The sequence below is a fragment of the Eximiradius proteiniborus genome, from assembly GCF_058546985.1.
Window position 1 is genome coordinate 1730142 of the sequence record NZ_CM178592.1, and the last position, 57671, is coordinate 1787812.

A 57671-nucleotide genomic window follows, 5' to 3' on the forward strand; every position below is an offset into this window, starting at 1 on the left:
TTTAAACAAAAATATATATTCGTGCTTGAAAACATAAAATCCACCCACTAAAGCCCTATATCTCCATAATTCCTTTTGATTCATTTTCCCTTTTGTTTCTTCAAAATTTTTTACAATCGTTGATTTTAAAACATAACCTCTTTTCAGCACTTCATTCATAGTATAAAATCCCAACGGTATCCACTCACCTTGAGAATACTTATCTCCAATGACAACCGCAAAATATCTACCATTATCCAATACAGCGCAAGTGTTATCAACAACCTTTCCAAATAAATTCAAAAATTCTTCCACACTCTGAGCATTTGATAAATCTTTCTTATTATCACTAAACTTAATAATATCCCAATATGGTGGATGCATTATTACAAACTGAACTGATTTTATGCCTCTTTTTTCAAGTTCATGTTTGAAATTTAATCCAGTGCTGTCCCCATTGATAATTTCAGTTCTTACATTAAAAATATTTCCTTCAGCAGAAATGTTTTTATTTGCCAATTCCACAACCTCGTTCTGCAACTCAACTCCGACACCGTTCCGACCTAATCTTCTGTATTCAATTAGTGTTGTCCCGCTTCCTAAAAAAGGATCAAGCACCCATTCACCTTGTTTGGTGTATCTTCTAAGAAATTGATTTGGAATTTGCGGAATAAAGTTGCCCCAATACCCGGCATTATGAGCGCCAGACGCATCTCTTTTGTCTAATACCCATAAACTGTCTGTAATTATATCATCATACTCTTTCCAGCGATTCAGGTTTATGTCATTAATTTTACTCGTTTTAACCACTGTCAGACTTTTTTTTAAGCGAGAAATGTAATATTTTGTTCTTTCAATAGTCTGAGCTTCAAGGATTTGCTTCAGTTCCTCAAGCAGCGTATCTTTTTTTATTGTTAGAGTATCGCCGTTGTTTGAAAAATTTAATAATCCTAAATCATCCTTTGATGTATTCTTAAGAATTTTTAAAATTTTCAGAACTTCTGTCTGAATTCTATTTTTCTCGTCTAATTCCTCGATATTCGTCAATACTTCCAGCAACGAACTTTTGTTGATAATTGAATCCTGCTCCCAATCAAAAGGTAATGTCTCGTTTTCCATTTCAATCACCATAATAATAAAGCATAATACCCTGATACAAACTATTGTTTAATTTACTTCAATTGATTTATCATCAAATATTAATCCCTAATCCCAATATCAAACAATCCGCCTATTGAGGCAATAGCCACAACCCGAACCACTTTTCATAAAAATAATTAATATTCGGCGTCAGCATTTTTTAGAATCTTACAAAATTCTTTCTAATTCTGCTTCGCTTTCGAGCAGAACTGTTCGCGCTTTGCTACCTTCGTTCGGACCAACTATTCCGGCATCTTCCAATTCATCAATAATTCTTCCGGCGCGGGCATAGCCCACTTTCAGACGTCGCTGAATAAGCGACACCGACGCCTGTTGCAACTGCACAACAAGCCGCGCTGCTTCCTCGAAAAGCGGGTCGCGGTCTTCTGCTGCTATGCTTCCGGATGATGATTTGTCCTCCAGCAAACTCGGCAACATATACGGTTTGCTATAGCCCGACTGCTTCCCTATAAAATTGCATACATTTTCTACTTCGTCGGTCGAAATAAAAGCATTCTGTATTCTTATCGGTTTAGGCGAACCGCTCGGCAAAAACAGCATATCGCCATTGCCAAGCAACTGTTCGGCTCCCGAAATATCAAGTATTGTGCGGCTATCAATTTTCGATGCTACCAAATAGGCTATGCGTGCAGGGAAATTCGCCTTGATTATTCCAGTGATAACATCTACAGACGGTCTTTGAGTTGCAATAATCAGATGAATTCCAACGGCACGCGCCATCTGTGCCAATCGGATTATCGGTTCCTCGACTTCGCGTGATGCCGTCAGCATCAGGTCTGCCAGTTCATCGACTACCACAACAATATATGGCATAGGTCTGTGGTCAAATTCCTTTATATGTTTATAAGCACCCGCCCGAACCTTCGCATTATAGTCAGCAATATTGCGTTGCCCGACCATTGCCAATATATTGTATCTGTTCTCCATTTCTAAAACAGTCGATTTGAGTATCGCTACTGCATCCTGCGGATTTGTAACAATTGCATCCTGAATATCGGGCGACATCGCAAGAAAATGATAACGCAAACGGCTATATTGTTGCAATTCCACCTTCTTTGGGTCTATGATTACAAATTTCAAATCCCGCGGGTGCATCCTGAAAAGCAAGGAATTAATTATTGTGTTTATTCCAACAGATTTTCCGGAACCCGTCGAACCAGCGATAAGAAGGTGCGGTGCTTTTGTTAGGTCTGCAACAACTACTTCCCCCGAAATTGTTTTGCCCAAAGCTATTGGCAAGTGTGCCTTTGATTCGTAAAATTTAGCTGTATTGACAACGTTGCTGAAACGCACTACGGATGGGTGTTGGTTCGGTATTTCCACCCCAACTGTGCCACGCCCCGGAATGGGAGCAATTATTCTTATGCCGCGAGCCTTCAATGCCATTGCAAGGTCGTCGGCAAGACTTTCTATACGGCTGATTTTAATTCCAGCCGCCGGAACAAATTCATATTGCGTTACAACCGGTCCCGGCGTTACAGTTAGATTTTCTATGTAAATTTTGAATGTTTCGAGCTTCTCCTGCAAAATTCTGGCGTTCATTCGCAGTTCTTCGTCGCTTACTCTGATTTCCTCTGAACTGGTATCGAGAAGTTGCACACCCGGCGGAACGTATCTGATATCCTCGTCGTGAATTGCAACTCCAAGCGGAGTGTTCAAAACGGGTTCGTCCTCAGGAGCGGGATCTTCCACTTCGATGATTAACGGCTTGGGTTTGTCTGGTGCTGTTGGCTTGATTTCAATTGGTTTCGGACGAATCACCGCTTCGTCTATATCCTCCTGCAAAGGTTTTGCCGTTTTGGGTTTTACAATCAGAGCCTCGTCAATTTCCGGAAGTTCCGAACTATCCTCGACAGGAAAATATTCATTTGTCTCTTTCTCTTTGATTTCATCTTTTGTTCCGGTGCGTTCGCTTTCCATTGCAACTTGCTTTGAAGGAGCAACATCTTTTGGCTCTGCTGTTTCGTTTGCAACCGTTTCTTCGTCGCTCTGTGCTACCTGATTTTCACTGTCCTGATGGGCTTGATTGGAAAGCCCGACACTCTCAATTTGCTTGATTTTCGAAACTGATTTATCAACAAACTGGCTTTCAACGTCAATTTTTCGCAGACCAAGCGGTGCAATAGGCGGAGCCTGCTCTTTGAATGGATTTTTTATATTAATTTTCAATTCAGGTTGTTTGGGTTGCTCTTGCTTAACTTCAGTTGCAATATTTTCCTGAACTTCGGTTTGCCCGGTGGGCTTGCTTTCGGTGGCAGTTTCAACAGTTTCTGCGATGGGTTCTTCCTCCTGTTTGTCCTGTGGCAATTCTTCTGAAAGCAGTTCCTTATTGATTTTTTCAAAATCTTTCACTTTGACAAACAGAAATCTGAAAAGTGCAATGCTTTTTCTGTAAATAAGCCGTGAAATTTCCCAAACTTTAGCAAATATCGGCTTCCAATTTATGTTAGTTCCAAAATATACAAGCAAAAACAAGGCAATCAGAAAAAACAAGGTTGCACCAAACGGACTTAGCAACTTCGACATCAACGAACCGGCAAACAAACCAATTGCCCCCAGCCATTCTTTGTCTATTGTGCTAAATGTTTCGAAATTTCTTAAAGCCCCAAGCAGAGACGAAAACGAAATCCCAAACAAAAAGTAAATAATAGTGTTGCGTATAAGTTTATCAGGAATTTCGAACGATTTGTAAATATTCAGCCCCCAAACGAAAAGAAACACAGGTAAGAAAACTATAATATATCCGATAGTGCCATTTATCATCAGGTCCGAAAGCACTGCACCGGTGAGCCCAAGCCAGTTTTGCGTGGTCTCTGCTTTTATGCGTATCATCGAATCCGACGAAAAAATCGTCAGAAGCTCGGAAAGCGTTATTTTTGCATTTAGTTCATCTTTTTGTGTGTAAGAAATAATCGAAAGAAACAACAAAACAGAGAAAATCATCAGCAGCACAGCAAAAATCCGGGAGTAGAGGGAAACATTCATTTCTTTGGGCGATTTTTCTGAATTCTGTTTGGGCTTTTCCCTTTTGCTGCTGCGTTTAATCACTATTTCGTCGTTGCTTTCAGCCATTTTTTACCTCTGTTGCTTTGAGAATTTTAATACTATTTCCATCGATAAACGGAATTATCGGATAAAGGTCAATCGTTGAGGCTATTTCAATATCAGATTCAAATCCTAAGCTTTCAAGCAATTTTGCGTGTTCAGTAGTTCTGACAAATTCCTTTATATTATCTTTGTGCATCTGGTAGATAGATTTCGCTAAATGAGCCGCATCTGTTAGCTTGCAGGCAAGCTGTTCGTGGAAAAGGCTTACAAATGCACCTGCTGCAAGTGTGTCCTCGTAGGAAATTCTGCCTTTGTTGCCAGCAGCAAACAAGATTATTGAATGCACCGACGGGTCGCTTTCGACACGGCTTAGCACATACTCGCAGACTGCGGACAAATTCACAAACGAAGCCACTATTCGGCAAGGCGACTCTTTAGCACGGGTAAATATTTGCGTTCCGTTCGTTGTAGTGAGAATTACTATTTTATTTTCAACTTTTTCCCTTGTGAACTCTGTCGGGGAGTTGCCGGCGCCAAACCCATCGGGCTTCATTCCGTTGCGTTCGCCAGCAAGAATTGCATTTTGCTTGTCGATGGTGTTGTATAGCTTTACTGCTTTTTCGGTTGTATCTGTGATAATAATTTCGCGGGCATTGTTGCTCAGAGCCGTAACAATTGTTGTGCTTGCCCTCAGAACATCAATCATTATCACAACAGAATTCGAAAAATACGTATCTTCGTTTATGGCGGTTGGCACCAAAAATGCGTCAATAATCATAAACTATTCGAGCCGTTATATTTTACAAATAATCTAAATTTAAGTAATTTTTCTGAATTATGTAAATTTTTGAATAATTATATTTTTTTAATAATACTTATTGGAAATATCCGGAACGCACTGCCCGCTTCTCTGACTATCATTATTTAATTAATTTCATATCTAACAGATAAATAAATTTTATAAATCTAAAAAAATTCTTATATTTGTAGTTCATTTTTTCGTAAAACTATAATTTATAATAAATTATCGAGCTAAGGTGATTTATGAAAAGAACGTATCAGCCAAGTCGTCGTAAAAGAGTTAATAAGCATGGTTTTCGCGCACGTATGGCTTCGAAGAATGGTCGCAAGGTGCTTGCTCGCCGCCGTGCAAAAGGTCGTTACCGTCTAACTGTTAGCGACGAAAGATAGTACATTGATAATATGCATAGACTTTGAGCATAGCCGCTCACTGTTATGCAAATAAATTCAAGAGGTCGAAAATGCCGTCCACTCGGCTTGCCACAATCAAAAAACAAAAACGCTTCCAAGAAGTTTTCGCAAATGGCAAAAAATTTTCGACTTCTAATTTATTTGTTGTAATCGAATGCAACGAAGTAAGTGCAAACTCGCTCGAATACGCTGTCGTTGCAAGCAAGAAAGTTTCGAAACGGGCTGTTGTGCGAAACCGTGTAAAGCGTTTGCTGAGAGAAGTTCTTCGTCAATATGTTCATTTGCTACTGGCAGGCAACATCAATATCTCAGCTATAATTTTATTCTGGCGAACACCCGTTGCTAAGCCGCCGCTTATAAGATTAACCGATGTTTTCGCTGAATTTATGATAATTGTCGAAAAATTCCGTAATTCTATTATCAAAAGGCAAGTTGATGAAGAAAATCCTAATAATATTGATTAAATTCTACAAATTTGCTATTTCCCCGATTTTCCCGCCGTCCTGCCGTTTCTATCCAACTTGCTCCCAGTATGCAATCGAAGCCATCGAAAAGCACGGCTCGATATTCGGAACTTTTTTGGCAATCAAGCGCATTGTGAGGTGCAACCCATTTTCGAAAGGTGGGTTCGACCCCGTTCCAGATATTTTATTTAAAAAGAAGATTATTAATTAATTGAAGTAGAATATGGATAGAAATTCATTTATCGGAATGACTTTGATTATGTTGCTGCTGTTTGGGTGGCTGTTCTATATGTCGGTTTCAGAAGCACCCAATCCGCCAAAAGACACCGTAGCAGGTACCACCGCTCACCAGTTGCCCGCAAAAGCTCAGGATAGCCTTGCTCCGGTGAAATCTGTTGCCGATTCATTCCAAACCCAGCAACGCTACGGTATTTTTTCGAAATTTGCCTCGCAAAACGAAACTGTTTACACAATCGAAAACGACTTGTTCGTTGCTGAAATCTCTTCACGCGGTGCCGTTCTTAAATCCTGGAAACTGAAAAAATACAAAAAATGGGACAAAACTCCTGTGCAGCTTATCCGCCGCGGCAATGGCGAACTCTACATTAACTTCGTTACTCTTGATGCTAAAAAAATTGACACCCGCGACCTGAACTTCTCGCTTGCCAACCAGTCCTCAACAAACATAAAAATTCAAGGCAACCAATCTGCAAACCTTGTGTTCGAACTTGATTTGGGAAATAACCGTAAAATCAAGAAAGTGCTTAAATTCTTCGGCGACAAATACCATATAGAACAAAACATCACTGTTGCTAATCTGGAAGACGTTCTCCCAACTCGTGGATACAATCTCGTTTGGGAAAAAGGATTGCCTCCGCAGGAATACAACAGCGTGGACGAAGCAAGCGATGCAATGGCAATAGTCCAGATGAATGGCGAAGTGGAAGAAGTCAATGCAACCGAAACCAAGCCAACCGAAAAAAGCTTCACCGGAATAATTGACTACGCGGCAATCAAAACTAAATATTTTGCTACTTCAATAATGCCACAGCCCTGGCAAAGTTTCGACGGCACTGTTGATATTTCCGGATACGCCCGCCACCACGCCAAAAACGGAATTACCGAAACTTACTCGATAAACTACCGCATACCATACAAAGGTGGTCAGCAGCACAACAATTTCAAAGTCTTCATTGGTCCGCTCGAATATAATACTGTTCGTTCGTACGGAATGAACGCTTTGATTAATTTTGGCTGGCGTTTCTTAATCCGTCCGATTGGCGAACACTTTATGCTGCCGATATTCCAGTTTGTGCATAAATTTGTGCCCAACTACGGAATTGCAATATTAATTTTCTCACTAATAATAAAATTATTGCTTCATCCATTGTCCATTACCCAGATGCGTTCAGCTCAAAAAATGCAACTGCTTTCGCCCGAAATGGAAAAAATACGCACCAAATACAAGGACGACCAACAAGCTCAACAAAAAGAAATAATGAAGCTTTATTCCGAATATGGAATAAATCCTGCAAGCGGATGCTTGCCGTTGTTGCTGCAAATGCCAATTTTATTCGCTCTTTGGGCTGTGCTGCGTTCGGCTATAGAGCTTCGTCAGGAACCGTTTATCTGGTGGATTACTGATTTATCGATGCCCGACAAAATTTTGAACTTCGGATTTTCCTTCCTCGGAATTAGCCACTTATCGGGTTTGGCAGTGCTTATGGGCGTTACTATGTTCATTCAGCAAAAAATGACTATCACAGACCCACGCCAGAAAGCAATGGTATATATGATGCCGGTAATGTTTCTCTTCTTGTTCTCAAACTTCCCGTCCGGGCTTAATTTATACTATTTCTTCTTTAATTTGCTGTCAATTGCACAACAAATTTATATAAACAAGTTTTCTAAAAAACGTCTAACTCTCGAAGACTTAAAGAAAATGCCCAAGAAAGAAGGCTGGTTGCAACGCAAAATGCGAGAAGCTCAGGAATTAGCCGAAGCTCAAGGACGCACCCTACCCGGTGCAAAGCCACAACACAACAACCGCCCAAATCAAAATCGCCCAAAACGCAAAAAGTAGATGATTGATAAAAACACAAAGGCTGCTTCTCCAGAAAAGCAGCCTTTTTTATTTATATTCGGACAATCTTGCAATTATTCTTTTTTTAGATAATCTGCGAAAAAAGTTGAAACACTTTTTCAAATGATGCGTATTTACAATTAAAGATACTTCCTATAACAAACTTAGCGTAAAATTTCGGACTATCCACAATCAGGGATAGTCTTTTTATTTCAGTTGCTCCAAAGCCTCTTCCATTGTCAATGTTATGCGTAATATAGACGACACCTTTGTAATCTTGAATACATCCTGGAGTGTCTTATTCACATTTGTCAGTATCAAACGCGAGTCCTTCAGGTTGTATTCGTAATTGAGCTTAATCAGCTTGCCAATGCTTATAGAACTAAAATACAGAACATCCTTGAAATCCATCACGAGATTTTTGCACCCATCGCCGAGAGCATCCATCGCAAGATTGAAAAATTCATCCGTTTCGTCGCCACCTACAAATTGCCCGTCCAATCTCATCAGACAATAGTTCTCGAACTTTTCAAGTTTTGTTTTCATAAATGAATTTTTTATAATTTTACAAATGTTACACTCTAATGAAGTTTAATATATAATTTTATTGAGAAAAAAACTTTACTTTTTATGTGAACATTTAATTAATTTTATATTTTAATTTTTGACATCTTCGTATGCGTGATAAAATCAAGTCGCTTGCAAGCGACACTATAATATATGGAGTTTTTCAGGTAATCGGCCGGTTTCTTTCTTTTCTGCTTACCCCACTCTACACTAATTACCTTACAAAAACAGAACTTGCGGAAATCACTTTCATCTATTCCATTCTCGCTTTTCTTAATATTATTTTCTCGTTCGGCTTGGAATCATCTTACTTCCGTTTCTACCAAAAGGACAATCCCGAGCAATGCCGAAAAGTGTTTTCAAACGCTATGTTTGTAATTTCCAGCATTGCCGCTTCGTTCGCATTGGTTGTTATTCTTACTGCCGACTATTTTGCTTACGATTTGATAGATTTGCCCAAAGCCGCGACAATAGTTCGTATTTCTGTTCTTATTCCGCTTTTCGACAGCTTAATCCTAATCCCGTATGCATATCTTAGGATGACACGTCAGGCAAGAAAATTTGCACAAACAAGGCTTTTGCTTATTATTATTGCAGTTGCCAACAACTTGATTTTGGTTGTGTCGCTCCGCTGGGGTGCAATTGGAGTTATAATTTCGCAGCTCATTGCGTCCTCGTTCGGAATTCTGATAGTTTTCAAGGAAGTAAGAAACAATTTAGTAAAGTATTTAGACTGGAAGCTTATCAAAGATATGTTTAAATTTGGATTGCCCACCCTACCGGCAAACCTATCGGCAATGATACTGCAAGTGGCAGACCGTCCGTTTCTGAAAGCACTTGCCTCGACGAACGACTTAGCTATTTACGCTGTTAATTTTCGGCTTGCTATTCCGATGATGATTGTCGTTACAGTTTTCGATTATGCATGGAAACCATTTTATTTGAGTCGCTACAACGAAGAAGGCTCAAAAGAACTCTTTGCCCGCGTCTTTACTTACTATGTGCTGTTCTGCTCGGGCATTTTCCTTGCAACTTCTCTGTTTATCGAGTATTTGGTTCAATTGCCATTTATCGGTGGTCGTTTTATCGAACCGTCCTACTGGACAGGGCTTGCCATTGTGCCGGTGATTCTGCTTGCATTTTTCATTAACGGCAGTCAGTCTCATTTTGCCGCTGGCTTTCTCATAACCAAAAACACGCGTTATGTTGGTATTTCGGTCGGGCTTGGTGCAGCAGTAAGCTTAATTCTGAACTTTATTCTAATCCCATATATTTCATACTGGGGCTCTGCTATTGCAATTGTTGCCGGGTATGCGGTCGGTGCAAGCAATTTATATATCTATCAACAAAAAATCTACCCGATTGCCTACGAATGGCGGCGAGTCTGGATTATCGTATTCTCAACAGCTATAGTCTATTTTGTTGCAAAAGAAGCAACTATATCACTCGAAATGAAATGGGCGATTTTGGTGCGTTCGCTATTTTTTGCATCGTTTGCTGTCATTCTTTACTTACTTAAATTTTTCACACCTTCGGAATTGAACCATATCCGCAAACTTCTGAAGTTGAACAAAAAGGACTAAAATATGCCCTTTCCGCAAAATAATTTAGACAGGCATTTTAATAAAAACTCTCCCTGGTATTTTTCGGGTTTTTCTATTTTCCTTATTCTTATCTGGAATATCCCTACTGGATTCATTTACCTATACCCAATTACAATTTTGGCAACATATTTTCACGAAATGGGGCACGGGCTTGCGGCATTGCTACTCGGCGGCAACTTCCATTACTTACTTGTGCATCCCGATGGTTCAGGAGTTGCGGTGCATTCCGGAGTGCATTTTCTTGGCTCAATCGGGCAGGCTCTTGTTGCCATTAGCGGACCACTCGGTCCTACTTTTGCCGGTATGCTTTTTATTTATTCGTCCGGTTCAGTCAAAGCAACTCAAAGGTTGCTTGTAATTGTAGGTGCTTTGATTGTCATAACAGTTATTATCTGGGTGCGTTCTGTATTTGGAGTAATATTTTTGATTGCAGTAGGTGCCTTGCTAATGTATATTGGGATAAAATCGTCGGATAGAGTCAAGCAATTAGTGCTTCAATTTCTCGGTGTGTCCTCTATGCTCAGTTTATACCCAAATGTCGGATATTTTTTCATAGACCGTATAGAAATGAATGGCGAAATAATGTATTCCGATACTGGTTATTTAGAGAAATATTTATTTCTGCCATACTGGATGTGGGCAATTATCATCTTAGGAATTTCATTCTTCGCTTTTTATAAATGTTTTGCATATTTATATCATAAAAATAAGGGATTTCAATGAAAAGAGTTGCATTAATTATGGCAGGTGGTTCTGGCGAACGTTTTTGGCCACTTAGCCGGCGCAAAAAACCGAAACAATTGCTAAAATTAGTTTCAGACAACAAAACTATGCTCGAAGAATCAGTTGAACGGGTGGCACCGCTTATCGACAAACGGGACGTGTATATTATCACAAGCGAATTGCTTGCTCCGATTATGCGAAATATGCTTACAGATTTCCCGCCGGGAAACATTATTCCGGAACCATACAAACGCAATACAGCTCCCTGCCTTGCACTTGGAGCCGCCGTTCTTCTTGCCAAATACAGCAATGAACCTGATTTATCTGTAGCTGTGCTCACTGCAGACCAGCATATTTTCCCTTCACACTCTTTCATCGAAACAGTTGATGAAGCAATGAAATATGCCGAAGCCGAAGGGAAAATTCTCACCATCGGTATTCCGCCGACCCGCCCCGAAACCGGTTACGGCTATATCGAGCTTGGCGAAAAAGTTACCAACTGGCAATTGATTTTCGATGTCCTGAGCTTCCGCGAAAAGCCTTCCACCGAAGCAGCAGCCCACTACCTTGCCTCTGGCAATTTCCTGTGGAATAGCGGAATGTTTTTCTATAAGCTTTCAACCTTCGTTAGTGAATTGAAGCAACATCTTCCCGAAGTTGGCAATCATATTGAACTTATGGCTAAAAATTTAGTTAGTTCAATCAATACTCCTTCCAACTCTTTGCTGAATGAAATCGGAGATATTTTTAAGGAATTTCCGAATATTTCCATAGACTACGGGCTTATGGAAAAAACTGCCAATGTCGCTGTTGCCCGTGCATTGTTCAACTGGGACGACGTCGGGGCACTCGATGCTCTACGGCGTACACGCCCGGCTGATAGCAGTGGAAACATTTCCATTGGTCGGACTTCGCTTGTTGAAACAGACAACTCTATCGTTATCAACGAAAGCAAAATGGCTGTTGTTTCTGTTCTGGGAATGGACGGTGTTGCCGTTGTTGTAACAGACGATGCAGTGCTTGTTTGCCCGGTCGACAAAGTGCAACAGGTTCGCCAAAGCGTAGAAGACGTAAAAAACAAGTTTGGCGAAGAATATATTTGAGATAGCTCAGGACGCACCCGGTGCGTCCTGAAAACTTCAAAATCAGCGATTTATTAAATATTCTGATTCTTATTTTGCAAAGAAACCAATATTATTTGTAGAAATTCACTGAAACGCTAACTGTGTGTATGCACTTTAAAGACTGAATTTTTGCAATTCAAATCAAAATTACTTCTTTTTTAAAAAAATTGTTTATAAATTATATGTTCTAAATTTCATTTCGAACACAGAAATTGAGGAGAAAGTGGGTCAAACGATTGTTCAAAAAATTCTGGCACGTGCAACCTCCCGACAAAGCGTTGAAGTCGGCGAAGTGCTCGAACCAGCTGTCGATACTGCAATGTCGCACGAAAATGCGGCACTTGTGATGAACCAATTCCAGGAAATTTTCGCCGGTCTGGGTCGCCCCGCAAAAGTGTGGAACCCAAATCGGATTGCTATTATCTTCGACCACAGAGTTCCCGCAGAAAGCAAGAAAACCGCCACCAATCAGAAGAAAATCCGCACATTTGTTGCTGAACAAGGAATTACCAAATTTCACGATATTCGCGGAGACGAAGGTGGTATCTGCCACCAAATCCTGCCCGAAAACGGCTATGTTTTGCCCGGTTATGTTGTAGTTGGAACAGACAGCCACACAACCACTCACGGGGCTCTTGGAGCTTTTGCCTTCGGTATCGGTGCAACCGAAATGGCTTCGGTCTGGGCTCTCGGTAATGTGCTTAATGTAGAAGTGCCCGATACCATCAAAGTTGTTGTCGAGGGCGAACTCCCCAAATATGTTCAACCTAAGGACATCATTTTGCATTTGATTGGCAAAATATCAGCAGAAGGTGCAAATTTCAAAGTGTTAGAATTTCACGGCTCGACTATTCGCAATATGAGCACATCAGGACGCCTTACATTGTGCAATATGGCTGTCGAAGCTGGTGCTACTTCCGGTATTGTCCCACCAGACGAAGAAACTATCCGCTTCCTGCGCGAAGAAGCCGGTGTAACAGGCGATATTGAACTTATCGCTCCGGACGAAGACGCTAAATATTGTCAGGTTGTCGAAATCGATGCCTCAACACTTGTTCCGCAGATTGCCTGCCCGCACACAGTTGATAACGTCAAGCCGGTTACGGAAGTCGAAGGACTGAAAGTTGATCAGATTGTTATTGGTTCTTGCACCAATGGACGTTTAGATGATTTGGAAACTGCGGCAAACATACTTCGTGGCAAAAAAGTTGCCCGCGGTGTGCGTATGCTTGTTTTCCCTGCTTCATACAGAATATACCAGAAGGCTCTCGAACTCGGTTACGTAAACGACCTTGTAAAAGCCGGTGCAGTTGTTATGAACCCCGGTTGCGGACCTTGCTTGGGTGTGCACCAGGGAGCTTTGGGCGACAAAGAAGTAGCACTCGCAACAACAAACCGCAATTTCAAAGGACGTATGGGCAATCCTGATTCTGATGTGTATCTGTGTTCCCCAGCTGTTGCTGCTGCTTCCGCAATTACCGGAATGATAACAAATCCGCAAAAAGGAGGGTTTTAAAATGGCTAAAGTAATCTATAAATTTGGTGATGATATTTCGACCGACATTATATATCCCGGACGATATATGGCAACAGTTCTGCCAACAGAAACTCCGCAATTCGCATTTGATGATATTAAAGAACTCAATAAATTGCTTAATAGTGAAAAAACTGACGAAACAAGAATTATCCTTGCCGGAAAGAATTTCGGTTGCGGTTCTTCTCGTGAGCAGGCGGCTTCGTGTTTGAAAGGGCACAACCTGACTATTGTTGCAAGAGATTTTGCTCGTATCTTCCTGCAAAACAGTATCAATCTTGGCTTGCGAACAGTTATTTGTCCTGAAATCGAAGCAGAAGTTGGCGACGAACTCGAAATTCTGGGCGACAAAGTTATAAACAAAACGCAAGGCAAAGAATTTCCGATTGTTCCACTGCCAAAGGCTCGTCAGGCAATAGTTGATGCCGGCGGGCTAATTCCTTACACACAGAAAATCCTGAAACAACGAATGGGAATAGAATAAAGAGTTGATTATATATTTCGCCGTGAATGCCTCTGCAACTTCAAGGCGCAGGGGCATTTTCTTTTGCTATTAACCCGGAAAGATATATCGAAAATGCTATAGCCGGATAGATAAACCTGCCATCAGAATATGCCACAAACAGTGAATATACATACAATGCAAGCACCAGAGCAAGCCCGGCAAAACACAAAAGAATAATTTCCCTATCTTGTCCGGCAAATTTTTTCTTAAAGTAATAGTATATCCCAATTGCAAAAATTATCAGCGAAGGATATGCTGAAAGCAAAAACGAAAGATAAGTTCGCGGGCGGGCAAGATTATTCTTCAAAGTCGATAATTCAATTTTCCAGCCATAAGTGTATGGTATTCCGTAATTTAACACCTGCATAATCTTCTGATGCAAAAAGTATGCTACCACATACAGCAACACAAGCAAACCAGCTTGCTTCCAGTTTCTCTTGAAAATAAAATACAGCAATCCGCAAGCAAATACTATTATTATGCTCTCTTTCAGAAACAAGCCTACTGCCACAGCAACGCAAAACCACGCATAGCGACCTTCCAAAAGCAAGGAAAGCGCAATCATCATCCACCCCACAAGAGCCGCATCCACAAATCCTACAACACTATAATAGAATACCGGGAAACAAAAAATATGCAGCAACACAATATAAAGCGCAACCTTTGGCTGCACATACCGCCCTGCAAGTGTCCTGAATGCAAACGCAAAGCCCAGATACAACAGAATTGCATTAATCAGATTTAGCGAAAAGCCTCGCTCAAATGGCAACGCCGCCGCCAAAAGCGGCGCCAACAGCCTTTTGTTGGACGGAGCATCTGAGTACCAGAAAGGTGCTTGCCCACGAAAATAATCCACCATCGCATAATATTGGTGATGGTCGCCGCCTATAATCCCGACAACATCTTTTATCAGCAGGTCCTGTCGGTTGAACCGCAAAAAAAGCACCACCACAAGTGCAAGCAATATATATATATAGTATTTTTTCATTTGGTTTTACGTTCTTCGTCTATGCGACTTTTTAATGGCTTACAGCAGATGCTAGTAGCTTGAGTTACATTTTTCTTAAAAATATTATGTTCTCCTTCAACATAGTATTGGATAATTCACCTTTTATGTTGGTTGGAGAATTTTTCGCTGGCATTCTTTTGTTAATTATATTTCTATAGAGTATTATTTCTGTTTTAAAATTAATTTTTTCTGAGAGTTCACTTATAATTAAATCTGTCCTAAGAAAAACGCCTTTTACTGTTCTATTACCTGTAACTAAAACAAAATATTTATCTTTTTTTAAATATTCATAGGCAGTTAGTAAAGAATCAAATAAATCTATATAAAATGATAAAACTTCTTCGGCTCTTTTATGATCTTTCGACTTTATTTCATTATATTGCAATTTTAAGGTTTTTGAGTATTCTAAAACTTCTTTTCCTTTGCTAAATATTATTTTACCTCCTAATAGACTTTCATCCAATTTGTAAATATTTCTATCATTCATTATCCATTGCCAAGAAAGCCTTGAGAACTGGCCATAAGCTACCGTAGTTCTTGAATCGCCATAAGGAGGTGATGTAAGAATAAAGTCAACACTATTACTTTCTATATTTTGTTTTTTACGAGAATCACCTAATATTATTTGAATCTTTGTGCTAGAGTTTAGAACTTTATAGTAAAAATTCTCCATTAGAGAAATATTTCTTTGAGATACATTTTCAAAATGCCAAAAAACGTCTGGATTAAAATCATCCTTGATTTTTTCTTTATCACGATGTAACTTAAATCCATTATGATTTGTTAAAGACACTCTTCTAACAACTTCACTCATACAAAGCAAGAAGAAATCTCTTATATCACTATTTTCAATGTATGAGATTATTTCTCTTAACTTTGACAAATCTATTATTTGTTGTTGCTTAAACCAAAAATCAATATTGTAAAAGTTATGTATTGGAAAATTTTTTATTTGATAAAATTCATTTTTTATAATATAAATAACTTTTTTTAGAGTTTCTGGATTTATTGGTGTAGTTTTTACCTTTGCCATAAAACAGGCAAAAGGATTTAGTTCAATACCTATTGCTGACTTTCTATTTAACAACATACTTTCAATTAATGTTGTTCCAGAACCCATAAAATTATCTAAAACGATGCTATTTTCATCAGTAAAGACTCTTAATAATTTTCGTGCCAGTTGAGGTATAAATTTTGCTGGATATTGATGAAAACCATGAGTATATATATTTGGATAATAATTTCTAAAGTCCCACTCGTAATACCAATCTTCTACATCTTTTGGTTTATAGTAAAAATTGTCTTCTTCCTTATATATATCAATAGAATATTCAATTAAAAAAAACAATTCTGAAGATTTGTAATTGATATTTTTTACATTAAATTCGAGATTATCTGTAAACATTACTTCATCCTAATCTTTCATTAACAAAATTAACAATATCTGATAAAGGGGAAATAAATTCGGTATCAACATCAATATCTTTGGCAATGAAAGCTTTATCAAAAAATTTAAACATTCCTCTATGTTGAGGATTATTTATTTCATTGTAAAAATTAACTGTGGCAAAGCATATTATTGGCATTTTAAAAACATTGTACTTTATATCATATTTATTTTTAATTGGATTTTCTGTAGTTGCTATTTCCATTAATAATTTCCATTTATAAGTTTGTCCAGCTCTTTCTCTTAATGAAGTCTTTAATGATAAAATAATACACTTGTCAACAGATTTATCTTCTTTTTCAGTATAAATAATTAAATCTACATCAGGCTTTTGAGTTTCATTCCCAATACTGATTGTAGAAATTTTATCAAAATTTTTTACCCGAGACTTCTTAGAAGTTATAAAAATGTTTTGCTTAATATTTCCTTCTAATTTATTTTTTATGAACAAATAAACAAAACTGTTAGAAAAAGCATTGCCTGCAATAGATTTCATTGCTTGACTAATGTCATTTATTTCTCCAACTTTTTTTCTTTCTTCTACTAATTTTCTAACTTCATTTTTCAGAATTTTTTAATATTTCATATATTTTATTAAATATATCTATCCATTTCACTTTATTTTTTTTATTAAGATCAATAAATTTATCCAAAATAGGCCTCATATAATAGGTGTTTTCTATTTGCCTAATATCATTTTGTTCATTTTTTGTTAGTTGATACATTTTCAATACCTTTAATTAATTTATTATTATCAGTGTGCATATAGAGTTCTTCGTCTATGCGACTTTTTAATGGCTTACAGCCACTGTTGTGCATAATGTCGCCAATTTATCTATTCAATTTCTCCTTCATCTAATACAATTGTTCCATCTTTTCCGGAATACATTCTTTTATTATCTGAGTTGAATTCATACTTTACATCTAAGGATAGTGATTTATTAGATAATATTTTGTAATGTTTACATTTATAAATATGTTTGTTATCTTTTTCTCCTGAAACATAAATTTCAAAAGATAATATAAAATGAGGTGCATCATAAATTACTTTAAATTCATCAGATGGTGAAAAATAAAAACTTCTTTGAGTTGTGGCTATATTTTCGATATTATATGTCTTACATTCTAAATAATATGGTTTTTCATTATACCAAAACAATATATCGGGATAACCTGTTGCTTTTTTATTGCCTTTAGTGCTTTCTGGAATATCCGCAGTTAACCCTGACGAATTTAATGCTTTTCGGACATAAAGTTCTATATCATTTCCAACTTCATTAGCTCTTGATCTCAAAATTCCTGTTTTATTTATTTCCTTCCCAGCTATTAGTGCGGATTGCTTTAATAGCTTCAATACTTTTTTATGGTCTGAGTTTTTAAAGTCAAAAGACATTACTTTTTTTCCTGTCATTGCTTCTATTACAAGGTTGAAAGGAATGTCTTTTAATGGTAGTAACATTTGTTTGATAACATTCTCGAGTTTCTTAATATATTCATTTTCATTATTACACATACTTATTTCACCTTTTTAAAAATCAGAATGTTTTCTTTTTTCATCACATTATATAAACCAAAGATTATTTTATTTATATTTTTTTCTAATTTGAACCCAAGATTTTCCATAAAATCAATAGTAAACTCTACTGTTTTTACTTCCTGTCCTTGATAAGTAGCATTTCCTATAACAATAACAGCATATTTATCTTTTTTTAGCACTCTGTGCATTTCTTTGTATGATTTTTTCATATCCTCGTTGTAAAGATCTATCTTACTTCTTCCATTTCCCCTAACTCCAATAAAATCATCCCTCATCTTCAACACGTCAAAACCTAAATCTTTAAGAGAATGAATATCGTTTTCTACGTAATCGAGAGCAATTGAATAAGGTGGTGATGTTATTATTCCATCTACGGAATTATCAGATAATTTTATATTTCTGGTATCACCAACTTCAATTTTCACATTTCCTAATGTTAAATTCAATTCATCTTTTACCCTTATGAAATCCTCCACAGAAGAAATCATTAAATCAATATTTTTAATAAATGAATTGAAAAAATCTCGTTTCCTACGAGAATTATCACTTACTGCCAATAATCTTGCTAATCTATAGAAATTTTTTATTCTTTCATCTTCTGATAAATTATTCAAGATATCATAGTAACTTTCATCAGTTTGAAATAGGTTCGATGAATAATTTTGGAAAATTTCCTTTTTCAATTTTTTTATTTCATCTATAATATAAATAGATTCTGTCTTTACTTTTCCCTGAATAACGCAAAGTGGTGATATATCTATCCCGATAAAATTTATTCCTAATAATTGAGCTTCAAGCGCTGTGGTACCACTTCCTGAGAATGGATCAAGAACAGTATCTCCCTCATTTAATCCGATAATATTTAGCAACGCCCTAATCATTTGAGGATGGAATTTGCCTTTATATGGGTAAATCCAGTGAGTTAAATATTGATTTACAGAACGAGTTCTATTTTTCTGAATTATTTTGAAGTAATCTGTTAGTTGCCCATCAACAGTTTTGTAATATGCACCCTTTCTTTTTATTAATTTTTTTTGTTCATCAGATTTATTTAATATTTTAAATTCTCTTAACCCATTTGTTACTTCAAAGTTAACATCTAAGGCTTTCAATTCTAATTCAGCCAAAGATAATTCATAAATAAATTGGACGTTATCCAATAAAACCAAATCCTCCTTACTATTATTTTCATCTATTTCATATGCCCAGAACTGGTCTTCTGTTCTTTCTATCATTGTTTCACCTTTAGTTTTTAATCTCTTTACTTCCATTATATTTAATTCCCTTTTGAAATTAACGGCAATATTTAGCATAACAATATATAAATATTTATGGAATTCAAAAAATAATGACTAAAATAATTGAACTACAAAAAAAACAGAGACGCCTTGTCGGCGTCTCTGCTAAATTTCTAAAGTTTACTTTAATTTGCAAATAATCCGGAAAAAATCACTGAATTTCTAATGCAACTATCTGGTTGCGTTCTTTATATTTTACCTGAAACATAACGGTTTCGCCCTTGCTTTTGCTTTCCAATATTTCTTTGAGTTGCCCGGTGGTCTTGAGTTCCTTCCTATCAACTTTGACAATTACGCCATTTGGGGAAAGCCCACGTTCGGCTGCGTGGGAAAATCTCTGGACACGCGTAATATAAACGCCATTTTTTACGTCGAATTCTTTTTTCTGTTCGGAAGTTAGCGGAGAAACAGAAAAGCCAAATTTATCGAACGAAACCGGCTCGTTAGCTGATGTATCGCCTTTCTTGCCAGAGGAATCGTCTTCGCTTAAGCTTTCGTCCGAATCATCACCTTTGCGGCGTTCTAAGGTTACAGTTTTTGTTATTTTCTGCTTATCCCGCCAAAGAGTTACTTTAACTCTGTCGCCAACACGTTTTTGAGCAATGTAGCTTTGCAATTGATTAGAGCTATTTATTTGCTTGCCGTCTAATTCGAGAATAACATCGCCAATTTCTATTCCAGCCTTGTCTGCGGGACTATCTTTGAGCACATCATTCACCATAACACCCTGGACGCTCGGCAACCCGATATTTCTTGCAGTAATTTCATCTACTGTGGAAATCACAACTCCCACATAGCCACGGTCAATTTTTCCATCATCGATTAAATCCAGCACAACTGAATGAACTAAATCAACAGGAATAGCAAAACCATAGCCTATATAGGTGCCTGTTTGCGTAGCAATTGCTGAATTAATTCCTACTAAACTGCCATTAATATCGAACAGCCCGCCGCCACTATTGCCCGGATTAATCGGCGCATCTGTTTGAATAAAATATTCAACTGCGTATGGGTCGCGTCGCAGTCCCATCGCTCCTCGCCCAATTGCACTAACTATGCCGCTGGTAATTGTAAAATTCAACCCAAGTGGATTGCCAACTGCAATAACGAACTGTCCGATTTTCACATCTTCGATTTTAGCAAAGTGTGCAACTTTAAGTCCCGAGGCTTCGATTTTGATAACTGCCAAATCAGTAAGCGGATCGCGCCCAATTAGTTTTGCCTTGTATTCTTTTTGGTCGCTTGTAATAACTTTAATTCCATCTTCAACAGCATCTTCGACTACGTGATTATTTGTTACAATGTAGCCATCCTGCGAGATAATCACACCAGAACCAGCTGCGCGACCGCGTCGCTCCTGCTTTTGCTCATCTTCGGGAAAACCGAAAAACTTGAAAAATTCCTCGAAACCGGGGAATTGATTCATCGAACTTGATTTTGTATCAACACTTATCGCTACAACTGTGGGTTTTACCGCTTCGGAAACTGCTACAAGTGCATCGTTGAATGCCTTTGCCGCTTCCGATGGAACTACCGGAGCTTTGTCTGCTCCTATTTTAACATTTTTTTGCTGAGCAAACGAGGAATTATAAAAAAGTAAGCTTAAGCCGACCAACAAAACAAAGCTCAAAACCGAAAGAGAAGAATAAAGCAAAACACTTTTTTTGCTTGAATTCATCATATCCCAAACCTCCTTATTATATAAAGAAATAAACGAATAAGTCTAAAAAATCTTGCTATATCTCACTCGTTTGCTTTATTGACATACATAATCGGGTCTATGTATCCTGCTTGCTCAAATCCACGAAGGCGAAGCTGGCACGATTCGCATTCGCCGCAGGCTGCATCTTCGTTTGTGTAGCAGCTCCACGTTAAATAAAGCGGAACATTCAATAAAATCGATTTCTGAACAATTTCTTTTTTTGAAAGATGTATAATTGGTGTAACAATTTTTATGTGAGTATCGGGCTTTGTGCCAAGATTAAGTGCTTGCTCGAAAGCACGGAAGAAATCTTCGCGGCAATCTGGATAGCCGCTTGAATCCTGCTCGACTGCTCCAATATAGATAGCTTCGGCACCAAGTGTTTCAGCCCAGCTTGCTCCTATTGCCAAAATATTTCCATTGCGAAACGGAACATATGTGTTTGGTATTTCGTTTTTGTCGAATTTTGCTTTCGGAACATCAATCTGCAAATCTGTCAGGCTCGAACCACCAATTTGCCTGAAATAGTTTACATCAACAACAAGCCTGTGGCTAATTCCATAATAGTCGCATATTTCATTAAAGGCACGTTCTTCTCGCTCTTGAGTTCTATGTAGATAATTCAGATGCAAAGCTGCAACTTCGTAGCCTTGTTTCAATGCTATTGCAGCACACAGAGCCGAATCCATCCCACCGCTCATCAGCACAACTGCTATTTTTTTCATTTAGCCACCTCGTCTTCGTAATCTTCTTCTAAATTCATTTCATTTTTTCGCCATTCTTCATAGAACATCATTAATGCCGCAGTAGTCGGCACTGCAATCAGCAAACCAATTAATCCAAGCAATCCACCAAATACAAATAATGAGATAATGAGCAACACCGGATGCAAACCAACCTGCTTGCCGAGCACATTCGGCTCGATCAGATAGGCATTGATAAAGTGTATTGCCGATATTGTCCCTACTATCACCAGCATATTCACAAAGAAATTGCCATCATCAACCAGAAGCATAACAAATGCTCCTATAATCATCGAAATTGCAGAGCCAAAATACGGAATTGGGTTCAGTATTCCCGCAATAAACGCTAAAACTATCGAGTATGGTAAATTGAAAAATGAGAAGCTAATCGAACAGAAGGTAGCAACTATCATCGCTGCAACAATCTGCCAACCAATGTATTTTTTTACAATTACGTTTACTTTGCGTAAGTCCGAAAGCAACTTCTTGTTCTTGGTTCTCAGATTGTCTTTGATATAATCTTTGAATTTTCGGAAATCTTTCAACAAATAGAATGTCATAATAGGCGTCAAAATTACATTTACTACCTGCGTCAAAATTACCGATAAGCTGCTCAGTATTTTAAGCAAACTACTGAAAATCACATTGACTATACCTTCGATGCGAGGAATAAGCTCGTCGCGAACCGCTTCGCGAACAGTGCTTTTGGGAAGCCCGAATTTTTGCAATTTTCGGAAAAAATCCTCGCTTTCAACATATTTTCTCGCAGAATTCACATATGCTGTAAGGCTCTTGAGTGCATTATCAAGCTGATCGAAAATTATTGGAAACACAAACACAGCCACAACAGTGAAAACACCTATAATTACCAGAATAAACACAAGCGACGATAGCCATCGGGCTATGTTCAATCTTTGCTTGAGCTTCTCGACAAACGGGTCGAGCAGGTAAGCTGCTAAAAATGCAATAAAAAACGGAACAATCGACGAACCAATTACTCGGAGCAAACTGAAAACCAAGAAAATCGCAACTACGATTAATAGTTTTTCTATAATTGGGGCTTTCTTGCGGAACGAAAAAAGAATGAAAACTGAAATAAGAAGCAAAACAATCGGTTGAGCAATCAAACCCGTAACGTATAGATACGCGGCAAAAAACAAAAAGCCAATCACTATTGCGGCTATTGTCGAAATCTTTTGCGACTGATTTTTAAACCCACCGAAATCCATAATATTTTTCTCAATTATGCAAGATATAAACGAAAAACGAGAAAAAATGTTTCTAAATTATTTATCGAATAATATTTTGAACGTTGCCCCACCCATATCGTTGTTGCAGACTTCGATTGTCCCGCCTATTCTTTGAGCGAACACTTTCACAATGGCGAGCCCCAGCCTGGTGCCTTTGCCTTGCTTTTTTGTAGAGAAGAACGGTTCGAAGAGTTTGTCGATAGATACATCTTTTGGCAAACCGATACCGCTATCAGCGACGGAAATGTACTTTTTGTCGTCTTCTTCGCCAAACGAAATAACTATTACTTTCTCGTTCTGGTCTTTTTCGTCAATTGCCTGAATAGCATTTATTATGAGATTATTAATTATTATTTCTAATTGCAGAGGGTTCGCCGTAAGCGTTAAATCAGGTTTTTGCTCTTCAATTTTAAGGTAAATATCGTGTGCCTGTATTTTCTGCACAACCAGGCTCAATGCCCGTTGAATAACAACAGATACTCTCACCTCAATCCGCTCCTGACTTGTAGATTCAAGCCAGTATGAACGCATATGCTGAATAATATCTTCAACTTTCGAAACCGCATTGGAAATTCTGTAGATAAGTCTTGTGATTTGTTCCGGTAGCAGCAACTCATTTTGTTTGTTCCAATACAGAATTCCATCGGCAGCCACCTTGATTGCATTGAGTGGCTGGCTTATTTCGTGAGTAATCCCACCTGCAATCACACCAATGGAAGCAATTCTCGCGGCATTTTCAATCATCACTATAGATTCCTGACGCTTTATTTCTGCTTCTTTTCGATCGTTTATAGGTCGTGCCATTATATTCACATACTGGATTTCGCCTTCAAGCGAATATATTGGACTAAATACGTGTTCTATCCAATAATCACCACCAACATAATCTATATAATTGTATTCAAAATGAACTTCCTGTCCGCTCAATGCCTCCAAAAATGAATTATATATTTTTTTAGAAAGCTCATTTTCTTTCAGGAATTGCTTAAAATCTGCATCATACCTGAGATATATATTAAATGTTGAAAGCAGCTTATCAAATGCGTATTTGTTGTATGTTACTACCCGCATTTCTCTATCAAGAAGAATATAATAAATATTCCCTCTGTTGATAATACTTTCGAGCATATTTCTATATTTGTGAATTTCATTTTCAATCTTTACTATATCAGAAACATCTCTCGAAGCACCAAGCAATTTTTTCGGTCTCTTCGAAATATCGTCGTATTCGAAAACTGCAACTTTATTTTCATACCAAAGCTCACGTCCGTCGTAATCCCGCATTTTCAGGAAAAATTCAGTATTGGTAATTTCCCCGCGTTTAAATGATATATATAATTTTTTTACGTAAGGAATTTCGTCCTCATAGCAATATTTCAAAAATTCTCTTCCTGATATTACTGGTGGCGGGAAATTATATATTTTATCTTCGTTTATTTTGTAAATATTAAAGGTGTTTGTTGTGAAATCAAATTCCCAGAACAGTTCGAACGACATACTAAAAGCAAATTGCAGTTTTCGGCGTTCTTCGTCGAGTTCAGTTTCTGCTTTTATCTTTTCGGTAATGTCGTTGCTAACAATTGTAAGTCCGCTGAAATTGTTTAACTCATCGAATTTTGCAGAATAAAAGTTTTCAACGTATTTATCCCCTATGTGTTCTATCGAGTATCGCCGGCGGTTACGCGATGCTTCCAGAATATTTTTATAAAATTGCGGATGTGATTTCAGTACTTCGCTAACTTGCTCACCAACTTGCATATCCTGAAATAGTCCGATATTTTCAATCGCTCCCAGAACAAGTTTAATTACAAAATTATGATTCAAATGCCATACCATCACCGGCAAGCTGTTCAGCACACTGGTGAGTAAATCAACGTTGAACCTTAGAGCACGTTCAGCAAATTCCCGCTCTGTTTGATCTTCCCTGAAAATTATATATTTGCAGGTGCTTTCATCATTATATATTGGAACAATAGTGTACTCGATAACGTAGTCGTAGTGCCGGAAAAGAAAATTAACCGGTAATTTTGTAAGTTTTGCTTTTTTTGTATAAACTCTAAGCATCGAGCTAAGCCCGATAGAAATCAGGTCGTAGAGATTTTTCCCAAGATAGCTGTCAATACGCCTGATCATTATATTGTCTGCATAGTCGTTCGAACCAAGAATCGTTCCCTCCTCGTCTATCATTATTACCGGCTCCGGAGATGAATTCAGAATTGTCCGGTAGAGTTCAGCTTTTTCTTCTAATTTTTTGTATCTTTCTTCGAATTCTTCTTCTGTTCGTTTGGAAATGCAAAATTTAAGTTTTTTCAGAATTTTGTCTTTATTATAGTTTCTTGATTTTTCATCATCTATCAATAGAAGTGTGTTCGGATATTTTTCGGCAAGCAGCGGGAAATACTGCAGTTCTGCAAAAATAACGAGATTATCTAACTTATTTTGTTTTTTTAATATTTCGATAAAACTGTCGAATACAAGCAAATGTTCGTCGTATTTGATGATTATTACGCAACACTGCTCGATTTCAGTTATATTCAGTTCAGATAAATTCTCGGCAACTAAAGCGTTGATTTTAACATCAGTAAAATAGTTAAATATTTCATCATCCGGTATGAAATTTATCAGCAAAATGCAGTATTCAGCAAAGTTTTCGTCCATATTACGGCTATACGAAATGGCGTCTAAATACAAATATCGGAATATTCTCAATAAAATTAAAATAAAAAAAAAAGACCTTTTAAGCTTTCGCCCAAAAGGTCGTAGATTGTTTTCTATGTCCCTATGAAACTTCTTTTAGTTAAGATTTTGCACCTGAACGTTGAAGCTCTGCCCTTCAACTGTAATTTTGTAGTTTGTTACAGCACTTGCAGGATTCATATTCGGTGCCCCCAAGAATCCCGGAGGAATACTTGTAACCTGAACATTACTTGGGATGTAATCCTGCTTTGACGAACCATTTCCATTATTGCCATTGTTCGAACCGTTAGCTTGTGCTACTTTTGCCTCTTCTTTCTTTTTCTCTTCCGAAATTTTGCGAACATTCACTTTGCCATCACCTTTGAGGAAGGCAATTCCCTTTGTCTGACAAGATACAGCAATAAATATATTTTCTTCTGTAAGCTCGATATTTTCCTTTTGAAGTTGCTCTTTCCAGTAAGCAATAGATTTTTTCTCGTCTCGTTCAGCGAGCACAAGCGGACTTTCAGTTGTGCGTGGCAATTTAAGTTGCTCTTCTGCTAATTTAATAACTTCCGCGTCTGGTTCAACCGGTGTTTTGCCAAAGTAGCCAAGCACCATCTTGCCGTAACCTTCGGCGATTTGCTTCCATTTGCCAGCCATAACGTTATTGTATGCCTGCTGGAAATAAAATTGCGAAACAGGTGTAACAGATGTGCCAAATCCACCTTTTTCGACTACTTCTCTCATTTCCTTTATCACTTGCGGAAATTTATCAAGCACTTTGAAGTCTCTCATCATCTGCGTATTTGCCGTTAATGCTCCACCAGGCATAGGCGAGAACGGTATCATAGGCGACACCTGAACAGCTTCCGGCGGAATAAAGTAGTCTTTTAAGCACTCTGTAAATACTTCTTCGTATTCTCTTATTTTTTCTATGTCCAGCCCTAAATCGAACTCCGAACCTTTCAGTGCGTGCAGCATAATGATAATATCCGGCTGACTTGTTCCACCAGACACAGGTGCAGCAGCTAAATCGATACCATCAGCACCAGCTTCGAGCGCAGCAATGTAGGACGAAACCGATACACCGGCTGTTTCGTGCGTGTGCATACGAATGTGAGTGCCTTCCGGCAACATCTTGCGTGCCATCTTGATTGTTTCATATACTTTGCGGGGACTTGCCGTTCCGCTTGCATCTTTGAAGCATACGGAGTGGAACGGAATGCCGGCATCAAGTATCTGCTTCAATGTCTTTTTGTAGAATGCTACATCGTGAGCCCCGGTGCATCCCGGAGGCAAATCCATCAAAGTTACCACAACTTCGTGACGCAATCCGTGCCGAACAATGCATTCACCACTGAAAATCAGGTTGTTTACGTCGTTGAGCGCATCGAAATTGCGGATAGTTGTTGTGCCGTGCTTTTTGAACATTTTAGCGTGCAAATCTATTACTTCTTTCGGAGATGTATCTAAGGCAACTGTGTTTACACCACGTGCAAGAGTTTGCAAATTAGCTTCCGGACCAACAACCGAACGAAACTTGTCCATCATTTCGAATGGGTTTTCGTTCAGGTAGAATACCGGTGCCTGAAAGCGAGCGCCACCACCAAATTCAAAGTGTGTGATGCCAGCGGCAACAGCTGCTTCAAGTGCGGGCAGAAAATCCTGCAAAAGCACTCTGCCACCAAAAACTGATTGGAAACCATCCCGGAAGGAGGTGTCCATTACGTCTATGAGTTTCTTTGCCATACCAAACTCTCTTTTTGTTAAAAATACTTGAACTGCATAAGCAATTCAAATGCAAATTAGTCTTAATTAAAATTAAGTGCAAGAAAAATCGACTATTCGTTAGTTATTTATCGATATTTTTTTATCGTTACACCCGTAACCAATTAAAATTAAAAAAAATATATTTTTTATGATAAATTCATTTCATTATTTTTGTTACTTATTTTTTTTTATTTCGTTATCTATTATATCAATTGATGGAACAAAACGAGTTCATAACTCACGCAAAAAGGATGAAAAGCAGATTGCTGCGGCTTGCTTATAGAATTTTGAACAACCGTGAGGATGCCGAAGAAGCTGTGCAAGAAGCATTTATCAAAATATGGGAAAAACGTTCGCTAATAGACAAGAACGCAAACATCGACGGTTTCGCTACTGTGGTGCTGAGAAATATCTGCTTGGATAAATTCAAATCCAAGCACTACAAACACAAAAAAAGCGATATTGATGATTACTCTTACGTTTTAGAAACATCTGACGTTTCGCCTTACAAAAACGCCGAATATAAGGATGCCGCTGAGCTTATTTACAAGATTATTGAAGATTTGCCCGATAAAGCTCAACAAATTATCAAGCTTCGCGATATTGACGGATTTTCTAACCCGGAAGTTGCCCAAATGCTCGGTATCGATGAAAATGTTGTGAAAGTTACACTATCGCGCACCCGAAAAAAAATACGCGAAATTTTGATTAATAAGTATGGTTATAATTATGAACATTAATGAATTAATAGAAAAATACTACAACGGCGAAACAACTCCAGCCGAAGAAGCTCTTCTGCGAAAATATTTTGCAGAAGCCGACGGAAATTCGCCCGAAAAAGATATGTTCGCGTTCTTTGCAAGCGAAAGCGATAACTTCGAAAGCTCCGAACTTGACACCAGCGAACTCCTTTCCAGAATCAACCCGACAAAAATCAGCCGTATCCCAACCTTTTGGAAATATGCTTCTGTCGCTGCAATTTTTATTCTTGCTGTCAGTTCTTATTTGTTTTTCTCAAAATTTTCTGCTGACGAGAACAAAAAGCAATTTGCTTCGGGCATTGTAATCACCGACGAGAATATTTCTCAGAACAAGGAAATCGCTGTTGCCGAACTGCAAAAGGCTTTCAGCCACCTTAATAATTCTCATAAAATTGCTAACGAGAATTTGCTTAATCTTAAAAAATTAAATGATGTTAATGATTATATTGAAATATTGATAACAGATTAAGAGAAATAATTATGAAACAACTCTACAAAATATTCTTTTTTATCTTTATTGTCGGTTCGGCTCTGGCTCAGCCGTCCTCAATTACAAGCCTCATCGACCAGTATTCCGGCAAAGACGGTTTTATCATTCTCAATCTTAACGATGCAAGCATTGTGCTGCGCGAAATTGTAAAGAACAAATCAGCACAAGAAGCAATTAAATCTGTCAGGAAAATCACTCTTATCAGATTCTCTACCGAAGAACTTAAAGAAGACAAAAAAAGCGAAGCAATGAAGAATGGCAAAAACTTCTATTCTCACGTGAAAAATTTCCGTGCTCCCGACTACGACGAACTGATGTCGCTTAGTCAGGGCTCCAACCTGCTGCGTTCCTATTTCAAAAAGAACGACAAAGGCGACAACGAATTTATTATGACAATAACCGCAGAAGACCACAACAGCCTGATAATGTATCTGAACGGCTCTTTCACAAAAGAGGAAATTCTCGAAATAGCAAAATCAATAAAATTTTAATCACATAAATTCTGAATTACCAAAAAAGCAGGGACGCAATGCTTTGCGTCCCTTTTTCATTTTAAACACACATCGAAAATAGATCTTGTTCGGTGTTCCTTGCGGAAAGGGAGGGATTCGAACCCTCGGTACCGTTTCCGGTACACACGCTTTCCAGGCGTGCCAGTTAAGCCACTCCTGCACCTTTCCCCAAAAGTAAGATTACAAAAATAATAAAAATAACTAAATATAAAAAAGATTTTTATATGTAATTTTTTTTTCATAGTTTTGCAACGCTCCCTTAGCTCAGTTTGGCCAGAGCAACTGACTCTTAATCAGTGGGTCGCGGGTTCGAGTCCCGCAGGGAGCACCACTGTGCTGCTACCCTTCGGAAGGCTTCGAACCTTCCGAAGGTTTCTTTAAGCTTCTGTTATTTAAGTTGCACTCCACCTCTGAAATGACTGTTAGAAATTACTATGAAATTCTACGAAAATACATATTACCATATTTACAACAGAACTAACAACGAAGAGGCACTCTTTCGTTCTGTTCTGGTAAGTCTAGACAAACCTTCCGAAGGTTTCGAACCTTCGGAAGGTTCGTAATCGAAGCTTTCTTTAGGGTTTCTTTTTTCATTTTCACTTTTATTTCTTATCTTTGCACTAATGCTTATTAATATATTCAACTTACTCTTATGAGCAACGTAAAAAAAGCGTCTCTAAACAAAAATCTTCATAAAGCTAAAAATGCCAAAAAAGACGAGTTCTATACTCAACTTGCCGACATAGAAAAAGAGTTGCGTCATTACAAAGAGCATTTCCGAGGTAAAACAGTTCTTTGCAACTGCGACGACCCTCGCATCAGCAATTTCTTTAAATATTTTTCTCTCAATTTCGAGGCTTTGGGGCTTAAGCGATTAATTACTACCTGCTACAAAAATCAAAATCCCGACATATTTAGTCAGCACCAGTCCGAACAGGCTGTTTGGCTCGAATACTTAGGCGACAAAAACGACAACCGTGTGCCCGACCCCGAAGAAATCGGCATCCGCCCGCTCTCGGGCGACGGCGATTTCCGCAGTCCAGAAGTCGTCGAGCTCCTCAAACAAGCCGACATCGTCGTTACAAATCCCCCTTTCTCTTTATTCCGCGAATATGTAGCTCAATTAATCGAATACAACAAAAAGTTTTTGATTATTGGAAATATAAACGCAATTACATACAAAGAGATTTTTAAATTAATCAAAGATAATAAATTATGGTTGGGATATAATTGTGTTAGACACTTTTATATACCTGGTGAAACCTTATATGAATCTGCTAGATCTTATTGGTATACTAATCTTGATATTAAGAAGCGGCACGAGGATATTATTCTATATAAGAAATACACGCCCGAAGAATACCCTAAGTATGATAATTACGATGCAATTAATGTAGATAACGCTGAAAAGATTCCAATGGACTATCCCGGAGCTATGGGTGTGCCTATTACTTTCTTGGATAAGTATAACCCAGACCAATTTGAGATATTGGGTTTAGATGACCATAGGTTGCAATATCCTGAATGGAGAGGAAGGGGTCCAGATTTAAACGGTAAAACAATTTATCGCAGAATAATCATAAGGAATAAGAGGTTGTGAGAGATGGCGCGGATGAATTCATCGGATGACTCAATGTCATCCGATGAATTATTTGCAGATGTGCTTCTATTCATCCAATGACTTCAAGTCATCGGATGAATATAGAAATGAATAGAGAAATATAAATTACTATGCAATTCTACGAAAATACATATTACCATATTTACAACAGAACTAACAACGAAGAGGCACTTTTTCGTTCAGAAAGCAATTATCTCTATTTTCTAAAAAAATATCGTTATTATCTGGACGAATATCTGGAAACAATTGGGTATTGCCTGATGCCTACGCATTTCCATTTTCTGGTAAGGGTGAAAGAAAACAGCAATTCATCCGATGACTCAAAGTCATCGGATGAATATTCTGAATACTCTCGCAAAATATCCAATCAAATAGCTGTTCTTTTAAGATCATATTCCCGTGCTTTCAATAAAATGTGGCATCGTCACGGCAATCTTTTTAATCAAAAAACAAAAGCAAAGCCTGTTTCGTCTGATAAATATTTAGTTACCTTGCTAACATATATTCATCAAAATCCGATTCGTTCGGGTTTTGTAGATAAAGCAGAAGAGTGGAAATTTTCGAGCTATCAGGATTATATTGATCTAAGAAACGGAACATTGCCAAGCAAAGACATAATTCTGGGAATGATCAGGAAAAATGAACTGAAAGAACTAACAGAGAGGAAGCTGATAAAGATACGTTAAAGACCCCGGGAAACCTTCGGAAGGCTCCGAGCCTTCCGAAGGTTCTCAGATTAAGGTTTTAGGGAACCTTCCGAAGGTTTAATACCTTCGGAAGGATTATAAGAAAAAGATTATTTGATTTTTGATAAGGAACCCATATGAAAATCGAACTAAAAGAAATTACTGTGAGAGAATTAGCCGAGGGATACAAAGATAACGCCGAAGAAGGTGTAGTCGGCTATGGTGGTCGGTTAGATATTCGCCCGCCATATCAAAGGGAATTTATTTATAAAGATAAGCAGCGCGACGCGGTAATCAATACAATAAGGCATAATTTTCCCCTAAATGTAATGTATTGGCACGTCAGGGAACCTTCCGAAGGTTTAGAACCTTCGGAAGGTTTACTATACGAAATTATAGACGGTCAGCAGCGGACAATTTCGATTTGTCAATATGTAAATGGTGATTTTTCGTTCGGGCAGAGATATTTCCACAATTTGCAAAAGGACGAGCAGGAGCAGATATTGAACTACAAACTAATGGTCTATTTTTGCAGTGGAACCGACAGCGAAAGATTAGACTGGTTCAGAACGATTAATATTGCAGGCGAAAAGCTCACAGACCAGGAATTGCGGAATGCTGTTTATGCCGGCTCGTGGGTTACTGATGCAAAACGATATTTCAGCAAGAATGGTTGTGCGGCATATAATCTGGCTAATAAATATTTAGATGGCTCCGCTATCAGACAAGAATATTTGGAAACAGCTATAGATTGGATTTCGGAAGGAAAAATAGAAGAGTATATGGCAAAACATCAACACGATGTTGATGCAAAAGATTTGTGGGTATATTTCCAAAGAGTTATTGAGTGGGTGCAAAGAGTTTTTCCTGTCTATCGCAAAGAGATGAAAGGAATTGAATGGGGCAGATTGTATAATAAATACAAAGACCAAAAGTTTGATGCTGCTGCTTTGGAAGAGCGAATAAAAGAATTAATAGACGACGAGGAAGTTCAGAACAACAAAGGTATTTATATATATTTATTAACAGGAGAGGAACGACATCTCAATCTCAGGCAATTTGATGACAAGATTAAAAGAAAAGTGTATGAAAAGCAGGAAGGGATTTGCCCAATTTGTAAGAAACGTTTCGAGATTCACGAGATGGAGGCAGACCATATAATTCCCTGGCACCAGGGTGGCAAAACCGTGATAGACAATTGCCAGATGCTCTGCAAAAAAGATAACAGAATAAAATCCGGGAAATAAAGAGTGTGAAAAAAGTATTAGATGGGCTCCACTTTGAAGGTGCGGGGCATCTGTTTCAGCTACCCTTCGGAAGGCTTCGAGCCTTCCGAAGAGTATAAAACAGATTTCCCAATACTACTTTCTATATTACGCCGTTTTCCTTTGCTATTTTCACGCAATAAGTTTCGTCTTTGCAATTTTCAAGAATATCATAATTATTTTTCAAAAACTCAATTGCACCAAGTCCTTTACTTTTCGTACCGAAATACTTTATCAACACAGTCGGCACAAAATACAAATCAAAAGTATTGTTCTCATTAGGTCTAATTCCAACTATAACATCCGAAGTTTCAGGCGATTGTATGTATGTTTTAACATCTGATTTGTATTCTCTATCAACTCCACCTCGTGTTCCCCCAGTAAAACTGATACTTGTTCTTGCTGTTTTTACTTGCACTCTTATTATATCTTCTTTACCGTTTTCAAGCTTACGAGCAATAATGATGTCATACGGAGAGAGTGGCAAATCAACCAATGAAACATTTTGATAACGTTTCATTAATAAACCTACTACAATGTGTTCGTGAGCGAACCCATCAATTGATGCTTGTTTGCCTATTTCTTGGTTATTTGGCATACTACTTTTTCAAAACTATTATCCAATCTGTAGTAATTCTTTCTTCTCTTGGAACTTTTATAAAATGTTTAATTATTTCGGAACCGAAATAATTTTCGACTTTATAACCAATATTTTTTGAAATATTCATTAAATATTTCCAATTTTCAAACAATTCTCCTTTGATACGATTATTCCCAACTACAATTATATATCTGCCACCAGGTTTTAATGCTCTGTAAACCTCTTTTAAATTTAAAGTCATATCGTAGATATACTTATATGCAATATATGCTCTTCTTGGATCGATTTTATATATTGCTTCTATTTTCTTGTCGGCAGATTCTTCTCCTGTTTTATGTAGATGTTTATATTCTCTTGCTTTAACCACTTCCGTGCCAATATGAGCTTCTTTAAGTTTACTCAACGATCCATTTGCTAATCCAAGCCAATACATTTCTAACTGGTGGGTTCTGGGATAATCTACAGCATTTACATACGGTGGCGAAGTTATTGCAAGATCAAAATAATTATCAGGATATGTTAAAAATCTGGCATCATTCCCATCCGGTATTTCTACAATAGGTTTGGTTTTAAGTCGATTTGTAAAATCAATAACTCTGTATGAATTAATAATTAAATTTTCTGCAAATTTTGTCAACGCTAACGAAGGGTATATTTCCTTTTTTAATTTTTTTCTAACCACCGTTCTTGTGCAATTATCATCTGCATTAGAAACAGCACGAATAATAGACGACATCGAAATTAAACATAAGTCTTTTATATCGTTGTCGTCGGTAGAATTTAATATTATTTTTTTTATGAATGCCAATTCTAACAATATTTCTTTGGCAAACCAATTTTCTCGATATGGAAATTCCGGAATGTCTTCACTATCTACCATTTTCGGATTATAAGCAACAAGTTGTTTGAGAATCCTATCAATCGTTTCATTTAGTTCAAATTTATCAATAGGTGTAGTTTTAACTTTAGCAAGATACCTTGCAAACGGATCAACATCAATTGCAACCGAATTTCTGTTTAACAATATCGCTTCAACGTTTGTGGTGGCACTTCCTGCAAACGGGTCTAATACAAGATCGTTAGGTCTTGAGTAGCGATTAATTAACCATCTTGGCAATTCAGGAAAAAATTTTGCTGGATACTTATGGATTCCGTGCGTATATCTTGATTGGTCGTAACTAATAAACAAAAACCTTTGACCATCAATTATAGGAAGGTCAATGGGTATATCTCCATCAACTCTGACAAGGGTTTCTCCAAATTCATTTGTAATTTCCTTTACGTTTGAAATATCTTCAAATGGCAAACTTCGAATTGGTTGCTTAAATATTTTTTTTTTAACAACCTTTTCTTTAATTTTCTCTATCGAAATCGGATAATAATTCATATAAATTTTTTTAATGTTTCTCTAAATACCCAAATTTATTAAAACCCTCTTTTTCAGATATCGCTGAACGGTTTTTCAATATTTACATAACAAATCTACAAAAGTCTTTTATTATATCAAAATATAATAATATCGTTTATTCTATTTATCCAATCCCTACCTACCGAAGGTTTCGAACCTTTGGTAGGGTAACGAAATTCAAGTATTGCAAAGTTGAACTCCACCTTCAAGGTGGAGTTCAACTGTTTTTGTCTAGATGTTTCTGCTACCCTTCGGAAGGCTTCGAGCCTTCCGAAGGTTACTTTATGGCTTCTTTTATTTTACCGTTTTGCGTAATTATTGCTTTATATCTGCTATTATTCCTTTTCTGTTATTTAAGTTGAACTCCACCTCTAAGGTGGAGTTCAACTGTTTTTGTCTAGATGGGCTCCACCTGAGAGGTGGTGTCCATCTGTTTCTGCGCGATTACTTTTTCAGCCGGCTCCGCAGAGCGCTTGGCGTTAGCCCAAGATAGCGCGCTGTTTGTGTTTTGTTGCCGTTAAATTTGGCAAGTGCTTTTTGAACTATCTCGTAGTTAAGTTCTTCAAGATTAATTTCTTCTTCAGGAAGCACAAAACTTCCGGGTCGCAAAACAAATTTATCGGCATCACCTAATTGACTGTATTCCTCGAGAAATGAAATATGATGTGAACGTAGTTCGTAATCATCGTAGAGCAAAACCACCCGCTCGATAGCGTTTCTGAGCTCTCTCACATTTCCGTACCAAGGATGTTCCTGCAGGATTTTTACAGCATATTTTTCAATAAGTCTGAATTTCTTGTGTCGTTCTACTGCAAAATGAGTCAGGAACATCTGAGCCATCGGAGCTATCGCTTCTTTCTGCTGCCGTAGCGCGGGCAACACCAAATGAGCGGCACACAGCCGGTAATACAAATCTATTCTAAAACGGTTGCTCTCGACCATATCTTTCAAATTCTTATTCGTCGAAGCAATAATTCTCACATTCAGGGGAATTTTCTCAACTCCACCCACACGGTAGAATGCCTTTTCTTCGAGAACGCGAAGCAATTTGGCTTGCAGTTGGTTCGGAATTTCACCAATTTCATCGAGCAGTAAAGTGCCACCCTGAGCAATATCGAGTTTGCCGCGTTTGCCACCGCTTTTTCCACCAGTAAACGACCCCTCGTCGTAACCGAAGAGCTCGCTCTCGAACAAGCTTGGTGTGATAGCAGCGCAGTTAATCGTAACAAACGGCTTTTTGTTGCCTTTTTCTCCGTGATGAATTAGCGAAGCAACAATTTCTTTGCCTGTTCCGCTTTCGCCTTCGATAAGCACAGGTATATTGTCCTTGCTTAATTTCAAAGCAGTATCGACAATTTTCTGCATTTGAGAAGAAAATACACCTATTTTGCCAATTACCGGATGTTCATAACAAGAATAGTGCAGCAACAGACTTTTTTCTTCTTTATCTTGCGTCAAATTTTTCGGTTGTCTGTTTTCAGAAAGAATTTTGTTGATAATATCCGCAACGTAACTAATTTCGATAGGCTTTACCAAATAGTCGTAGGCACCCTGACGAATTGCTTCAATACAAGTGTCTAAATTTGCAAATCCAGTAACAAGAATAACCTTTGTATTATGTAGATTTTTCGATGATTTAATTTCACGAAGTAGTTGCATCCCGTTCATCCCGGGCATTCGAATGTCGGTAATGACAATCGGTGAACTATGTTGCTCTAAATATTGGAGTGCATCATAAGCAGAGGAAAACTCAGTAACCGGAATTGACAAAAAGTCCCGAATGTAAACTGCAAGCATCGTGCGACTACTATCGTCGTCATCAACTATCACAATGCTATTCATACTAATCACCTATAAACATTGGAAAGTTTATTATAAACGTAGCCCCGCCATCCTCGTTGTTCATTGGCTGAATCGCACCTTTGTATTTATCCACAAACATTTTGACAATTGCAAGCCCCAGCCCGGTTCCGCCAGCATTCTTCCGGGTAGAAAAAAACGGGTCGAACAGCTTTTCTTCTTTTACATCTGGCAACCCGATTCCATTATCGTAAACTATTAAATATGCATATCCGCCTGTAGATTTTGTCGCAATTCGAATAGTTTTGTTTGGCTTTTCGCAAGTGTCGAGCGCATTCACTGAATTTGTAACTAAATTATTCACAATTAGCTCGATATGAACTTTGTTAGCTTTAATAGGCAATTTCCCTTCTGCCAGAGTAGTTTCGAACAATATTTCGTGGGACTGCACTCTCATTTTGCTTAGATTTATAGCCGATTTTATACAGTCATTCAAGTCTACAATTTCAAGTGATTCAGTGTTTGAATCTAACCAGAGCGATCGCATATGCTGAATAATTTCGTCAATACGGAGTGTTGCTTTGGAAATTCCCTGTATCATATTGATTATTGGACCCGGGAGCGGGTTTTTATTTGCTTTATCCCAGGTGAGAATGCTTTCAGCCCCAATCCTTATGGCATTGAGCGGTTGCGAGATTTCGTGAACAATGCCACCTGCAACTACACCAATCGAAGCAAGGCGAGCTGAATTGTGAACTATTTCTAAAGCTTCGTTGCGGGCTTTGGCAGCTTCGATTGTAGCTTGCATGGCTTGCTCGCGGATACGTTCAGTTTGCTTGCGTGCACCAATATCTACAATACTTGTAATAATTGATTGCGGATTACCGGAGCTATCGTATATCAGTGATGCATTTATTTCAACCTCGATCACCTTACCATTGATCGGTTTCGATGCTATCTCGAAATTTTTCAAATAACCTTGCTTAATCGTAATATTCAAGGCTTCTTTTAATTTTTCGAAATCGCTTTCATCAATTAAATCGAAAACGCTTTTGATAGTTGCAAAATCTATATTCTCCTGCGAAAAGTAGTTAGTTGCGTCGTCGTTTGCATACAAAATATTCGCGTTTAAATCAAGCAGGAAAACCGAAACAGGAAGCGTCTGCAAGAGTCCTTCATATAGTTCTTTTTGCTGAATGAGTTCGCTTGTCGTGTTCTTAATATCGGTAATGTCTCTTAATATACTGCAAACCAATACGCCTTGCAAACTGTTAATAAGCAATCGGGTTAGTCTCACATAAGCTATTTTTCCACTTTTTCTTCTAACGATTAACTCATCTTCTCTTTGCTGCAACGATGGATTTTGTTTTAGTTCAAGCAAATTTTGCAAAAACACTTCTTCGTTTTTTTTAAAATTATCATTAATCACTATTCTTCTTGAAAATTCCCAGACTTTCTCGCCTACAATTTCATCGCTTGAGTAGCCTGTAATATTCTCAACGGCTCGATTTACATCGATAATAGTTCCTGACTGATCTATAAGAAAAATTCCATCGCTAATATTATGAAATACAAGTCGAAATTTTTCTTCATTTTCACGTAATTTCCTTTCGCTTTCAACTCTTGCAGAAATATCCCGAAAATATGTAAATAGCAGAATTCGCTTGCGATATGGAATAGCTGTCAGCGACACATCAACATTGATCTGCCTCCCGTCTCGGGTAGTATGCACCCAGTCGAACCTTTTGTAGCCATTTGCATAAGCATCTCTTATGTATTCTAACGCTTTATCTTTCGACCTTCTATTGTCGGGTTGAATTTCAGGCGAAATATCATACGGACTTCGTCCTATAATTTCGCTTTTATCTTTCAAGCCTAGCATTTTTACTGCAGCCTCGTTGCAATCTATCCATCTGTCGCCGTCAATAAGCAGAATTGGGTCGTCCGAACGCTCAAATAGCAAGCGGTATTTTTCCTCGCTTTCAGCAAGGGCATCCTGAACAATCTTGAATTTTGTAATGTCTGTCAGAATTCCTTCAACAAATTCGATCTCGCCTTTTTCGTTGTATATGGCTCTGGCAGATTCTATCGTGTGAAGAGTTTTGCCGCTCTCAAGAGTAACAGTTGCTGTAAAATCGTCTATTACGCCAAATTTAGAAACCAAATCAAAGAAATCTTTTCTACTGTAGGATAATTCTTTAGCAGAAATTATATTACCTTTTATTTCGAATAAATCTCTAAAATACTTATTTGCATATACTATTGAACCATCTAAACGTGAACGATAAATTCCAACTGGAATTCTATTTATAAGGTCGTCAATTTCGGTCGTTTCGACTTTGAGCGTCTCGATTACAGCGGCAAGTTGCTCTCTCGCTTCCATAGTTCACTTTTTCATTATACCATCTTGATTAAAATATAATGAATAGAAAATTAATAACATAGAAAAAATTTACGAAAATTCATTAGTAAAAATAAATTAATACTATTTTCATCATTTATTAACTTTTAAGTCAGATATAGAGATTTTATTCACTGATATTTAATTATACAGTGCAGAAAATACTTGATAATGAGTTCCATTATTCCTTTCTTCTTAGCAATCCGACTACTAATGAAATGAGAGAAGCCAGAAGAGCCACCATCGGCAACACATCTGGCAGTTGCACATAAACTGTCCTTTCCTTCATCAGTGGAACTGTGGAAGCTATCGCTGTGGCTGTGTATTGCTGAGCCTCCTGAACAGACTTGCCAAGCGGGCTAATGAACCCCGTTACTCCAGAGTTTGCACACCGGGCGATGTATCGACGTGTTTCAATTGCCCGAGCCGCCGCCATCAGATAATGCTGACGCGGTCCATAGGTAAAGTCGTACCAGGAATCATTTGTAATAACCGAAAGTAAGTGTGCTCCGTCCCGAACAAAACGCGTAACAAACTCCGGATAAACAGACTCAATACAAATGATTGTCCCTATTTTCGCAAATTTATCTTTGTTCCGCACCTTCAAAGCGTATTGCTTTCGCCCAATTCCCCACGAGGATATTCCCACACTCCATCGCAACCAGTTTTGTGCAAATGGAATTAAGTCCACATAAGGAAAACGCTCGCCGAACGGAGTAAGCCGTGATTTTCTATAAAGTTGCGGATTGTCCGTTTCATACGGCTTCGGGTTTAGCAACAATGCAGCATTGAACGGCTCGTAGCGCTCGCTTGTATCGAGAAGCCACTGCCTTGCTGTAATCGGTGCTTTTCTTCGGTCTGGATAGAGGTAATATTCAGTAAAACCTGTAAGCAAAGAAATTTGTTTATTGTTCAACTCATCTGTGATATACGGGTAGAAATGCCCCCAATTCACAGCCAGACTTACAGTAGGTATTGCTGTTTCGCTCCAGATAGCGAGGTCTATATTGCCATTGTGCGAATGATAGATAGAATCCTGCAAGGAAAGATGATAATAAATCTGTTCAATTGGATTGCCATCCCATTTTCGCCAAGGATTTATATTCGGCTGAATAAGGGCGACATTTATTTTCGGACTTTTTTCAAGTAGTTTTGCGTGATTATACTTACCATACGAGTAAGCACCATAAATATATGGCAATAGCAATATCGCCATAAATGAAATTGTGTATTTTCTCTGCGGCAGTTCCCATAAATTTCGTAAACGGACACGCTTCGGCAGCTTTTGCAAATGCTCAACAAGTTTCAGACACAACACATTTGCATACAGAACGAGCAGAGACGCTCCCCAAATGCCTGTTATATCAATAAACTGCACCCACATTGTATTCTGAGTCTGCGTGTATCCAAGCGTTAGCCACGGGTAAGACGCTTCGCCCAACGAATGCAAATATTCGAACGCCAGAAAACCTATCGGAAAAGTCCAAAGTGCCGTATCTTTGCCAAATTTCTTTCTTATTGTAAAATAGAACCAGAACGGAATTAAAAAGAACAACGGATGAATAAAACACAACGCAAGCCCGCTCCCAAGCAAAAATGGGTCGGTTTCCCGCTGAAAACTCGCAATCCACCAGTTTGCAATTGTATGATAAAAAAAGAATGTAATATAGACGTAAAAATATTTTCTCTTTATCTGGTCGCTACTGCCAAGCATCCAAAGCAACGGCACAAGCGCCACAAACGCAAGCAAAAACAATGGCATCGGCGGAAATGCAAGCCCCAGCATAACCCCCGAAAGAGTTGCAAAATATGCTTTCCGTTTATCCATTTTTCCCAAAATTTAAATATTTGTTCCAGATTTTGTAGAGTTCGAATGTTGCCGAAACATCTCTCAAACAATATTTTGCTATCGAAAGAATTTTCCCTGCGAGAAAATATTCGGTTACTTTCGAGCCATCAATACCTTCAGCCTTTGGCGAAACAAGCCCGAATGCCCGTGCATAAAAATCAAAATTGTACCGGCGGGTTGGACCATATTGCGAGGAACTGTAATAAGTGAGTTCATCGAGCAAATCCACGTGCCGCGAATAATTATAACGGTTGCCATCCATCAGATTCCGGCTTGGCCGCATCCCGAGCAATGCAGAACGCAGCATCAAAAACGGTGCGTCGAAATTCCTCCCGTTAAACGAAATTAATGTAGCATTGCGGTCTTCTGCCAACTCTTTCCAAAACTGTTGGATAACCCATTTTTCATCTGAAATATAATATTTTGTCTGGTCGTGCTTGTATAATTTGGAATTCTCCCTGTCGCTTTCACCAAACACGCTCAGTTCGTCGCTTTCTGACACTTCATCTACTGGCGGATATGTGCAAAATGCAATTTTTTTGTCGGTCCTGAATTCGTTTGTTGCCGGGTCGGTTGAAATACGGGTCATCCCTATGCAAACAACCTGTGCGGTAAGCGGCGAAAGCCCCATTTCTAACTTTCTGCGTTCTGCTTCCTCTTCGTCTTTTGCGTTGCGAAGCAGATATTCCTGCTGACTTTCCGAAAAGCTACCGAATGGAAGCGGAGAAGTCTCGATGTCGAAAACAATGTATTGCATATTTTCACCAAATTTATTCTTTCCAAAAATACGAAAAGTTGTATATTAAAATAATCAATTTTACATTATTATAATTTTTATATGAACGCAAAAGAAATAATCGAACTTCTTCGTTCGCTCGAAAATCCTGAAAACAAAGCAGGTATGGCTCGCTTCGGGATTAATGCTGAAAATGCTTTCGGCATTTCTATGAAAACTCTGGAGCCTATAGCTCGAAAAATCAAAAAAAATCACGAACTTGCTCTCGAGCTTTGGGAAACCGGCTTCCACGAAGCCCGCATTTTATCTATACTAATTGCAGACCCCAAAAAAATAACATCAGAATTGATGGACAAATGGACTGCCGACTTTAATTCCTGGGACATCTGCGACCAGGCTGCAATGAAGCTCTACTGCAAAACTCCGTTTGCCTGGCAAAAAGTATTCGAATGGGCTCAAAACGAGCAGGAGTTTGTTCGACGTGCCGCGTTTGCAACTCTGGCGGCTTTGTGCCTGCACTACAAAGAAAAAAACAATGAACCTTTCGAAAAGTCTCTCGGATTAATAATTCAGTATTCTCGTGATGAACGCAATTTTGTAAAAAAAGCTGTCAATTGGGCTTTGCGTCAAATCGGGAAACGCAACTCAGAGCTCAATCGCAAAGCAATCGAAACAGCTGAGGCAATTCTTCGTGACTATCCTGATTCTAAATCTGCCCGCTGGATTGCCCGGGACGCTCTGCGTGAACTTCAAAACGAAAAAACTCTTGAACGAATCAAGAAAAAGCAAAAGTAAATAAAAAAAGCACCGAACTTTGTCGGTGCTTTCTCTTTTATCTCGATACTATCAAGACTGGCTTGGTGATTATTCCTTCTTTGCTCGCAATCTTCACGATATATACTCCGTTTGCGATATTATTGCCGCATCTCATCAATTCAACTTTGCCACTTGCTAAAATTTCGCCCGAAAAGTGTATCAAATCGCCCAATATTGAATAAATTTCTACGCCTTGTATATGAAGAAATCCGTTTTTAACGTCAAGCAAAACAGAATTTGACGACTTATCAAAGTATATCTCATAATTCTTTTGTTCGATTGGTGAGCTAACATCATCCGGATTAACTCCATAGCCAATTATAGGAATATTGACCGTGCCTTTTTTCCTGTCGTTTGTGCTGAACGAAAGCGAACTTGTCGTTTTCCCCGTTTTGTTTGGAGTAAACGAAATGTCTATCAACAGAGAATCGCCATCGCCCAGAATAGCTTCACCATTTTTATTAAGTTCAGGAACGATTTTTTCTATTTTCAGACCTTTGTTTGCACCCATTAAGATTTGAGGATTTGCTAAAATTACGCCTTTGTTGTTTGCAGGCTTTACAATCATCGTAATTGTTTTGCTGTTTCCGACCAATACATTTCCAAAGAGCAGGGAATCTGGTGCATACAAAGCAGTAGGCTGATTATCAACAATAAAGCTATGACGTATCTCGCTACCAAAATCTACAGGGAACTGATACATCAGAATATCATCACTTTTTAAATTTAAATTCCCATTAGTAAGTTGATAGTAACGTTGGTAATACCAAAAGCCAAGTCCGCAATTGAGTGAATTCTCGAATACCAACTCATATCCACCGTTTTCTAAATTAACTGTATCTTTGTATTGTGTGCTCGGCTGATAATCACCTCTCGAAAATACTTCTTTGCCATCTGCGCCTAATAGTCGTAATTTATATGGTTTATATCCATTGTAGTTCGAAAACAAAACATTATAGTTATTTGTCTGCAAGTTAATTGATAAATTTTGATAATATGAAGCAGGAATATCGTATTCAGAAACTGACGTGTTATTTCTTGCGTATTCATCAATTTCGTCATTTACTTTCGTAATCTTGGCAACAAATTTTTTGGTTTCTGTCGACCAATCTGAATAATCAACCGGCGGAAGAGCAATTTCGACAGCTTCGAGTGAATTAATGTTGCCTTCCCAGGTGTAATGATAGATATTCGCCCCTTCTATTCCATATTCAAAATCAATTTTGTGAATTGCCTGCGAACCCCGATTGCGAACAATCAGTATTGGACTTGTTGCCGAGGGATTATATCTCAGATAAATGTCTTTTTTGCTCGGACGCACAATGTCGGCAATTTCTGCATCTAATCTAAAGTTCAAACTATCGTAAACCACTAAATATGACGAAATCACCCAGTAGCCAACTGTGTTGCTCCCACTTTGATATGGCTTGTTGTAAAATTCCATATCATAATCTAATTTAAACGAGCTACCCGCCAAGTATGGAGTAATTTCAAAATCATACGGATACACAACAGCGCCCGGACACCAGTTTGTTCGGTCCAGCAGCCAGGTGCCACCCTGAGGAAACAGTGCATTATCGGAACACTTTCTCCACACCTCTTGTGTGTATTTTATCACGTCATCCACTTTCACAAATGCATTCTTACGGCAGAATTCGCAGCAATTATCTTCGTTTCCTCCGAATCCGTGCCCTGTCTGAATAACTTTGAGACGAACCATTTTTTCGCCTTGCAATAGTGAAATATTGCGCGGAGATAGCTTTGATTCTGTATCCTTATTATATACTAAATAAGGATAATCCCACACTCTTTCCAATCTCCTGATATTTCTTTCGGGAATACCTTTGATAAAATCAAATGTAATATTTATTTCCTGCTGTTGGTTTGGTGCATCAATATAGACTTTGCCAGTTAGCAACGGAAGAAAATCGCTTGCATCCACTACCCAGGTGAACCCATCATCGCCTGCATTCAATCCTATTCCATACGGGGTGATAAACCTCAGTATTTCAAATGTTTCCGCAATTGTAATTTCGTCCTTGTAATATACCCGCTGTTTTTGCAAATATATAGTTCCATCGCCCGGAACATATACGGAATCAACTTTGCCTTGCTGATTTACAAAATATCTGTAATACGGAAGCCAAACATATTTCGTTTGCTTCACATTTGTTTTTTCTCCGTCTGTTTCGTAATAATTTATTTCGTGAGGATTCATCGGCAACGAATCAATTCTGTAATTCCCTTCTTCGCCCGAAACAACGTAGCTCCACGAAGTGTCGTTTCTGAATACTAAACTATCGACCACTGCCCCATCCACCCGAAAGCTCGGCAGATAAAATTGTTTTACATATACATTTGCTATATAGTCCCATTCCCCGCAAGGACATTTGATTGTGTAGTTCATCAGTATCTTTTCAAATGATTCATTTGCCTGCGGAAACTCGAACCAACCGTATTTTGGCTTGTTGTAGTCAATTGTTCGGACAACTATCGTGTCCGATGAGAACAAACTAAACGAGGTTGCAATTAAAATTAATAATTGAGTAAAAATAATTCTTTTCATATTAATCCTTTTTTAATCATTAATTAACTTTAATTAATAAATTATTATTTTATTTTCATTTTTTCAAATTTATTTCTTAAGAACACATCAATTTTTTAAAAAAAATTAATAAAAAAAGGGGGCACATTCTGCCCCCTGATTGCAAGAATATATTTCATTTTTTTACTTTATCCCGGTCATTTCCATACATTCAACAATGTTTTTATGCACAAAGTCTGATGATTTTTTAAGCATATCTTTTTCTTCGTCGTTCAGTTTGAGCTCAATGATTTTTTCCAATCCTTTTTTGCCAAGCACAACCGGAACGCCAACAACTGTGTCGGTAATTCCGTATTCGCCTTCGAGCAGAACCGAGCAAGGCAATACCCGCTTTTGATCTTTAACGATTGCTTCCACCATCTGCACTGTTGCCGATGCTGGTGCGTAATAAGCACTGCCTGTTTTCAGGTAGCCTACAATTTCGGCACCGCCAGACGCAGTTCGCTTAATTATAGCATCTAATTTTTCGTCGTCGAGCAAATCAGTTATCGGTATGCCCGAAACAGTTGTATATCGCTTCAATGGAACCATTGTGTCGCCGTGCCCGCCTAATACAAGCGCCTGAATATCCTGCATCGAAACTCCAAGCTCCATCGAAAGGAACGCACGATAGCGAGCTGTGTCCAATATCCCTGCCATTCCGATAACTTTGTGCTTTGGCAATCCGGTAACCTTCAATGCAAGATAAGTCATTACATCAAGCGGATTTGAAACGATTATGAAAATTGCGTCCGGCGATTTTTCGAATGCATTTTTGGCACAAGTACCGACAATTTCAGCATTTTTTGCAAGCAAATCTTCGCGGCTCATTCCGGGTTTGCGAGCAAGCCCGGCTGTGATTATCACAATGTCCGAATTTGCTGTTTCGTCGTAAGTATTAGTGCCGAAAATCTTGCTATCGCTCGATAGAATTGGCATTGACTGATACATATCGAGCCCCTTGCCCTGAGGAATTCCTTCGAGAACATCGACAAGATAAATCTCATTGGCAAGCTCCTGATTTGCAAGAAGTTGTGCAACAGTTGCGCCCACATTGCCCGCACCGATAACTGTAATTTTCATTTTTTCTCCAAAATTAATTTATGAACACTTATTTATGACACAAGTTTCAATAATTAATTGCATTATGCGAACTATTTATCGGTAAATTCCCGAACAATCGCTACACAAGTGAATTACTTATATTATAGAACTGGCATTCTTCGTGCTTGCAAGTGCGGTTACGCAGCGAGAAAGTGCATTTAGCTTCGGCATAAGGCAATTCTATTGCAAAATGTTCTTTCAAAAACTCAATTGCCGCTTGAATCGATAGATAAGTGTCGCGTTTGCAGCATCGTGGCGCCCCTGCTTCGGCAATTCTTTTCAGAGCAACCGCCGTTATTTGGTTCGAGAGCGACCATTCGTCTTCGTCCATAAGTTCGCGGTTCAGATATGTGCTCAGAAACACTCCAAGCCCAATTGCCGCACCGCAGGTATTTATATCGAACGAGCAGACGCGTGGCGTTTCTTCTTTGGCACGGCGTTCAATTGCGTTTAGCTTGGCGTTCAGGCTTTCTTCTGATTTATGGTAGTTATGCAGGCAAGTTGTAAGCACCGCCGGCACAATCATATGATGTTCTGCCCCGTGCATACGAATAACAGGCGAGTTCATTATCTCCACCGCAAGTTCAATCGGGCTGATCCCCTGATATTTCAGGCATCTGTCTATCACGAATTCTTCGGGAGTTTTTTCCATACAATCCGAACAAATACAGTGGGAATTGTCGCATACCACCGGAACAGCCTTCACCTGCCCGCAGAAATCGCAAATTCTGTCTTCCATTTTCTCTACTTTGTGCAAATCTTCCCCACATAGTATGCAAGTTGTGCGTTCTGAATGCTGATTTAATTCTATCATATTATGCTCTCAAGAATTTTTGAAATAATAGATTAAGAGTATTTAGCAGTAAAATTATTGTAATTTACTTAGTTGTAATTAATAATAAAATAATTTTTTGTTTGCAACGACTATATGAACGAAATGGAATATTGTTTTTAAAAAGAGGTTTTAAAATGAGAATTTATTTTGCAGGAAACAAAAAAGTTTATGCTGAATTCAACGGTTTCACAGTCCAAACAGACCAACCCGTCGAGGGTGGTGGCGACGGAACTGCACCTGCACCATATGATTTATTTCTTGCTTCGCTCGGCACTTGCGCCGGTATTTATGTAAAAGGATTTTGCGATAGTCGCGGACTTTCCGCCGATGGTATCGAAATCATTCAAGATATCGAATATGATTTTATCAATCGTAAAGTTGGCAAAATCACGCTCGATATACGAGTGCCTTCGAGCTTCCCGGATAAATATCTGCCAGCCTTGATAGCTGCTGCAAATCATTGTGCCGTCAAAAAAACTATTCAGGACCCACCAGAATTCGACGTCCGAACAACAGTTTTAGAGCAATAAGAGCAAGGGCGTTTTTCGAACGCCCTTTTTTCTTATCGCTTTTATATTAATTTCGTTCCAAATTCTCCAGAAGTATTTAAAAAAATGGCTACACAAGTTGTGTAGCCTGAATTTTTCTGTTCTGATTTTTCAGATTATCTTACTACGCTCATCTTTCGCATAATCGAGCTTCGTTCGTCGAACGAAATATTCAAGTAATACAGCCCAACAGGCAATTTCGATGTGTTGATTGTAATCACATCATACTGCGAAAGCAAATCAACAGTGTTTGCATAAACCTGCACGCCAGTAGAATTAATTATGCTAATCTTTACCTTACCTGATTTAGCGTTTCTAAACTCGATCGAAGCAAATTCATTCGCCGGATTAGGAAACACCTCGCTTACTTCGTCGTCGCTAACTGAATTGTCTCTGACTGAAACGTAACTTACTACAAACTGATAATTGCCTTGGGGTGCAACCATCGGCTTGGTTATCGACTTCCCGTTATTTGATTCTGCATAGATGTAGTAAACGACAGTATCGCCTTCGTTAAGTGCGGAATTTGGAATAAATCCGGTGAATTTATTGTTCTCGTCTTTCTGCAACGGAGCAGAATTCCAGTTTTCGTCGTAACTACGTTTCCAATAAACTTTTGCGTTCTTTATTCCGCTTCTGTTTGTAATTTCTGCGTCCACTCTGTAGCCGTCTTCGAACAAATCAGCCGCCGAAACCGGATAATGGAAAATGCGAAGCGGATTATCTGCAGGAATTTGCTTTGTTATGCAATGAATTGCCCCACCCGAACCATCGAAATAGCGAACATCAATCGGCACAATATTGTAGCCGGGATAAGCCTGTTTTAGTGCAGTCATTGCTTCTTCGAAATCCGACTTGCTGCCGCCAACTCCTTCAGTATAAAACACAGGCTGAATAATCGTTTTATTTACAAACAAATGGTTAGAATATGTTCGTGTGTAGCGTTCGTATTCTTTTGAACTTTTGTACCAGGTGCCGTCATCTTTTCGTGGAAGCGGAATATTACGGCTCAAATATTTTTTTCCGTTTCTCGAAGTAAGCTTAAGCAGAGTATCAATATTTTTCGAAGTTAGTTTCGAATCAAAGAAAGAAGAAAGTTCGGAAGGATATTTTGTGAAAACAAAAGTGTTTTCGTCGTAGAAATCTGCATATAAATCGATATGCCCCGTTCCGCCATCATATTGAAGCCTGTCGAGAATTTTTATTCGTTTCAGGTTCATAAGATAAGCCAAACTATCCCGCACCTGTGCAAGAGTAAGCACCGGCTTTTCCTCAACACTAAATCCGAGCGGACTTGATTCGTCCAAATACATACGCCCTTCGCCATCTGCATTTGCATCAACTATTGCATTTGTTGTAAATAATGTTCCGTCGCCATCAACCAAAATATTGCCACCTTCGAATTCAATTGTAGTTGAATAAACCGGAATACCAAGTTCTTTGCCAAGTCTGCCCGGTATTTCGTCGTCGAGAGGTCTGCCGCCATAGTATTCAAAATCTAAGAAAGCAACGCTATCCTGGTCGCCATAATAAAACCCGACTGGTCCGCAATCACGATACCAGAATGAATTACCCGGATTAACAAAAAATCTGTAATTATACAACGGCTTGCCAACCTTTGCTGTATATTCAAGAATGCCGGTGGTATCTTCTGCGTTCCAAACATTTATCCACACCTGAGCTTCTTTCTGAATTGCATCAGCAAGCGATGCATAAATAAAGGCATATTCGCTATCATCAAATACATCAGGAACATTTACCACATCAATAAGCTTATACTCCTGCTTTACATAATCATAATAAAGAGCCTTGCCATCGAAAAGCTGTTCGAGCGGATACTGAATTTGCATATCTTTGTCGAATGAATAATAGGGCCACCCAATCAAAATAGCCTGCACTTCCTCGAACTCTGCCGGGAAATACCGTTCTGCCGGCAATTCCAACTGAGCGATTTTTTGTGTGGTTATGTTTTCTTTGGCACGCCCGGACAACTGATTTTTCCGTACCAACGATTTAATATTTTCGTCCAATGCTTTATATTTTTTGTGAGAAGAGAAAAAATTACGAAAATCTTCTTTGTTCATATGTTTCAGGTGCTCTTTTATCTGCGATTTATCCACAGCAAAAGAGTTGCCTTGCATAAACAAAAATCCGATTAAAATTGCAATAAAAAATTTCTTCATAAAACACCAAAAATTTTACAAAATATTATTAATTAGTAATATATATACACTTAAACTAACCATTTCGTTACCAAATATTTTAAAGAAAAATAAATAACTTATCAAAAAACAGGCTCGCCCGTTTTTGGGCAAGCCCGTTTCGATTTATTTCGCAACACACAAATTAATTCAATCGGAACACTTCCTTCAGAAACAGCGCAACCGCTGCGTTATAGTAATCGCGGTTCGACTTCTTGCGGAAGCCGTGCCCTTCGTCTTTGGCAAGCAAATACCACACGTCCCCGCCATTCTGACGCACTTTCGCAACAATCTGCTCGGCTTCGGAAGTAGGCACCCGTGGGTCGTTCAATCCCTGAATCACAAATAATGGTTTTGATATTTTATGTGCATTATTAAGCGGCGAAATCTTTTCCAAAAATTGTCTCATTTCCGGGTTGCGTTCGTCTCCATATTCCACACGGCGAAGGTCGCGGCGATACTCACTTGTGTTTTCCAAAAACGTTACAAAATTTGATATACCAACAACATCAATCCCGGCTGCAAGACGTTCGTTGTAGTGAGTCATCATTGCAAGCACCATATAGCCACCATACGAACCACCGTAAACGCAAATGCGTTTAGCATCGAGTTCCGGCTGTTTTGCAATCCAATCGAGCAATGCTCCGCCGTCTTTCACTGAATTTTCACGCAAAAATCCGTTATCCAAATCGAGAAATGTTTTGCCGTAGCCTTCGCTTCCACGCACATTTGGTGCAATCACTGCAACTCCAAGTTCGTTAAGCAAAAACTGGAAGTACGAAGCAAAGCCCGGACGAAATTGCCCTTCTGGTCCGCCGTGGAAGTTTATCACAACCGGGAACGGTCCATTGCCCTTTGGCTTGTAGTAATACGCAGGAATCATCCGCGGTTTGCCAGCCACAGAATCAAATGTTGGATACTGAATTAGCACCGGTTCGATAAATTTTGATGTATTTAACCCACCAACTTCGCTAAATGTCCATTGTTCTGCCTTTTGATCTTTCAGGGAATAAACAAACACATCGCCCGGCGAAAACGACGAATTCATAGTAAATGCAAACTTTTTGCTGTCCGGCGAAAATGCAAATCCGCCGATTTCACCTTTTGGCAAATTCTTTGGCTCGGAATACTTAAATGTTTTGGTATTCATTATATATACTTTGCTCGAACCATTTGCATTCACAGAAAATGCAAGATTTGCCCCATCTTTCGAAATTGTTATGCCTTCCACATCCCAGTCAATCGCATCTGTTATCGGAGTGATTTTTTTAGTTTTCAAATCAACATAAAACAATTTCTTGAACTCACTTCCATAGTTTGAGAGAAAGAACACACCTTTGCCGTCTTTGGAAAATGCCGCATCGCCCATTGCAACTTTTTCGTTGTATTCAACTAATTTTTCGTATTTTTTTGTGCTCAAATCAAGCAAATATACCGAGCTTTCGTTTATCGAAATATAATTGTATATCAATGCCTGCTTGCCGTCGGACGAAAAATCGAGAAAGCTCCATTGCCCTTTTGCTTCGAAAACCATCTGAGATTTCCCGGATTTAAATTCGTAAATGTAAATATCAAAGTCACGGTTGTTACGTTCGTTCGATGTATAAGCAAATTTTTCTCCATCAGGCGACCATTGATAGCTGCCGTAACGGGATTTGCCATTGCTTAGCATACGGACGTTCCCGTTTTCCTCGTCAAAATAGTATATCTGATATTGCTCGTTGCCACCAATATCTTTGCTAAATAGAAAGCCGCGTTCTTTCGATGGGCGTACTGCAATCCCTGCAATTGGCTCTTTGTAGAACGTAAGTTGGCGGCGAGCTCCGCCGGGTTGCCCTACAAAGTGCACCTGTGCAGTTTCCGAAAAGCGAGTGAGAATATAAACACCCTTGCTGTCGTTTGCCCAGCCAGCAAATCCAGCTGAACGCACATTTTGGTATTGCTCTAACCGCTCCTGCAAACTTGCAGGAATTTCGGGAATATTCTCTATCACCAGATTGCCAATTTCCTTGCGGTTCACTTCGGCAGAAGTAAATGCCGTAGCCACCAGCAACAAAATCATTGATATAAGACTTAATCTTTTCATCAATTCCTCCAAATATTATTAAAACTACGATTATCCAAATAATAGCAATATAAACAATTTTTTATCGTTTTTAAATATTTAATTATGGTGAATAATGGCGGTTGTCCCGGTATATAATTGCTTCCATCCTGTGATGAAACAAAAAACGCAGGATGTAACAGATTTCAACGACGAAATAAAAAAAATTGCAGATAATCTGATCGATACTATGATCAACACCGGCAATGGTGTTGGGCTTGCTGCAAACCAGATCGGCGAAACAAAATCTATTTTCGTCATTGATACCAATTTAAACAAAGAAGAGAAACCTAATCCAATTGTTGTAATTAATCCTAAAATAATCGCTTTCTCGGACGAAACCGATGTTCTAACAGAAGGTTGCCTTAGCGTTCCAGACCTTTGGGAAGATGTAGAACGCCCTCTCGAAATCGAAGTTCAGTATAATGACGTGAATATGAAAGAATATCGGACTACTTTCAGTGGATTTCTTGCCCGTGTGTTTCAGCACGAATTCGACCACCTGCAAGGTATCCTGTTTTTCGAACGAATTGCTCCGCTTCGCCGCGTGCTCATCAAAAACAAGTTGAAGAAAATTGAAAAAGGGCAAATCCTTCCGGACTACCCGATGGTGCTCCCAAACGGTCAGGTCGTTGATAAATAGGCAATTATTGTTTGCTCTGCTGATAAAACTCATCAACAAATTTTTCAAAAAAAAGAGGCTGTCGAACAATTCACGACAGCCTCTTTTAGATTAATTTATATTTCAATTAAGAGCAACCGCTTGTCGAGCCACAATCTTCGCAAACAGTGCAGCTGCCGTTTCGCTTCACCTTCATTGAACCGCAATTGACGCAATATTCGCCGGTATAGCCCATAGAACGTGCTTCGGCAGAAGTTTTCAATGCGTTTGCTGTTGCCGTCCCGTTTGCTTTCGGATTTGCGATAGCCTCCTCGGGAACAAGTTCACCATCTTCGCTTATCTTAATATTGCTGATTGGCTCGTCGTAGGAAGCTGAATCGTTTGCCTCGCCTGAATTATCTTGGTTCTCTTCACGGTTCGGCTCGTCGGTCTTGTGTCCGTTCCCGTTCTTTCCGTTGCCGTTGCCGGGCACTTCATCTACTGCCTTAACGTGAACAAAGTCTGTGCGATTGAGGTAATCATAACCCAGCGACCGGAAAACAAAATCCAGAACCGAAGTAGCAAATTTTATCGCTTCGTGCCCTTCCACCGGACCCGATGGATCGAAACGAGTGAAAGTGAATGTATCTACAAGATCTTCGAGCGGAACGCCATATTGCAAGGCTTTCGATGTAAGAATAGCAAAGCTGTTCATCAATGCACGGAACGAAGCACCTTCTTTGTACATATCGATAAAGATTTCGCCAAGCGAACCGTCTTCGTATTCTCCGGTGCGCAGGAACACTTTGTGTCCACCAATAAGAGCCTCGCGAATATGACCGCGACGCTTTTTCGGTAGTTTATGGCGAACCAGCTTGTAATGAATTCTATCGGCAATTATCTCCTGCACTTCGCGAGGTCCTTTGGTTTCGTCCAATGTGTTTTCGTCGCCAAGAGTAACCACTTCGTCGATGTTGGCAAAATTAGCTGAATTGAGCGGCTGCGAAAGTTTCGAACCGTCGCGGTACAGAGCTATTGCTTTCAGCATATATTTCCAAGAAGTCAGGTAAATATCGCCAATATCGGCAACAGTTGAATTGGACGGCAAATTCACAGTCTTCGAAATAGCTCCCGATATAAACGGCTGAGCAGCTGCCATAATCCTTATATGTGCCATCGGACTAATGAAGCGTTGCCCGCGCTTGCCACATTTGTTTGCCGTATCGAATATTGGCAAATCTTCTTCCTTCAGATGTGGAGCACCTTCTATCATCATTGTTCCACATACATAATCGTTTGCCTGTTCGATTTCTTCTTCTTTGTAACCCAATCGCCTGAGCAAATCAAAGTTCGGAGCGTCGAGTTCCTCTTGCGAAATTCCAAGTTTCAGCAAGAAATCTTCGCCAAGCGTCCATTTATTGAATGCAAAACGAATATCGAATACGTTCGATAACTCTTTTTCTATTATATCAATTTTTTCCTGCGTAAATCCTTTTGCCTTGAGAGATTGCTTGTTAATATGCGGGCAACCGGAAAGTGTGCCGTGACCGATTGTGTATTTTTCGATTTCGTCAATTTGCTTTTTGCTGTATCCAAGCTTGGTGAGAGCCTTTCTGATAGATTGATTGATGATTTTGAAGTAGCCACCGCCAGCAAGTTTCTTGTATTTGACAACTGCGAAATCGGGTTCAATGCCGGTAGTGTCGCAATCCATCAGCAACCCGATTGTGCCGGTCGGAGCAATTACTGAAACCTGAGCATTGCGATAGCCGTGATTTTCGCCTCTTTGCAAAGCAATATCCCACACTTCGCGAGCTGTATTCAGCAAATATTCAGGGCAATAGCGAGGATTTATTCCCATCGGTTTTATAGTTAGATTTTCATATTCTGCCGACATTGCATTATATGCGGCACGGCGATGATTGCGTATCACGCGTAGCATATCTTCGCGGTTAGCTTCGAATGCAGGAAACGCACCAAGCTCGCCAGCCATTTCGGCTGATGTTGCATAAGCCTCGCCGGTCATAATAGCAGAAATTGCACCGGTCCAGGCAAGTGCTTCCGGCGAATCGTATGGTATGCCGTGCACCATCAGCAACGCACCAAGATTTGCATATCCCAAGCCCAATGTGCGAAAATCGTAGCTCAGTTTAGCAATCCGACGTGATGGAAATTGTGCCATAAGAACAGATATTTCCAGAACAACCGTCCAGATTCTTACCGCGTGCCTGAATTCATCAACTTTGAAAATATGTTCGTTCTCATCATAAAATTTAAGTAAGTTCAAACTTGCAAGATTGCAGGCTGTATCATCCAAAAACATATATTCACTGCAAGGGTTCGAAGCATTAATTCTTCCAGAGGCGGGGCAAGTGTGCCATTCATTAATTGTTGTGTCGAATTGCAAGCCCGGATCGGCAGATTTCCAAGCCGCCAAATTAATTCTATTCCATAAATCGCGTGCGCGAATTGTTTTTTTCACTGTTTTTGTGGTTCGCCATTTGAGTTCCCACATTTCATCATTTTCTACTGCCCGCATAAACTCGTTTGTAACGCGAACGCTATTGTTGGAGTTTTGTCCGCTAACCGTAATATAGGCTTCGCCTTCGTAGTGAGTGTCCATCACAGGAAATTCGAGCGAGGTAAAACCTTGATCGACAAGTTCCAGAACACGGTTAATATGATTGAGTGGAATTCCGCGGTTTACTGCTTTCTGAACAAGCACACGCAAAGCCTTGTTCTTGTTAATATCTGTGCCATTATGAACAGCCTCTTCCAAAATTGCATTCAGAAACACATTGGCTATACGCGAGCCAGCCACAAGAGCCGCAACTTTTTCTTCCTCGCGGGCTTTCCAATCAATAAATTCTTCTATATCCGGGTGGTCAATATCTACAATCACCATTTTAGCTGCGCGCCGTGTAGTGCCCCCTGATTTGATTGCCCCGGCTGCACGGTCGAATATTTTCAGAAAACTCATAAGTCCCGAGGAATAACCACCGCCGGATAGTTGCTCGCGTTCTCCGCGAAGCGAAGAAAAATTAGTGCCAGTGCCGCTACCAAATTTGAAAATTCTTGCTTCACGCATAGCAAGGTCGAATATTCCACCTTCGTTTAGCAAATCGTCTTCAACTGATTGGATAAAGCAAGCGTGCGGCTGCGGACGGGTGTAGGCATCCTGCGACTTTGTGATTTCTCCTGTGTCGGGGTCCACATAATAGTGTCCCTGAGGTGTTCCCTTTATCCCATAGGCATAAGCAAGCCCGGTGTTGAACCATTGCGGAGAGTTCGGAGCACACATTTGATTGAGCAACATATAAACTAATTCGTCGTAAAAAATATTTGCATCTTCGGGAGAATCGAAATATTTATACTGCTCGCCCCAGTGCTTCCAGGTTGCCGCCAAACGATGCACCACTTGCTTGACAGAGTTTTCGCTGCCAAGCACCTGATTGCCGTGTTCGTCTAAAATTGGACTTCCATCGCTGTTGTATTGTGGAACTCCGGTTTTCCGGAAATATTTTTGAGCTAATATGTCTGTTGCAAGTTGAGACCAATGAGTAGGAACCTCAACATTATCCATTTCGAAAACCACCGAACCGTCTGGATTGCGTAGGATGGACTTTCGAAGCGTATAGTTGAACATCTCGTAGGGATTTACTCCCCCACGAGTAAAAATTCGTGTAAACTTCATTGTAAAACCAAAAATTATATAAACAAATCTATATTACTTTGTATAAAATTCTACGCTAACTACGCATTTAATTGTCTTCTCTATCGATTTCGTATCAAAAATGCCCCAGTCGGACACTTCCATTGAATGTTTGCCGGTAACCTGAAAAATTCCTTGTGTTGCAGATTTAAGTCCAGAAACTTTTGTCTCGGCAACTTTTGCAAGTTCCTCGGCACGGCGAAATGCATCTTTTGTAGCAAGACCTAATAGTGCAATTTTCTCATTTTCCAATCCGTTATAGTAATAATCCGGTGGCTGGGAAATCAGTTCTACTCCGGCGCTTAATATTTCAGAAGCTTCCTGAGAAATACGGGATATTCTTTGCACATCTTTCGATTCAATCCGGAACTTTTGAATTAGCAGGTAGCCTGTTTTGCGGGCAACATTATCTTCATATCCCTGCTTTTCGTATGTAACAGTATTTTCTAAGCTCACAAGTGTTATTTCGTCTTTTGGAATGCCCTTCGAAAGCAAAAAATTGTAAAATCTGTCGGCATCTTGCTTGATTTTCGAATATGCTTCGCTCAAACTTGCCGACCATACTTGCACTTGCGGCTCCCACACGGCGATATTTGATACAATGTTTTTCTCTGCCAGCCCTTTCACAGATATTGAATTGTAGTTCCTCGATTTTATTGCCTGCGACAGGATAAACGATGAAACAATTATACCAATAGCAAGTGCAACTCCCAACAGCAAATAGCCTTGGTGCTGATTTTTTTGCTCGGACATTTTATCACCAAAATATTGTTAATGACTTAATTTAGTATTCTAAATCTAATTTTTTCTTTTCTAATAATCAAAAATTATAATTGAAAGTTTTCAACACCTTTCTTCTCAACTTCCTCCAATATTAGGTTCTTCAAGTCAAATAGAGCATCTTGCACTTTCTTCTGTTCAAACACACTATCTGCAAAATTTAATTCTTCATCCTGTGTTTCCAGCAAAAATTCTTTGATTTTTAAAAAATCCTGTAAGTTTTTCAAAATTAATGATATTTGTTTAGAAAAAGCGTCAATATCAATTTCGTTACTTCCGCTAACTACATCGGATAAATTCTTACTCATTAATTTTATAGCATCGGCAAAAATCCAGGAAAAATTTTTCAGCTCATTCGATAATTTTTTATTTAGCTCTGCGATTGTGATTTCTTCATCAGAAAAATCTTTTTTAAGAGCAAAATAATCAAACAAACGCGCTCGTTTCTCCCAATCCCATTTTTCGTAGTAACGGCATATCTCTTGAAATTGTTTTTCGTCCGAAGCAAGCAGTTCGATTTTTCGAGGTCTGGGCAATGTCAGATATTTCTGAAACTGCTCGAACGCTCTTTTAGTTTCACCTTTTAATTTTTCAATATCCATAATATCACCTATTTATGTTTTTCACATTCACATAAATAGATGATTATCTCGTTCAATCAAAATAATTCAGTTTAAAACTGAGCTTACATAGCGAAGGCAATACCGGTGAGCGTTTGGTTTGTGTGCATACCCATAAATTGTTCGCCGTAGGTGTTAAATCCAACCACATTTTGCAGTTTGAATGTATTATTAACCTGATCGAACAATCCATCCTG

47 protein-coding genes, 2 tRNA genes and 1 pseudogene (2 of these 50 cut by a window edge) are annotated in these 57671 nt (G+C 38.8%); 20 read left to right on the plus strand and 30 right to left on the minus strand.

Features of this window, described 5'->3' with window-relative positions; translation table 11 throughout:
- The 3 genes from ACY2LT_RS07170 to ACY2LT_RS07180 all read right to left on the minus strand — a co-directional run.
- A protein-coding gene (locus ACY2LT_RS07170; RefSeq protein ID WP_491814820.1) for a DNA methyltransferase crosses the window boundary here: on the minus strand, positions 1 to 1098 show its 5' portion. It extends 15 nt beyond the left edge of the window; 1098 of the gene's 1113 nt are visible here — the first part of the coding sequence; the start codon lies at positions 1096 to 1098; its stop codon lies off the left edge, out of view.
- 189 nt (positions 1099 to 1287) lie between these two features.
- Entirely contained in the window at positions 1288 to 4212 is a 2925-nt protein-coding gene (locus tag ACY2LT_RS07175) for an FtsK/SpoIIIE family DNA translocase (protein ID WP_491814821.1), read from the minus strand.
- The gene (locus ACY2LT_RS07180) at positions 4205 to 4966 is read right to left on the minus strand and encodes a 2-phosphosulfolactate phosphatase (RefSeq protein ID WP_491814822.1); all 762 of its coding nucleotides are present in this window, start codon (positions 4964 to 4966) and stop codon (positions 4205 to 4207) included. The genes ACY2LT_RS07175 and ACY2LT_RS07180 overlap by 8 nt, the downstream gene beginning before the upstream one ends.
- 266 nt (positions 4967 to 5232) lie before the next feature.
- Here ACY2LT_RS07180 and rpmH point away from each other — a divergent pair, with 266 nt between their 5' ends.
- The 4 genes from rpmH to yidC all read left to right on the plus strand — a co-directional run bounded on the left by rpmH (position 5233) and on the right by yidC (position 7947).
- Positions 5233 to 5379 (plus strand): 50S ribosomal protein L34, encoded by a 147-nt coding sequence (gene rpmH / locus ACY2LT_RS07185; RefSeq protein ID WP_491814823.1) that lies wholly within the window; start codon positions 5233 to 5235, stop codon positions 5377 to 5379.
- Positions 5380 to 5450: 71 nt separating this feature from the next.
- A complete protein-coding gene (gene rnpA / locus ACY2LT_RS07190; RefSeq protein WP_491814825.1) occupies positions 5451 to 5864 on the plus strand; it encodes a ribonuclease P protein component in 414 nt (137 codons plus the stop codon).
- A complete protein-coding gene (yidD, locus tag ACY2LT_RS07195) occupies positions 5836 to 6075 on the plus strand; it encodes a membrane protein insertion efficiency factor YidD (RefSeq protein ID WP_491814826.1) in 240 nt (79 codons plus the stop codon). The genes rnpA and yidD overlap by 29 nt, the downstream gene beginning before the upstream one ends.
- 12 nt (positions 6076 to 6087) lie before the next feature.
- Positions 6088 to 7947 (plus strand): membrane protein insertase YidC, encoded by a 1860-nt coding sequence (gene yidC / locus ACY2LT_RS07200; RefSeq protein ID WP_491814828.1) that lies wholly within the window; start codon positions 6088 to 6090, stop codon positions 7945 to 7947.
- Between the two features lie 207 nt (positions 7948 to 8154).
- On the opposite strand, the gene ACY2LT_RS07205 is transcribed toward yidC, so the two are convergent.
- Positions 8155 to 8493 (minus strand): STAS domain-containing protein, encoded by a 339-nt coding sequence (locus ACY2LT_RS07205; protein ID WP_491814830.1) that lies wholly within the window; start codon positions 8491 to 8493, stop codon positions 8155 to 8157.
- A gap of 131 nt (positions 8494 to 8624) precedes the next feature.
- Between ACY2LT_RS07205 and ACY2LT_RS07210 the strand changes: the two genes are divergently transcribed.
- The 5 genes from ACY2LT_RS07210 to ACY2LT_RS07230 all read left to right on the plus strand — a co-directional run bounded on the left by ACY2LT_RS07210 (position 8625) and on the right by ACY2LT_RS07230 (position 13983).
- Positions 8625 to 10097: a lipopolysaccharide biosynthesis protein gene (locus tag ACY2LT_RS07210; protein WP_491814831.1), complete on the plus strand. Its 1473-nt coding sequence runs from the start codon at positions 8625 to 8627 to the stop codon at positions 10095 to 10097.
- Between the two features lie 3 nt (positions 10098 to 10100).
- The gene (locus ACY2LT_RS07215) at positions 10101 to 10841 is read left to right on the plus strand and encodes a M50 family metallopeptidase (protein ID WP_491814833.1); all 741 of its coding nucleotides are present in this window, start codon (positions 10101 to 10103) and stop codon (positions 10839 to 10841) included.
- The gene (locus tag ACY2LT_RS07220) at positions 10838 to 11944 is read left to right on the plus strand and encodes a mannose-1-phosphate guanylyltransferase (RefSeq protein WP_491814834.1); all 1107 of its coding nucleotides are present in this window, start codon (positions 10838 to 10840) and stop codon (positions 11942 to 11944) included. Before ACY2LT_RS07215 ends, ACY2LT_RS07220 begins: the two co-directional genes overlap by 4 nt.
- A 244-nt stretch (positions 11945 to 12188) precedes the next feature.
- Positions 12189 to 13481 (plus strand): 3-isopropylmalate dehydratase large subunit, encoded by a 1293-nt coding sequence (locus tag ACY2LT_RS07225; protein ID WP_491814835.1) that lies wholly within the window; start codon positions 12189 to 12191, stop codon positions 13479 to 13481.
- Position 13482: 1 nt separating this feature from the next.
- Entirely contained in the window at positions 13483 to 13983 is a 501-nt protein-coding gene (locus ACY2LT_RS07230; RefSeq protein WP_491814836.1) for a LeuD/DmdB family oxidoreductase small subunit, read from the plus strand.
- A 40-nt stretch (positions 13984 to 14023) separates the two neighbouring features.
- On the opposite strand, the gene ACY2LT_RS07235 is transcribed toward ACY2LT_RS07230, so the two are convergent.
- From ACY2LT_RS07235 to ACY2LT_RS07280, 10 genes and pseudogenes are all read right to left on the minus strand, one after another.
- On the minus strand, positions 14024 to 14992 hold the full coding sequence (locus ACY2LT_RS07235; protein ID WP_491814837.1) for a glycosyltransferase family protein: 969 nt from the start codon (positions 14990 to 14992) through the stop codon (positions 14024 to 14026).
- A 64-nt stretch (positions 14993 to 15056) separates the two neighbouring features.
- Positions 15057 to 16418: a DNA methyltransferase gene (locus ACY2LT_RS07240; RefSeq protein ID WP_491814838.1), complete on the minus strand. Its 1362-nt coding sequence runs from the start codon at positions 16416 to 16418 to the stop codon at positions 15057 to 15059.
- Positions 16419 to 16422: 4 nt separating this feature from the next.
- Complete coding sequence (locus ACY2LT_RS07245) at positions 16423 to 16956, minus strand: BsaWI family type II restriction enzyme (RefSeq protein ID WP_491814839.1); 534 nt, start codon at positions 16954 to 16956, stop codon at positions 16423 to 16425.
- A 339-nt stretch (positions 16957 to 17295) separates the two neighbouring features.
- Positions 17296 to 17973: a hypothetical protein gene (locus tag ACY2LT_RS07250; RefSeq protein ID WP_491814840.1), complete on the minus strand. Its 678-nt coding sequence runs from the start codon at positions 17971 to 17973 to the stop codon at positions 17296 to 17298.
- Between the two features lie 2 nt (positions 17974 to 17975).
- Positions 17976 to 19268, minus strand: a complete 1293-nt coding sequence (locus ACY2LT_RS07255; RefSeq protein ID WP_491814841.1) for a DNA methyltransferase — start codon at positions 19266 to 19268, stop codon at positions 17976 to 17978.
- Between the two features lie 178 nt (positions 19269 to 19446).
- The gene (locus tag ACY2LT_RS07260; RefSeq protein ID WP_491814842.1) at positions 19447 to 20976 is read right to left on the minus strand and encodes a Do family serine endopeptidase; all 1530 of its coding nucleotides are present in this window, start codon (positions 20974 to 20976) and stop codon (positions 19447 to 19449) included.
- Positions 20977 to 21038: 62 nt separating this feature from the next.
- Complete coding sequence (queC, locus tag ACY2LT_RS07265; protein ID WP_491814844.1) at positions 21039 to 21722, minus strand: 7-cyano-7-deazaguanine synthase QueC; 684 nt, start codon at positions 21720 to 21722, stop codon at positions 21039 to 21041.
- Entirely contained in the window at positions 21719 to 22969 is a 1251-nt protein-coding gene (locus tag ACY2LT_RS07270; RefSeq protein ID WP_491814845.1) for an AI-2E family transporter, read from the minus strand. The genes queC and ACY2LT_RS07270 overlap by 4 nt, the downstream gene beginning before the upstream one ends.
- Positions 22970 to 23026: 57 nt before the next feature.
- The gene (locus ACY2LT_RS07275; RefSeq protein WP_491814846.1) at positions 23027 to 25648 is read right to left on the minus strand and encodes a PAS domain S-box protein; all 2622 of its coding nucleotides are present in this window, start codon (positions 25646 to 25648) and stop codon (positions 23027 to 23029) included.
- 368 nt (positions 25649 to 26016) lie between these two features.
- Positions 26017 to 27418: pseudogene (locus ACY2LT_RS07280) on the minus strand (hydroxymethylglutaryl-CoA lyase-like TIM-barrel protein); the annotation flags it as partial.
- 236 nt (positions 27419 to 27654) lie between these two features.
- Between ACY2LT_RS07280 and ACY2LT_RS07285 the strand changes: the two are divergent.
- The 3 genes from ACY2LT_RS07285 to ACY2LT_RS07295 are packed head-to-tail and all read left to right on the plus strand — an operon-like array spanning position 27655 to position 29181.
- The gene (locus ACY2LT_RS07285; RefSeq protein ID WP_491814847.1) at positions 27655 to 28179 is read left to right on the plus strand and encodes a GFO_1088 family ECF-type sigma factor; all 525 of its coding nucleotides are present in this window, start codon (positions 27655 to 27657) and stop codon (positions 28177 to 28179) included.
- Positions 28169 to 28669, plus strand: a complete 501-nt coding sequence (locus ACY2LT_RS07290; RefSeq protein ID WP_491814849.1) for a PG0215 family putative anti-sigma factor — start codon at positions 28169 to 28171, stop codon at positions 28667 to 28669. Before ACY2LT_RS07285 ends, ACY2LT_RS07290 begins: the two co-directional genes overlap by 11 nt.
- 11 nt (positions 28670 to 28680) lie before the next feature.
- Complete coding sequence (locus tag ACY2LT_RS07295) at positions 28681 to 29181, plus strand: DUF4252 domain-containing protein (protein ID WP_491814850.1); 501 nt, start codon at positions 28681 to 28683, stop codon at positions 29179 to 29181.
- Between the two features lie 102 nt (positions 29182 to 29283).
- Here the strand turns inward: ACY2LT_RS07295 and ACY2LT_RS07300 are convergent.
- Positions 29284 to 29370: transfer RNA gene (locus tag ACY2LT_RS07300), tRNA-Ser, on the minus strand.
- An 85-nt stretch (positions 29371 to 29455) separates the two neighbouring features.
- Here ACY2LT_RS07300 and ACY2LT_RS07305 point away from each other — a divergent pair.
- From ACY2LT_RS07305 to ACY2LT_RS07325, 5 genes are all read left to right on the plus strand, one after another.
- Positions 29456 to 29533, plus strand: a tRNA-Lys gene (locus ACY2LT_RS07305).
- A gap of 103 nt (positions 29534 to 29636) precedes the next feature.
- Complete coding sequence (locus ACY2LT_RS07310; protein ID WP_491814851.1) at positions 29637 to 29765, plus strand: hypothetical protein; 129 nt, start codon at positions 29637 to 29639, stop codon at positions 29763 to 29765.
- 89 nt (positions 29766 to 29854) lie between these two features.
- Positions 29855 to 30802: an adenine-specific methyltransferase EcoRI family protein gene (locus ACY2LT_RS07315; protein WP_491814852.1), complete on the plus strand. Its 948-nt coding sequence runs from the start codon at positions 29855 to 29857 to the stop codon at positions 30800 to 30802.
- A gap of 131 nt (positions 30803 to 30933) precedes the next feature.
- Positions 30934 to 31509 (plus strand): transposase, encoded by a 576-nt coding sequence (locus tag ACY2LT_RS07320; RefSeq protein WP_491814853.1) that lies wholly within the window; start codon positions 30934 to 30936, stop codon positions 31507 to 31509.
- A gap of 137 nt (positions 31510 to 31646) precedes the next feature.
- Positions 31647 to 32756 (plus strand): HNH endonuclease family protein, encoded by a 1110-nt coding sequence (locus ACY2LT_RS07325; RefSeq protein ID WP_491814855.1) that lies wholly within the window; start codon positions 31647 to 31649, stop codon positions 32754 to 32756.
- A gap of 121 nt (positions 32757 to 32877) precedes the next feature.
- Here the strand turns inward: ACY2LT_RS07325 and ACY2LT_RS07330 are convergent, their stop codons facing one another.
- The 6 genes from ACY2LT_RS07330 to ACY2LT_RS07355 all read right to left on the minus strand — a co-directional run bounded on the left by ACY2LT_RS07330 (position 32878) and on the right by ACY2LT_RS07355 (position 41590).
- Positions 32878 to 33372, minus strand: a complete 495-nt coding sequence (locus tag ACY2LT_RS07330; RefSeq protein ID WP_491814856.1) for a hypothetical protein — start codon at positions 33370 to 33372, stop codon at positions 32878 to 32880.
- 1 nt (position 33373) lies between these two features.
- The gene (locus ACY2LT_RS07335; RefSeq protein WP_491814858.1) at positions 33374 to 34762 is read right to left on the minus strand and encodes a DNA methyltransferase; all 1389 of its coding nucleotides are present in this window, start codon (positions 34760 to 34762) and stop codon (positions 33374 to 33376) included.
- Between the two features lie 465 nt (positions 34763 to 35227).
- Positions 35228 to 36625 carry a sigma-54-dependent transcriptional regulator gene (locus ACY2LT_RS07340; RefSeq protein WP_491814859.1) on the minus strand — a complete coding sequence of 466 codons (1398 nt, stop codon included), beginning with the start codon at positions 36623 to 36625 and terminating at the stop codon, positions 35228 to 35230.
- A 1-nt stretch (position 36626) separates the two neighbouring features.
- Complete coding sequence (locus ACY2LT_RS07345) at positions 36627 to 38966, minus strand: PAS domain S-box protein (protein ID WP_491814860.1); 2340 nt, start codon at positions 38964 to 38966, stop codon at positions 36627 to 36629.
- Between the two features lie 199 nt (positions 38967 to 39165).
- Positions 39166 to 40812 carry an apolipoprotein N-acyltransferase gene (lnt, locus tag ACY2LT_RS07350; RefSeq protein WP_491814861.1) on the minus strand — a complete coding sequence of 549 codons (1647 nt, stop codon included), beginning with the start codon at positions 40810 to 40812 and terminating at the stop codon, positions 39166 to 39168.
- Positions 40805 to 41590: a ribonuclease H-like domain-containing protein gene (locus tag ACY2LT_RS07355; protein WP_491814862.1), complete on the minus strand. Its 786-nt coding sequence runs from the start codon at positions 41588 to 41590 to the stop codon at positions 40805 to 40807. The genes lnt and ACY2LT_RS07355 overlap by 8 nt, the downstream gene beginning before the upstream one ends.
- A gap of 81 nt (positions 41591 to 41671) precedes the next feature.
- Between ACY2LT_RS07355 and ACY2LT_RS07360 the strand changes: the two genes are divergently transcribed.
- Complete coding sequence (locus ACY2LT_RS07360; protein WP_491814863.1) at positions 41672 to 42364, plus strand: DNA alkylation repair protein; 693 nt, start codon at positions 41672 to 41674, stop codon at positions 42362 to 42364.
- A gap of 37 nt (positions 42365 to 42401) precedes the next feature.
- Here the strand turns inward: ACY2LT_RS07360 and ACY2LT_RS07365 are convergent, their stop codons facing one another.
- The 3 genes from ACY2LT_RS07365 to ACY2LT_RS07375 form a co-directional block, all read right to left on the minus strand.
- The gene (locus tag ACY2LT_RS07365) at positions 42402 to 44951 is read right to left on the minus strand and encodes a peptide-N-glycosidase F-related protein (protein ID WP_491814864.1); all 2550 of its coding nucleotides are present in this window, start codon (positions 44949 to 44951) and stop codon (positions 42402 to 42404) included.
- Positions 44952 to 45113: 162 nt separating this feature from the next.
- Entirely contained in the window at positions 45114 to 46052 is a 939-nt protein-coding gene (mdh, locus tag ACY2LT_RS07370) for a malate dehydrogenase (protein ID WP_491814865.1), read from the minus strand.
- A 100-nt stretch (positions 46053 to 46152) separates the two neighbouring features.
- A complete protein-coding gene (locus tag ACY2LT_RS07375) occupies positions 46153 to 46887 on the minus strand; it encodes a DUF5714 domain-containing protein (protein ID WP_491814866.1) in 735 nt (244 codons plus the stop codon).
- Between the two features lie 155 nt (positions 46888 to 47042).
- On the opposite strand from ACY2LT_RS07375, the gene ACY2LT_RS07380 reads away from it, so the two are divergent.
- Entirely contained in the window at positions 47043 to 47438 is a 396-nt protein-coding gene (locus ACY2LT_RS07380) for an OsmC family protein (RefSeq protein WP_491814867.1), read from the plus strand.
- Between the two features lie 134 nt (positions 47439 to 47572).
- Here the strand turns inward: ACY2LT_RS07380 and ACY2LT_RS07385 are convergent, their stop codons facing one another.
- Positions 47573 to 49639 carry an agmatine deiminase family protein gene (locus ACY2LT_RS07385; RefSeq protein ID WP_491814868.1) on the minus strand — a complete coding sequence of 689 codons (2067 nt, stop codon included), beginning with the start codon at positions 49637 to 49639 and terminating at the stop codon, positions 47573 to 47575.
- 163 nt (positions 49640 to 49802) lie between these two features.
- Positions 49803 to 51743, minus strand: coding sequence for a S9 family peptidase (locus ACY2LT_RS07390; protein ID WP_491814870.1), 1941 nt, complete (start codon positions 51741 to 51743; stop codon positions 49803 to 49805).
- Between the two features lie 94 nt (positions 51744 to 51837).
- Here ACY2LT_RS07390 and def point away from each other — a divergent pair, with 94 nt between their 5' ends.
- Positions 51838 to 52404, plus strand: a complete 567-nt coding sequence (gene def, locus ACY2LT_RS07395) for a peptide deformylase (protein ID WP_491814871.1) — start codon at positions 51838 to 51840, stop codon at positions 52402 to 52404.
- A 106-nt stretch (positions 52405 to 52510) separates the two neighbouring features.
- On the opposite strand, the gene ACY2LT_RS07400 is transcribed toward def, so the two are convergent.
- From ACY2LT_RS07400 to ACY2LT_RS07415, 4 genes are all read right to left on the minus strand, one after another.
- A complete protein-coding gene (locus tag ACY2LT_RS07400) occupies positions 52511 to 56056 on the minus strand; it encodes a vitamin B12-dependent ribonucleotide reductase (RefSeq protein WP_491814872.1) in 3546 nt (1181 codons plus the stop codon).
- 33 nt (positions 56057 to 56089) lie between these two features.
- Positions 56090 to 56827, minus strand: coding sequence for an SIMPL domain-containing protein (locus ACY2LT_RS07405; RefSeq protein ID WP_491814874.1), 738 nt, complete (start codon positions 56825 to 56827; stop codon positions 56090 to 56092).
- 74 nt (positions 56828 to 56901) lie between these two features.
- Positions 56902 to 57456 carry a hypothetical protein gene (locus tag ACY2LT_RS07410; RefSeq protein WP_491814875.1) on the minus strand — a complete coding sequence of 185 codons (555 nt, stop codon included), beginning with the start codon at positions 57454 to 57456 and terminating at the stop codon, positions 56902 to 56904.
- Positions 57457 to 57539: 83 nt separating this feature from the next.
- A protein-coding gene (locus ACY2LT_RS07415; RefSeq protein WP_491814876.1) for an FIST N-terminal domain-containing protein crosses the window boundary here: on the minus strand, positions 57540 to 57671 show its 3' portion. 990 nt of this gene lie beyond the right edge of the window; only the last 132 of its 1122 coding nucleotides appear in the window; the start codon falls outside the window, past its right edge — the gene reads right to left on this strand; the stop codon is at positions 57540 to 57542.

Bases quoted from the DNA above. Each gene is read 5' to 3' on its own strand.
- ACY2LT_RS07175 (WP_491814821.1), bottom strand. From the start codon at position 4,212: ATGGCTGAAAGCAACGACGAAATAGTGATTAAACGCAGCAGCAAAAGG.
- ACY2LT_RS07180 (WP_491814822.1), bottom strand. From the start codon at position 4,966: ATGATTATTGACGCATTTTTGGTGCCAACCGCCATAAACGAAGATACG.
- rpmH (WP_491814823.1), top strand. From the start codon at position 5,233: ATGAAAAGAACGTATCAGCCAAGTCGTCGTAAAAGAGTTAATAAGCAT.
- rnpA (WP_491814825.1), top strand. From the start codon at position 5,451: ATGCCGTCCACTCGGCTTGCCACAATCAAAAAACAAAAACGCTTCCAA.
- yidD (WP_491814826.1), top strand. From the start codon at position 5,836: ATGAAGAAAATCCTAATAATATTGATTAAATTCTACAAATTTGCTATT.
- yidC (WP_491814828.1), top strand. From the start codon at position 6,088: ATGGATAGAAATTCATTTATCGGAATGACTTTGATTATGTTGCTGCTG.
- ACY2LT_RS07205 (WP_491814830.1), bottom strand. From the start codon at position 8,493: ATGAAAACAAAACTTGAAAAGTTCGAGAACTATTGTCTGATGAGATTG.
- ACY2LT_RS07210 (WP_491814831.1), top strand. From the start codon at position 8,625: ATGCGTGATAAAATCAAGTCGCTTGCAAGCGACACTATAATATATGGA.
- ACY2LT_RS07215 (WP_491814833.1), top strand. From the start codon at position 10,101: ATGCCCTTTCCGCAAAATAATTTAGACAGGCATTTTAATAAAAACTCT.
- ACY2LT_RS07220 (WP_491814834.1), top strand. From the start codon at position 10,838: ATGAAAAGAGTTGCATTAATTATGGCAGGTGGTTCTGGCGAACGTTTT.
- ACY2LT_RS07230 (WP_491814836.1), top strand. From the start codon at position 13,483: ATGGCTAAAGTAATCTATAAATTTGGTGATGATATTTCGACCGACATT.
- ACY2LT_RS07235 (WP_491814837.1), bottom strand. From the start codon at position 14,992: ATGAAAAAATACTATATATATATATTGCTTGCACTTGTGGTGGTGCTT.
- ACY2LT_RS07240 (WP_491814838.1), bottom strand. From the start codon at position 16,418: ATGTTTACAGATAATCTCGAATTTAATGTAAAAAATATCAATTACAAA.
- ACY2LT_RS07245 (WP_491814839.1), bottom strand. From the start codon at position 16,956: ATGAAATCTATTGCAGGCAATGCTTTTTCTAACAGTTTTGTTTATTTG.
- ACY2LT_RS07250 (WP_491814840.1), bottom strand. From the start codon at position 17,973: ATGTGTAATAATGAAAATGAATATATTAAGAAACTCGAGAATGTTATC.
- ACY2LT_RS07255 (WP_491814841.1), bottom strand. From the start codon at position 19,268: ATGGAAGTAAAGAGATTAAAAACTAAAGGTGAAACAATGATAGAAAGA.
- ACY2LT_RS07260 (WP_491814842.1), bottom strand. From the start codon at position 20,976: ATGATGAATTCAAGCAAAAAAAGTGTTTTGCTTTATTCTTCTCTTTCG.
- queC (WP_491814844.1), bottom strand. From the start codon at position 21,722: ATGAAAAAAATAGCAGTTGTGCTGATGAGCGGTGGGATGGATTCGGCT.
- ACY2LT_RS07270 (WP_491814845.1), bottom strand. From the start codon at position 22,969: ATGGATTTCGGTGGGTTTAAAAATCAGTCGCAAAAGATTTCGACAATA.
- ACY2LT_RS07275 (WP_491814846.1), bottom strand. From the start codon at position 25,648: ATGGACGAAAACTTTGCTGAATACTGCATTTTGCTGATAAATTTCATA.
- ACY2LT_RS07285 (WP_491814847.1), top strand. From the start codon at position 27,655: ATGGAACAAAACGAGTTCATAACTCACGCAAAAAGGATGAAAAGCAGA.
- ACY2LT_RS07290 (WP_491814849.1), top strand. From the start codon at position 28,169: ATGAACATTAATGAATTAATAGAAAAATACTACAACGGCGAAACAACT.
- ACY2LT_RS07295 (WP_491814850.1), top strand. From the start codon at position 28,681: ATGAAACAACTCTACAAAATATTCTTTTTTATCTTTATTGTCGGTTCG.
- ACY2LT_RS07310 (WP_491814851.1), top strand. From the start codon at position 29,637: ATGAAATTCTACGAAAATACATATTACCATATTTACAACAGAACTAAC.
- ACY2LT_RS07315 (WP_491814852.1), top strand. From the start codon at position 29,855: ATGAGCAACGTAAAAAAAGCGTCTCTAAACAAAAATCTTCATAAAGCT.
- ACY2LT_RS07320 (WP_491814853.1), top strand. From the start codon at position 30,934: ATGCAATTCTACGAAAATACATATTACCATATTTACAACAGAACTAAC.
- ACY2LT_RS07325 (WP_491814855.1), top strand. From the start codon at position 31,647: ATGAAAATCGAACTAAAAGAAATTACTGTGAGAGAATTAGCCGAGGGA.
- ACY2LT_RS07330 (WP_491814856.1), bottom strand. From the start codon at position 33,372: ATGCCAAATAACCAAGAAATAGGCAAACAAGCATCAATTGATGGGTTC.
- ACY2LT_RS07335 (WP_491814858.1), bottom strand. From the start codon at position 34,762: ATGAATTATTATCCGATTTCGATAGAGAAAATTAAAGAAAAGGTTGTT.
- ACY2LT_RS07340 (WP_491814859.1), bottom strand. From the start codon at position 36,625: ATGAATAGCATTGTGATAGTTGATGACGACGATAGTAGTCGCACGATG.
- ACY2LT_RS07345 (WP_491814860.1), bottom strand. From the start codon at position 38,966: ATGGAAGCGAGAGAGCAACTTGCCGCTGTAATCGAGACGCTCAAAGTC.
- lnt (WP_491814861.1), bottom strand. From the start codon at position 40,812: ATGGATAAACGGAAAGCATATTTTGCAACTCTTTCGGGGGTTATGCTG.
- ACY2LT_RS07355 (WP_491814862.1), bottom strand. From the start codon at position 41,590: ATGCAATACATTGTTTTCGACATCGAGACTTCTCCGCTTCCATTCGGT.
- ACY2LT_RS07360 (WP_491814863.1), top strand. From the start codon at position 41,672: ATGAACGCAAAAGAAATAATCGAACTTCTTCGTTCGCTCGAAAATCCT.
- ACY2LT_RS07365 (WP_491814864.1), bottom strand. From the start codon at position 44,951: ATGAAAAGAATTATTTTTACTCAATTATTAATTTTAATTGCAACCTCG.
- mdh (WP_491814865.1), bottom strand. From the start codon at position 46,052: ATGAAAATTACAGTTATCGGTGCGGGCAATGTGGGCGCAACTGTTGCA.
- ACY2LT_RS07375 (WP_491814866.1), bottom strand. From the start codon at position 46,887: ATGATAGAATTAAATCAGCATTCAGAACGCACAACTTGCATACTATGT.
- ACY2LT_RS07380 (WP_491814867.1), top strand. From the start codon at position 47,043: ATGAGAATTTATTTTGCAGGAAACAAAAAAGTTTATGCTGAATTCAAC.
- ACY2LT_RS07385 (WP_491814868.1), bottom strand. From the start codon at position 49,639: ATGAAGAAATTTTTTATTGCAATTTTAATCGGATTTTTGTTTATGCAA.
- ACY2LT_RS07390 (WP_491814870.1), bottom strand. From the start codon at position 51,743: ATGAAAAGATTAAGTCTTATATCAATGATTTTGTTGCTGGTGGCTACG.
- def (WP_491814871.1), top strand. From the start codon at position 51,838: ATGGCGGTTGTCCCGGTATATAATTGCTTCCATCCTGTGATGAAACAA.
- ACY2LT_RS07400 (WP_491814872.1), bottom strand. From the start codon at position 56,056: ATGAAGTTTACACGAATTTTTACTCGTGGGGGAGTAAATCCCTACGAG.
- ACY2LT_RS07405 (WP_491814874.1), bottom strand. From the start codon at position 56,827: ATGTCCGAGCAAAAAAATCAGCACCAAGGCTATTTGCTGTTGGGAGTT.
- ACY2LT_RS07410 (WP_491814875.1), bottom strand. From the start codon at position 57,456: ATGGATATTGAAAAATTAAAAGGTGAAACTAAAAGAGCGTTCGAGCAG.